The organism is Longimicrobium sp., assembly GCF_036399935.1.
GTDB lineage: Bacteria > Gemmatimonadota > Gemmatimonadetes > Longimicrobiales > Longimicrobiaceae > Longimicrobium.
In genome coordinates, this window is sequence record NZ_DASWMD010000002.1 from 1 (window position 1) to 57,671 (window position 57,671).

The 57,671-nt window shown below is 69.8% G+C and carries 46 protein-coding genes (1 of these 46 running past the window's edge); 18 read left to right on the forward strand and 28 right to left on the reverse strand.

Going from position 1 to position 57,671, the window contains the following annotated elements:
• Positions 1 to 623: 623 nt before the first annotated feature.
• The gene (gene purF, locus VGB24_RS00465; RefSeq protein ID WP_331070988.1) at positions 624 to 2,015 is read left to right on the forward strand and encodes an amidophosphoribosyltransferase; all 1,392 of its coding nucleotides are present in this window, start codon (positions 624 to 626) and stop codon (positions 2,013 to 2,015) included.
• Positions 2,016 to 2,492: 477 nt separating this feature from the next.
• On the forward strand, positions 2,493 to 3,599 hold the full coding sequence (locus tag VGB24_RS00470; protein WP_331070989.1) for an aldo/keto reductase: 1,107 nt from the start codon (positions 2,493 to 2,495) through the stop codon (positions 3,597 to 3,599).
• A 365-nt stretch (positions 3,600 to 3,964) separates the two neighbouring features.
• Here VGB24_RS00470 and VGB24_RS00475 read toward each other — a convergent pair whose 3' ends face one another.
• The 6 genes from VGB24_RS00475 to VGB24_RS00500 all read right to left on the reverse strand — a co-directional run bounded on the left by VGB24_RS00475 (position 3,965) and on the right by VGB24_RS00500 (position 12,895).
• Entirely contained in the window at positions 3,965 to 4,177 is a 213-nt protein-coding gene (locus tag VGB24_RS00475) for a hypothetical protein (protein WP_331070990.1), read from the reverse strand.
• Between the two features lie 71 nt (positions 4,178 to 4,248).
• Positions 4,249 to 4,854, reverse strand: a complete 606-nt coding sequence (locus VGB24_RS00480; RefSeq protein WP_331070991.1) for a hypothetical protein — start codon at positions 4,852 to 4,854, stop codon at positions 4,249 to 4,251.
• 3 nt (positions 4,855 to 4,857) lie between these two features.
• Positions 4,858 to 5,853, reverse strand: a complete 996-nt coding sequence (locus tag VGB24_RS00485) for a hypothetical protein (RefSeq protein WP_331070992.1) — start codon at positions 5,851 to 5,853, stop codon at positions 4,858 to 4,860.
• Positions 5,854 to 6,280: 427 nt separating this feature from the next.
• A complete protein-coding gene (locus VGB24_RS00490) occupies positions 6,281 to 9,346 on the reverse strand; it encodes a VIT domain-containing protein (RefSeq protein ID WP_331070993.1) in 3,066 nt (1,021 codons plus the stop codon).
• Positions 9,347 to 9,528: 182 nt separating this feature from the next.
• Complete coding sequence (locus tag VGB24_RS00495; RefSeq protein ID WP_331070994.1) at positions 9,529 to 12,582, reverse strand: HD domain-containing protein; 3,054 nt, start codon at positions 12,580 to 12,582, stop codon at positions 9,529 to 9,531.
• Positions 12,583 to 12,670: 88 nt separating this feature from the next.
• Positions 12,671 to 12,895, reverse strand: coding sequence for a hypothetical protein (locus VGB24_RS00500; RefSeq protein ID WP_331070995.1), 225 nt, complete (start codon positions 12,893 to 12,895; stop codon positions 12,671 to 12,673).
• A gap of 199 nt (positions 12,896 to 13,094) precedes the next feature.
• Here VGB24_RS00500 and VGB24_RS00505 point away from each other — a divergent pair, with 199 nt between their 5' ends.
• Positions 13,095 to 13,265, forward strand: a complete 171-nt coding sequence (locus VGB24_RS00505; RefSeq protein WP_331070996.1) for a hypothetical protein — start codon at positions 13,095 to 13,097, stop codon at positions 13,263 to 13,265.
• A gap of 349 nt (positions 13,266 to 13,614) precedes the next feature.
• Here VGB24_RS00505 and VGB24_RS00510 read toward each other — a convergent pair whose 3' ends face one another.
• Positions 13,615 to 14,328: a hypothetical protein gene (locus VGB24_RS00510; protein ID WP_331070997.1), complete on the reverse strand. Its 714-nt coding sequence runs from the start codon at positions 14,326 to 14,328 to the stop codon at positions 13,615 to 13,617.
• Positions 14,329 to 14,566: 238 nt separating this feature from the next.
• Between VGB24_RS00510 and VGB24_RS00515 the strand changes: the two genes are divergently transcribed.
• Positions 14,567 to 14,821, forward strand: coding sequence for a hypothetical protein (locus VGB24_RS00515; protein ID WP_331070998.1), 255 nt, complete (start codon positions 14,567 to 14,569; stop codon positions 14,819 to 14,821).
• Between the two features lie 73 nt (positions 14,822 to 14,894).
• On the opposite strand, the gene VGB24_RS00520 is transcribed toward VGB24_RS00515, so the two are convergent.
• The 6 genes from VGB24_RS00520 to VGB24_RS00545 all read right to left on the reverse strand — a co-directional run bounded on the left by VGB24_RS00520 (position 14,895) and on the right by VGB24_RS00545 (position 22,243).
• Positions 14,895 to 15,953 (reverse strand): AAA family ATPase, encoded by a 1,059-nt coding sequence (locus VGB24_RS00520; protein WP_331070999.1) that lies wholly within the window; start codon positions 15,951 to 15,953, stop codon positions 14,895 to 14,897.
• On the reverse strand, positions 15,950 to 16,651 hold the full coding sequence (pnuC, locus tag VGB24_RS00525; RefSeq protein WP_331071000.1) for a nicotinamide riboside transporter PnuC: 702 nt from the start codon (positions 16,649 to 16,651) through the stop codon (positions 15,950 to 15,952). Before pnuC ends, VGB24_RS00520 begins: the two co-directional genes overlap by 4 nt.
• Before the next feature lie 5 nt (positions 16,652 to 16,656).
• Positions 16,657 to 17,484, reverse strand: a complete 828-nt coding sequence (locus tag VGB24_RS00530) for an energy transducer TonB (protein WP_331071001.1) — start codon at positions 17,482 to 17,484, stop codon at positions 16,657 to 16,659.
• A gap of 32 nt (positions 17,485 to 17,516) precedes the next feature.
• A complete protein-coding gene (locus VGB24_RS00535; protein WP_331071002.1) occupies positions 17,517 to 18,491 on the reverse strand; it encodes an energy transducer TonB in 975 nt (324 codons plus the stop codon).
• A 165-nt stretch (positions 18,492 to 18,656) separates the two neighbouring features.
• Positions 18,657 to 19,733, reverse strand: a complete 1,077-nt coding sequence (locus VGB24_RS00540; RefSeq protein ID WP_331071003.1) for a hypothetical protein — start codon at positions 19,731 to 19,733, stop codon at positions 18,657 to 18,659.
• Positions 19,734 to 19,831: 98 nt separating this feature from the next.
• Positions 19,832 to 22,243, reverse strand: a complete 2,412-nt coding sequence (locus tag VGB24_RS00545; RefSeq protein WP_331071004.1) for a ribonuclease H-like domain-containing protein — start codon at positions 22,241 to 22,243, stop codon at positions 19,832 to 19,834.
• A 170-nt stretch (positions 22,244 to 22,413) separates the two neighbouring features.
• On the opposite strand from VGB24_RS00545, the gene ybaL reads away from it, so the two are divergent.
• Entirely contained in the window at positions 22,414 to 24,195 is a 1,782-nt protein-coding gene (gene ybaL, locus VGB24_RS00550) for a YbaL family putative K(+) efflux transporter (RefSeq protein ID WP_331071005.1), read from the forward strand.
• A gap of 1 nt (position 24,196) precedes the next feature.
• Here ybaL and glgA read toward each other — a convergent pair whose 3' ends face one another.
• The 6 genes from glgA to VGB24_RS00580 form a co-directional block, all read right to left on the reverse strand.
• Positions 24,197 to 25,450: a glycogen synthase gene (gene glgA / locus VGB24_RS00555; RefSeq protein WP_331071006.1), complete on the reverse strand. Its 1,254-nt coding sequence runs from the start codon at positions 25,448 to 25,450 to the stop codon at positions 24,197 to 24,199.
• Positions 25,447 to 26,715, reverse strand: coding sequence for a glucose-1-phosphate adenylyltransferase (locus tag VGB24_RS00560; RefSeq protein WP_331071007.1), 1,269 nt, complete (start codon positions 26,713 to 26,715; stop codon positions 25,447 to 25,449). The genes glgA and VGB24_RS00560 overlap by 4 nt, the downstream gene beginning before the upstream one ends.
• Positions 26,716 to 27,250: 535 nt before the next feature.
• Positions 27,251 to 27,733, reverse strand: a complete 483-nt coding sequence (locus VGB24_RS00565) for a hypothetical protein (protein WP_331071008.1) — start codon at positions 27,731 to 27,733, stop codon at positions 27,251 to 27,253.
• A gap of 777 nt (positions 27,734 to 28,510) precedes the next feature.
• A complete protein-coding gene (locus VGB24_RS00570) occupies positions 28,511 to 28,711 on the reverse strand; it encodes a hypothetical protein (protein WP_331071009.1) in 201 nt (66 codons plus the stop codon).
• Between the two features lie 119 nt (positions 28,712 to 28,830).
• On the reverse strand, positions 28,831 to 30,423 hold the full coding sequence (locus VGB24_RS00575) for a hypothetical protein (RefSeq protein ID WP_331071010.1): 1,593 nt from the start codon (positions 30,421 to 30,423) through the stop codon (positions 28,831 to 28,833).
• Positions 30,420 to 34,169 carry a carboxypeptidase-like regulatory domain-containing protein gene (locus VGB24_RS00580; RefSeq protein ID WP_331071011.1) on the reverse strand — a complete coding sequence of 1,250 codons (3,750 nt, stop codon included), beginning with the start codon at positions 34,167 to 34,169 and terminating at the stop codon, positions 30,420 to 30,422. The genes VGB24_RS00575 and VGB24_RS00580 overlap by 4 nt, the downstream gene beginning before the upstream one ends.
• 202 nt (positions 34,170 to 34,371) lie before the next feature.
• Here VGB24_RS00580 and VGB24_RS00585 point away from each other — a divergent pair, with 202 nt between their 5' ends.
• The 3 genes from VGB24_RS00585 (at position 34,372) to VGB24_RS00595 (ending at position 37,267) form a co-directional block, all read left to right on the forward strand.
• A complete protein-coding gene (locus VGB24_RS00585; RefSeq protein WP_331071012.1) occupies positions 34,372 to 35,862 on the forward strand; it encodes a DASS family sodium-coupled anion symporter in 1,491 nt (496 codons plus the stop codon).
• A gap of 435 nt (positions 35,863 to 36,297) precedes the next feature.
• On the forward strand, positions 36,298 to 36,477 hold the full coding sequence (locus VGB24_RS00590; RefSeq protein ID WP_331071013.1) for a hypothetical protein: 180 nt from the start codon (positions 36,298 to 36,300) through the stop codon (positions 36,475 to 36,477).
• A 25-nt stretch (positions 36,478 to 36,502) separates the two neighbouring features.
• Entirely contained in the window at positions 36,503 to 37,267 is a 765-nt protein-coding gene (locus VGB24_RS00595) for a hypothetical protein (RefSeq protein ID WP_331071014.1), read from the forward strand.
• A gap of 10 nt (positions 37,268 to 37,277) precedes the next feature.
• Here VGB24_RS00595 and VGB24_RS00600 read toward each other — a convergent pair whose 3' ends face one another.
• Both VGB24_RS00600 and VGB24_RS00605 read right to left on the reverse strand, forming a co-directional pair.
• Positions 37,278 to 37,772, reverse strand: a complete 495-nt coding sequence (locus VGB24_RS00600) for an LURP-one-related/scramblase family protein (protein ID WP_331071015.1) — start codon at positions 37,770 to 37,772, stop codon at positions 37,278 to 37,280.
• Positions 37,773 to 38,014: 242 nt separating this feature from the next.
• The gene (locus VGB24_RS00605; protein WP_331071016.1) at positions 38,015 to 38,248 is read right to left on the reverse strand and encodes an AbrB/MazE/SpoVT family DNA-binding domain-containing protein; all 234 of its coding nucleotides are present in this window, start codon (positions 38,246 to 38,248) and stop codon (positions 38,015 to 38,017) included.
• Positions 38,249 to 38,407: 159 nt separating this feature from the next.
• Between VGB24_RS00605 and VGB24_RS00610 the strand changes: the two genes are divergently transcribed.
• The 3 genes from VGB24_RS00610 to VGB24_RS00620 all read left to right on the forward strand — a co-directional run bounded on the left by VGB24_RS00610 (position 38,408) and on the right by VGB24_RS00620 (position 40,332).
• The gene (locus VGB24_RS00610) at positions 38,408 to 39,628 is read left to right on the forward strand and encodes a serine hydrolase (protein ID WP_331071156.1); all 1,221 of its coding nucleotides are present in this window, start codon (positions 38,408 to 38,410) and stop codon (positions 39,626 to 39,628) included.
• Between the two features lie 16 nt (positions 39,629 to 39,644).
• Positions 39,645 to 40,052, forward strand: a complete 408-nt coding sequence (locus VGB24_RS00615) for a thioesterase family protein (RefSeq protein ID WP_331071017.1) — start codon at positions 39,645 to 39,647, stop codon at positions 40,050 to 40,052.
• Positions 40,053 to 40,176: 124 nt separating this feature from the next.
• Positions 40,177 to 40,332 (forward strand): hypothetical protein, encoded by a 156-nt coding sequence (locus VGB24_RS00620; protein WP_331071018.1) that lies wholly within the window; start codon positions 40,177 to 40,179, stop codon positions 40,330 to 40,332.
• On the opposite strand, the gene VGB24_RS00625 is transcribed toward VGB24_RS00620, so the two are convergent.
• The 4 genes from VGB24_RS00625 to VGB24_RS00640 all read right to left on the reverse strand — a co-directional run bounded on the left by VGB24_RS00625 (position 40,316) and on the right by VGB24_RS00640 (position 43,676).
• Entirely contained in the window at positions 40,316 to 40,648 is a 333-nt protein-coding gene (locus VGB24_RS00625; protein ID WP_331071019.1) for a hypothetical protein, read from the reverse strand. The two genes, VGB24_RS00620 and VGB24_RS00625, sit on opposite strands and share 17 nt — an antisense overlap.
• A gap of 236 nt (positions 40,649 to 40,884) precedes the next feature.
• Positions 40,885 to 41,205, reverse strand: a complete 321-nt coding sequence (locus tag VGB24_RS00630) for a DUF3990 domain-containing protein (RefSeq protein WP_331071020.1) — start codon at positions 41,203 to 41,205, stop codon at positions 40,885 to 40,887.
• A 147-nt stretch (positions 41,206 to 41,352) separates the two neighbouring features.
• A complete protein-coding gene (locus VGB24_RS00635; protein WP_331071021.1) occupies positions 41,353 to 42,897 on the reverse strand; it encodes an acyl-CoA carboxylase subunit beta in 1,545 nt (514 codons plus the stop codon).
• A gap of 185 nt (positions 42,898 to 43,082) precedes the next feature.
• Positions 43,083 to 43,676: a hypothetical protein gene (locus VGB24_RS00640; protein WP_331071022.1), complete on the reverse strand. Its 594-nt coding sequence runs from the start codon at positions 43,674 to 43,676 to the stop codon at positions 43,083 to 43,085.
• Positions 43,677 to 43,851: 175 nt separating this feature from the next.
• On the opposite strand from VGB24_RS00640, the gene VGB24_RS00645 reads away from it, so the two are divergent.
• The 4 genes from VGB24_RS00645 to VGB24_RS00660 all read left to right on the forward strand — a co-directional run bounded on the left by VGB24_RS00645 (position 43,852) and on the right by VGB24_RS00660 (position 48,065).
• On the forward strand, positions 43,852 to 44,925 hold the full coding sequence (locus VGB24_RS00645; protein ID WP_331071023.1) for a carboxypeptidase-like regulatory domain-containing protein: 1,074 nt from the start codon (positions 43,852 to 43,854) through the stop codon (positions 44,923 to 44,925).
• 98 nt (positions 44,926 to 45,023) lie between these two features.
• Positions 45,024 to 46,283: a P1 family peptidase gene (locus VGB24_RS00650; RefSeq protein ID WP_414676691.1), complete on the forward strand. Its 1,260-nt coding sequence runs from the start codon at positions 45,024 to 45,026 to the stop codon at positions 46,281 to 46,283.
• Between the two features lie 311 nt (positions 46,284 to 46,594).
• Positions 46,595 to 47,230, forward strand: coding sequence for a DUF4337 domain-containing protein (locus tag VGB24_RS00655; RefSeq protein ID WP_331071025.1), 636 nt, complete (start codon positions 46,595 to 46,597; stop codon positions 47,228 to 47,230).
• A gap of 100 nt (positions 47,231 to 47,330) precedes the next feature.
• Positions 47,331 to 48,065 (forward strand): hypothetical protein, encoded by a 735-nt coding sequence (locus VGB24_RS00660; protein WP_331071026.1) that lies wholly within the window; start codon positions 47,331 to 47,333, stop codon positions 48,063 to 48,065.
• Between the two features lie 80 nt (positions 48,066 to 48,145).
• Here VGB24_RS00660 and VGB24_RS00665 read toward each other — a convergent pair whose 3' ends face one another.
• The 3 genes from VGB24_RS00665 to VGB24_RS00675 all read right to left on the reverse strand — a co-directional run bounded on the left by VGB24_RS00665 (position 48,146) and on the right by VGB24_RS00675 (position 51,101).
• Positions 48,146 to 49,066, reverse strand: coding sequence for a phosphodiester glycosidase family protein (locus tag VGB24_RS00665; RefSeq protein ID WP_331071027.1), 921 nt, complete (start codon positions 49,064 to 49,066; stop codon positions 48,146 to 48,148).
• 4 nt (positions 49,067 to 49,070) lie between these two features.
• A complete protein-coding gene (locus VGB24_RS00670; RefSeq protein ID WP_331071028.1) occupies positions 49,071 to 49,826 on the reverse strand; it encodes a hypothetical protein in 756 nt (251 codons plus the stop codon).
• Between the two features lie 681 nt (positions 49,827 to 50,507).
• The gene (locus VGB24_RS00675; RefSeq protein ID WP_331071029.1) at positions 50,508 to 51,101 is read right to left on the reverse strand and encodes a fasciclin domain-containing protein; all 594 of its coding nucleotides are present in this window, start codon (positions 51,099 to 51,101) and stop codon (positions 50,508 to 50,510) included.
• Between the two features lie 217 nt (positions 51,102 to 51,318).
• Here VGB24_RS00675 and VGB24_RS00680 point away from each other — a divergent pair, with 217 nt between their 5' ends.
• The 3 genes in view from VGB24_RS00680 to VGB24_RS00690 are tightly spaced (at most 8 nt apart) and all read left to right on the forward strand, a layout consistent with a single transcriptional unit that may run on beyond the window.
• A complete protein-coding gene (locus tag VGB24_RS00680; protein WP_331071030.1) occupies positions 51,319 to 56,499 on the forward strand; it encodes a PAS domain S-box protein in 5,181 nt (1,726 codons plus the stop codon).
• The gene (locus tag VGB24_RS00685; protein ID WP_331071031.1) at positions 56,496 to 57,659 is read left to right on the forward strand and encodes a sensor histidine kinase; all 1,164 of its coding nucleotides are present in this window, start codon (positions 56,496 to 56,498) and stop codon (positions 57,657 to 57,659) included. Before VGB24_RS00680 ends, VGB24_RS00685 begins: the two co-directional genes overlap by 4 nt.
• Positions 57,660 to 57,667: 8 nt before the next feature.
• Positions 57,668 to 57,671 carry the 5' end (the start) of a hypothetical protein gene (locus VGB24_RS00690; protein ID WP_331071032.1) on the forward strand. Its footprint extends 152 nt past the window's final position, so only the first 4 of its 156 coding nucleotides appear in the window; its start codon is at positions 57,668 to 57,670; the stop codon falls past the right edge of the window.

Below are 57,671 nucleotides of genomic sequence, written 5' to 3' on the forward strand. Positions count from 1 at the left end.
CTGTCGCGTCACCGTTCGGGGCTTCAACAGCACGCACACCGCACCGGCCGAAGCGCGAGCGAACTCTCCCCTCTCCCGCTTGCGGGAGAGGGGCCGGGGGAGAGGGCAGCCGGGGCATGCGCCGGCCTGATTCGAAGCGCACCGCGACCCGCCAGCAGCCTCCGCCCGCGCACCGGGCGCCGCCCATTGCGCCGGGCTGGCTCCCTTCCCCCGCGCAGTTTGCGGGGGAAGGGTTGGGGATGGGGGGCGCCCGAGGCATGCGCAGGAGCCAGCGATCCCCATCCGAAGTTCTCCCCTCTCCGCACGCAGTTTGTGCGGGGAGGGGCCGGGGGAGGGGCCGGCAACCCCACGGGTCCGTGCCGCTGTCGCGCCCACGCTAGAAAGTGACGCCCGGCTGGATCCTTCGGCCCGCGTAGGGTGACGTGCGGGCAGGTATGGTGCGCCTGGGCCTCAGGATGACAGGCCGGGGTGACTCCGTCTGGTGCCGCTCTTCCCCTCTATGCACGTGGCTTGTGCGGTGAGGAGGCCAAGGGGTGGGGCGCACCTCCGCCGCGGTCGCGTGTACAATCTCGGTTCGGGGCGCAGCCGTTGCCCCGCCGTGTCCAGCAGATCGAGAAAGCCGAATGTGTGGAATCGTCGCGGTCTCCGGGAATCCCGAGGCCGCACAACTCGCTTTCCTGGGCCTGTACTCCCTGCAGCACCGCGGGCAGGAAGCGGCCGGCATCGCGTCGTTCGACAGCGCCACGGGCGAAAGCCACCGCGTCCGCAAGGCGGGGCTGGTGGTCGACGCCATCAAGGAAACCGACATCGCCGAGCTTCCCGGCGACGTCGCGGTGGCCCACATCCGCTACTCCACCGCGGGCGGCGCCGGCCTCAAGAACGCGCAGCCCATCCGCGAGCGCTTCCGCGGCGGCGTCGTCTCGCTCGTCCACAACGGCAACCTCACCAACGCCAACCTGCTGCGCGACCGCCTGTTCGACGAGGGCGCGCTCTTCCAGAGCACCATCGACAGCGAGGTGATCGTTCACCTGATCGCCCGCTCGCGCGCCCCGTCCACCGAGGAGCAGATCGTCGATGCGCTCTCGCAGGTGGAGGGCGCGTACTGCGTGCTGATCACCGTGGGCGACACGCTGTACGCCGCGCGCGACCCGTACGGCTACCGGCCGCTGGTGATCGGCGCGCTGCCCAGCGGCGGGCTGGCGCTCGCCAGCGAAACATGCGCGCTCGACATCATGCACGCCCGGTACGTCCGCGACGTGGAGCCGGGCGAGCTGGTGCGCATCCGCCATGGCGAGATCGAAAGCATCACGCACCTCCCCAAGTTCGTCGCCGAGCCGCAGCCCTGCGTCTTCGAGCTGGTGTACTTCGCCCGCCCCGACACCCGGCTGTGGGGCTATACGGTAGACCGCGCCCGCCGCGCCTTCGGCCGGCGCCTGGCCGAGGAGCAGCCGGTGGATGGCGACATCGTCATCTCCGTTCCCGACAGCGCCAACTCGGCGGCGGTGGGCTACAGCGAACGGTCGGGCATTCCCTTCGAGCTGGGGCTGATCCGCAACCACTACGTGGGCCGCACCTTCATCACCCCCACGCAGGCCGGGCGCGACTTCAAGGTGCGGATGAAGTTCAGCCCCGTGCGCGAGGTGCTGCAGGGCAAGCGCGTGGTGGTGATCGACGACTCGCTGGTGCGCGGCACCACGTCGCGCGCGCTGGTGAACATGCTGCGCGAGGCCGGCGCGAAGGAAGTGCACCTGCGCCTGGCCTCGCCGCCCGTGCGCTGGCCTTGCTTCTACGGCATCGACATGCCCACGAAGGAGGAGCTGATCGCTTCGGGAAAGACCGTCGAGGAAATCCGTGAGTACCTTCACGTCGATTCCCTCGGCTACCTCTCCCCCGAGGGGATGACGGACGCCGTGCGCGAGAACGGCGAGACGTACTGCACCGCCTGCTTCACGGGGGACTATCGCGCTCCCCTCGTGGACGCCGGCGCCGGGTTCGCGATGTCGTCGCACTGCTGAGGGGAAGTGCGTGAGTGCGTGAGTGCGTGAGTGCGCGCCGATGTCATCCCGATGGAGCGGCCCCGGCGAACCTGCACTCGCTCCACCGCCCGCAGCGACTGAGGGATCCGCCACACATTCGCCGGAGCGCGCTCAACCCCGCCGATGCACCCGGGCGTTGCGTCTGCCGGGCGAAACGACGAATAGAAGGGATTGTGCCGGAACGGGCCTCGGGGCGATTCGCACACTGTGTGGCGGATCCCTCGGTCGCTGCCGAGTGTTGCGCGGGCGGAAGCTATCCTGTGGCCGCTCCGTCGGGATGACACGTTGGTATCCGTGCGGCTGCCTGCTGCCGTGCGTCCTACATCGCGTAGGGACTCTCCTTCTTGCCGCTTGCCTGCCCCGGGGCTACTCTGCGGTGCATGCGACGGCACGCTTCCGCCGCATCCGCATCCCCAAATCGACTGACCGCTCGACCGCCGAGCTGATGGAGGCACCATGAAATATCGTACCTATCCCGGAACCGACATCTCCACCTCGGAAGTAGGTTTCGGCGTGTGGACCCTGGCCGCTGGGTGGTGGGGCGACTTCACCGACGACGAGGCCATCGCGCTGCTCCACCGCGCCTACGACCTGGGCATCACCCTGTTCGACACCGCCGATACCTACGGCAACGGTCGCGCGGACGAGCTGGTCGGCCGCGCGTTTGCCGGCCGGCGCGACAAGGTGACCATCACCAGCAAGGTGGGCTACGACTTCTACAACCACCCCGACGCGCGCCGCGGCCAGCAGGAGATTCCCCACAATCCCGATCCCGCGTTCCTGCGCGAAGCGGTGGAGAAGCAGTTGCAGCGGCTGGGGACGGACACCATCGACGTGCTGGCCTTCCACAACGTCAAGGAAGACCACGTTCCTGACGACGGTATCTGGGAGACCTTCCAGCGGCTGCAGGACGAGGGCAAGGTGCGCTCGTGGGGCGGCGCGCTGGGCCCCTCCAACGGCTACCTGTTCGAGGGGATGGACCTGATCCGCCACCGCCGGGTGAAGAGCCTGCAGCTGATCAACAACATCCTGGAGCCCTTCCCCGGGCAAAACCTGACGGAAGAGGCCGAACGCACCGGCTCGACGGGCATCCAGGTGCGGGTGACGCACTCGTCGGGGATGCTGGAGGGCAAGTACACCGAAGACACCGAGTTCGCCAAGAACGACCATCGGCGCCACCGCCCGCGCTCGTGGCTGGTGAACGGGCTCAAGAAGCTGGAGTCGCTTCGCTGGCTGCACGAGGGGCGCGAGATGACCATCGGCCAGGCGGCGCTCAAGTGGCTGCTGGCCTCGCCCGCGGTGGTGACGACGCTGCCCAACATCTACAACGTGGAGCAGCTGGAGGAGTTCGCGGCCGCCAGCGATCTGCCCGACCTTTCGGCCGACGACCTGGCGCGCATCGCCGAGCTTCAGCGCACCAACTTCGGCGTGCACGAGGACCACATGCGCTACAAGGGCACCATGCAGCGCGACGGCGAGCCCATTGGCCCCATGTACCGCTACGCCGACGACGGCTTTCCCGGTGCCCCTGCGCCCGAGTTGGAGACCGCCGCGGCGGATTGACGGCGAGGGCCATGCGCAAGAGATCGCCCCCGGATGCGGATGCGTCTGGGGGCGCTTCGCTTGCGGGCGAAACCCACCATGATCGTATTGCCCGTGGCACGGCGCACGGACCTGTCAGGTTTTGCTAGGCGGGCACCTAGGTTTTCTCGAACCGGGCGACGTCCTGACGCGCAGCGTACCCGCGATCACGGCAACGGTCTAGGCGAGGGATTCCGGGCCATTTTGCGCGCGTGACTTCGCTGGGGCCCGCGTCCACGGACGCGGCAACGCCGGCATCCTCTTGTGGATGCCGGCGTTGCCGCGTCAATGCTGCGGCGGTTGGGTGTGCGCCGGGTACCAATTAGTATGACGACGACCGCTCGGTGTTACAGAAATGCGTTGATGCCGCAGCACGCCTGGCCCGCCGTGCAATCCCAACCACAGATGTCGCAGGCGGGGGGGTTGCCCGCTTCGTACCAGCAGCCCTTCGAGCCAGCGGGCTCCAAGGCCGTGGCCGGCTGGGCGGCGAAGGCGAACGAACCGGCAACGGCGAAGAGCGCGACGTACACGCGCAGACTCGAGTTCAGGATCTTCTTCATGGCTACTCCAGTGGGATAAGGATTTGTGAGGACCTTCAGGATGACGCACCCCAACCTACCAGCCAACGGGCTCAGCGAGAGCCCGGACTATCCAGAGGGAGCTCCTGCGCGAAGGAGCGGCCCCGCAAGTTCTTGAAGCGTGATGGATGGGAAACCCCAGCCTGGATGTGCCCCTGGCGATCGGTCACGAGGGCGGCCGGGGTGGCCACCGGGGTACCGTCAGCCATGAGCCGGGTGGGATCCGCGACCACGATGGCGACCCGCGGGATGCGCTCCTTCGCCAGGAAGCGGCGCAGATCGTCCTGGCCCGCGGAGTCGATCAGAATGGCCATTCCCCACCCCGGCTCGTCCGGCACCGCACGGTACAGCTCTCGAAGCTGTCGTCCCATGTCTTCGCAGGTGGCCAGGTCGGCGCCGCGCATGGCCACGAGCACCGTGGTTTCCGACGGCAGGCCGCTCGCTGCGGCGACGGCCGTGGGCGCCAGGCGCCCGGTGAACCGCACCGTGGCGCGGTCATAGGCAGCGGCACTGTGCTCTTCTGCGGTCACGCGGGGCGGGCTGGTCTTATGGGCCGCCGCGGCGCCCATAGCCGCACTCGCGGCGGAGCCGAACATCAGGCCGCCCGCGACGGCGACGAGCCCGAAAAGTCCCTTCTTGAAACGATCAGGAATGGTCATGACTCACGCCTTTTCCGGGGCAACGGTGAGGTGGAACAGGTCCAGCTTTTCCAGGTCGCTTCCGCTCCACCGCAGGATCAAGCCATGGCCCCGTTCCGTGCGGCCCAGCAGCGCGCCCGGCGACTCTACCTGCGTCACGCGGCGGATTACCCCGTCCGCGCCCAGGCGCATCACCACGACGGGACCGCCTTCCGAGATCAGGTCGGTGCCGTGCTCGAACTGCAGCAGGCCGTACTGCACGGCCACTAGGCCGTCGTCGAGGGCGACGAGCTTGAGCACCGCGAAGTGCCGGTCCTGCGCCCAGCTGCCGTCCGGGCGTTGGAGCGACTTGCCAGTCCGCGCCAGTAGCCGAGACAGGTCCAGGACGGGCTCGTGGTTCTCCAGGTTGATGCGCCCAGCGCCGAGAAGACGCCCCTCGGGAGAGTAGGCCATGATGGTGTCGTAGCCGTGCAGCGTAGAGAACACCACGCCGTCGCGGCCGTCGGCGAAGACGAAGGTGTGCCGCAGCAGCTCGGGATTGGCAGGCGAAAGCATGCGTTCCACGTCCATCATGGTGCCCACGCTGCGGCCGTGCCGGTCGAATACTTCCACCAGCGGCCGCTCGTGAACCCCCAGCACCCATCCGCTGGCGACCAGGAGCGAGTCGTCCATGGCCCGCATCCGCGAGTACGGCGGGCGGCCTACCCGGTGCAGCGCCATCGTCCGCGCGTACTTGCCGTTGCCGCTGAACATGGTAAGCCGGTTGGAGGTGCCGTCCCATCCGAATACCGTGTCGGCGAGGACCCCGGCCGAGAGCAGCGCGACGAACTCTCCGGGCCCGGCACCCGCCGTGCCGATCACGGCCCCCTGCACGCCGTCGGCGCCGAAGGCCTTGATGCTGTGGTCGGAGCCGTCGCCTATGTAGATGCGCCCGTGTGAATCCAGCGAGATGCTGTTCGCCGAGGAGAGCCCCACCCTCGACGGCGACAGCGACCGCGTGTGCTCGACCGTCGCCGTCAACCGCACGACATCCGGCTCCGCCGACCGTGCTTCGGCACCGCAAGCCGCAGCCAAGGGGGCGCAGAACGCCAACAGTATTCGGCGGAAAAAACGTTTACGATCGAGGATGCGCAGGGGTTCGGTCGACATCGGAAGGCGTTGCTCGCGGTGTATGGGAGAGCTGTCCCGGATGCGGCGCCGTGGGCAGGACGGGCCGGAGACTGGATGCAGCAGCGGGAAGGAGTAAGCGACCTCAAGATAGAAGCTGGCCGCCCCGATGTCAAGATAGTCGTTTAATGATCGTACAATATGTACCTTCAGAACATTTCTCCGAGCAATTGCGCCCTTGCGGAGTAACCCATTGTCTCACTGATGATGTGTCAGCAAAAGAAAGCCCCAGCACGGGCCGCGCCGGGGCTTTCCTCCCGCGGACTGTGCCGAGCAGAGGCTATCGCTCGCGATCCGCCGGGTTCAGCGTGAGCACCGGCTGCACGTCCCCGCGGTCCGGGAGGAGGCGGAAGGGCTCGATCCGCACGCGCACGTCGGTGCCGGCGGGTTCCATCACCACGATCATCCCGCGGCTGACGCCCATGGGGCCCGCGTTGTAGTACTTGACGCCCACGTGGTACGCGCCCGGCAGTACGCGGTCCGTCCTCACCACCTCGGGGCCGAAGCCCTGCGTGATGTCCTCCAGCAGCCGGATGCCGCTGGGGGCTTCCTTCTGCGCGTAGTACACGTGGTGGCCGGCGGGATCGACCACGTGCAGGTCTACGTCGTTGCCGTCCGTGTCCCACGTCATGGTGATGCGCAGGCGGTCCGGCGGGTCCAGCTTTACCCCGTGCTCGCGGGCGCGGCGCCGGATTTCGGCTTCACGGCCGGGCTCGGCGCGCATCCAGGCGCGGTAGACGTAGCCCAGCTCGTCGCGCACCACGGCGGTGGCGTTGCCGTACCACCGGTCCACCGGCGTCTGCAGCGCCTGCTCCAGCGTTTGCGCGGCTTCTTCCAGGCGGCCCGCCTGCCAGAGCAGCAGCGCCAAGGTCCGCCGCGGGTTGGGCAGGTCCGGCCGCATCTCTACCGCGCGCCTCGCCGGCGCTTCCCACGCCGTGCGCGCGCCCACGCGCCAGAGCAGCATCGCCGCGCGCTGCAGCATCTCGGGCTTTCCGGGCGCCACCTCCACCAGCGATCCCGTGGCTCGGACGGCCTCGTCCCTCATCCCCAGGCTGTGGCTGGCCAGCGCCAGGCTTTCGTAGACCTGCGGGTTGTCGGGGTCCATCGGCTGCCAGCGGAACGCCACCTCGCGCAGCTCGCGCCAGCGCTCGGCCTCCGCCAGCGCTTCGCTGAGCTGGTTGTACAGCGCCCGGTCGCGCGGGTTGGCGGTCAGCCGCGCACGAAGGCTGTCTACCTCGCCTAGGCGGAAGCGGCGCGCGCCTACCCACGTCGTCGGCGCGGCTGGCGGGGGCGCTGACGCCGGCAACGGCGGGGGCGGCGGCGGGGGCGCCACGGCCGGGGGCGGCGGGGGCGGTGGAGGAGGCGCCATGGCCGGGGGCGGCGCGGACACGGGTGCGGGCGGCGGCGGGGCACCCGCGGAGGCGCGTGGCCTCCGCTCGGCTTCCTCGCGCTCCTCACCTGCCGCAGCCGTCACTACCACGTTTTCGAGTGCGAGCGCGCCGGGTTGCGCTCCTTCGGCCGGCTCGGGGGCCGAGACCGTGTCGGCCGCTACCGTGCTCACGGAATCGCCGCGGGCCAGGCGCGGCGCGCGGCGGCGGTCCAGCCGCTCGATTCCGCGCGGGCCCACCACCAGGATCTGCGCGAGCGCCGTGCGGTCGATCCCGAAGCGCACGTAGTCGGCTTCCGTTTCCAGCACCAGCATCGTCGTGCGCGGCACCATCACCCGGTGCTCGATGCTCAGCTTCACCTGCTCCTCGGCCAGGCGGCGGCGGGCCGCGTCGCCATCGGCGTAGCGCTCTTCTTCCTGCAGCTTTTCCAGGTGCGCGCGGTGGAACTCGCGCACCAGCAGCGGTCCGAACAAGTCCTCGTCCAGGCGCACGCCGGTGCCCACGCGCACGCCGTCTACCGCCAGCCGGGTCTGCTCGCCCCCGCGCAGCCGGCCCAGCACCAGCACTTCCCCACCCGCCTGCACGTCTTCCGCGCCGGTGGCATGGAATGCGTCCGCCGAGGCGTCTCGCACGGGCACGGTGCGCCCAGGCGGCAGCGCCAGGCGCGCGGCGGCGGCGCGGGCGCGGTTCTCCATCTGCTCGGTGAAGGGCACGCGGACGATGCGCCCGCGCCCCTGAACGATCTGGCGCAGCGCCCCCGCGTCCTCGCGCGCGCCCAGCACCAGCGCGCTCAGCTGCGTGCCCGCGGCCATGCGGTCCAGAGGGCGGAACATCTCGGCTGGTGCCGTCTGCCCCACCGTCGCGGCGCCGTCGCTCACCAGCACGAAGCGCGTCGATGGCTGCCGCGCGGCACGCGCCTGGATGGCGGCCAGTGCGGCGTGAAGGTCGGTGCCGCCCAGCAGCCCGCGCTCGCGGACGAGCGGTTCCACGCGGCGGGCGGCCTCGGCCGGGGTGCGGAAGGTGCCCAGCGGCGCCACCTGCTGGTCGAACGCCACCAGCTCCACCTGTCCGCCCGGGAGCGCCGCGAGCACCGTCCTCAGCGCGGCCAGCCGGTGGTCCATCCCCTCCGCGGCCGAGGCCGACGTGTCCAGCAGGAACACCCATCGCGTGTCCGCCGCCGCGGGGCGCGCGGGGGCCACGTCCGGCCGCACGCCGGCCAGGTAGTACGGCCCGGCGCGCAGCAGGTACTCGCGCGGGGCGTCCGGGCGCGGGCTCCAGCGGATTTCCAGGTCTTCGGTGGGGATGAAGCTCTCGTCTTCCCACGCCAGCGTCCGTCCATCCACCATCCGGCTTCCCGGCGGGCCCGCCAGCGTGGCCGACACCTGCGCCTCGTGCGGTAGCGGCTGCACGTGCGCCGTCACCCGCATCATCCCGATCCGTGGCAGCCCCCGCAGCGGCACGCGGTAGCTGCGCACGCCGCCCTCCAGCGGGAGCAGCCGCGTGTAGCCCAGCACCACGCGCACGGTGGTGTTGGCCTCGATGGGAAAGATGCGCGCGCTGAAGCGGTTGCCCTGGTCCTGCTCCAGCAGCGCGGGGTCGCGCATCTGGTGAAGGATTTCGGCGTACACGCGGTTGGCGCGCAGCCGCTCCACCACCTCGCCCTCCATGAGTTGGCCGTTCACCTCCTTGGCGAAGCGGCTGACGGTGGCGCCCTCCGGCAGCACGGCGGTGAACCGCCCTTCCATCCGGCGCCCGTGCGGGTTGCGGAAGACGATCTCCATCTCGGTGAGCGAGAACACCCCCTGCACCGCCGCCCGCACGTTCAGCTCTTCGATGACGAGCTCCTGCCCGTCAGGATCGGAGAGCGCGATGGGGGCCGGGGTGCGTTGGGCCGCGAGTGGAGCCGCGGCGGCGAGGGTCAGCAGGGCCAGCAGGACGGGAACAGCGGGTTTTCGCATGGTGGACCGGGCATCGGGCAGGCGTGGCGGGCGGGATTCCCCGCCTTGAGCGTGGTGAACGGGCCGGGCGCGGAAATAACACCGCGCGGGAGGATACTAGCCTCTCGCCCGTTCTCCTAACCGTGGAGGTATGTCTGAGCCGTGGCACTTCAAAGATCTGAGGCAGTAGGCTCATGATACTATCATCGTTGATCGTGTGCATCTCGGTTGTAAATCTTGGATTCTTCTTGAGCCCGGATGTAACTGGCGACACGAGGATATTCGTCGCTCGGGGAAACGGATGTAGACGCATCGCGGCTGAGATATAAGGTACGTGAGATTCCGGCCCACTGCTGGTGCAGCACCGCCCGGTGTGGACAATCGCTTCTTCGGCGGACGCTAACCTCAACAATTGGGAACGGCCGCGTACGGCCTAAAAAAGTGAATGATGGACCCGGATCATCAGCGCCGTGTTCCAAGCTGCCAATCGAGATCACATAACGGCTGGCAAATTCATACTGCGAGAAATGGGCGACATGCCCTTCAATATCAGATTTTAAAAGGTAGTCATCCAGTTCTGATCGTGCTTCAGAATCGCTGTACACGATCAGTCCTCTAACCTCATAGGCCTGAAGGAGTATATTCGACGTAGATGGCTCACCGCCAGCGCGGTGGGAAAGGCTTACTATCAGGTCTGTTGTAGTACGTCGGATGAAGGCAGCATAGGCACGTCGGTAGGTCAGAGTCCCAAATCTCGTCTCCTCATCGTCCTCTTCGTCGGGTCCTTCGGCATATTCATCCAAGATCATCGGAACGGGTACTACCACGACATTGTTCCCTTCCCACAATTCTGCACCACCTGCACGAGCCGATTTGCTCTCAATCAGGACCGGATAAAAAACTATCCGTTCTACATCTGCTTCCCATAAAGTGCTTGCTTCGTTGAGGACATATCCCTGTGGAGTCCAGCACCAGAAAGGACGGACTCGTGCCCGCGGGGCACAACTCCCTGGATAGTCCATTCCCATGCACCACGAACAGTTACCTGTTTCAAAAAACGGAAACGTTGGTGCGCAGCGGGCGGAATGGCCGAGGTAATCGAGACTAACATCTTCGAGCAGTGCTGTAGAGAGATCCCCAGGCACGTGCGTAAGCGTTTCTCGCCGCAGATCGAGCGGGAGAAACCCATCAGGATCGTAGATCGCCACGGCTGGCGCACGGAACGCGTATGGACTCGTGTCGGAGAGAAGGATGTCCCGCTCACGGTTGAAGTACCCCCGCGAATGAGTCGATCTGTCACCGAACGGACTGACCTCCTCATGGATGATGATTCCATTTGATGTCAGCGCCGGTGCCGTATTCCCAAAGGTCCAGTAAACATCGGAAAACCGAGGAACATGTATGTGGCGCCAATCTCCGGATGCCACCTCCCCGGGCGCGGGAACAATGTGACGCTGACGCAACGTCCGGCCATCCGGCTCAATCCTGCGAATCACCTTCGGACTATCGAGACAATACCAGTCCCACTGATCAGCAGGTGTGTAACGATATCGCCCGTTCTGTCCCGTAAAGAGTTGTTGTGCTGCTTGGGACGACAGCGTGACGGTGATTGATGTCCCAACAGGCCGCTCGCACCAGCATAGCTCAACTGGGTCGGTGTGCAGGCCCGCTCTGAATTTTATTCCACGATTCGCAGGGACACTATAATGCCTCGTACTTACTTCGATTTCGTCGCCGAGCAGGAATGCTGCCAGTGCTCCCACACCGAATCGTCCTGATCGCATTACCAATGATTGGCCACTAACGTCAACAAACGCTTCTCGCCATGCGCTACTACTACGGAAAGAGACACCTGCCCGCAGGAAATAATCCGTCACGATTTCGGGAGTCATCCCTGTACCACGATCCGATACCGTGAGGAAAATCTCATCACCAACCTGCTCAATCGACAACTCTACGTCACTCTCAATCGCCGAATATTCAATCCCCAATGGAACTAAACCGCGCTCCTTCAAATTCGCTAGTTCCCGAACAGAATCGACGGCATTCTGGATCAACTCCCGGATTCCAATCTCCGGCCGCTCACCGTACAGCGGGCGGATAAGAAGACTAAGCACGCTCGGGCTAGCGATCGAAAAATTTACACGCTTAGGTACAAAGGGCACGAGTTCAGCCAGCGACGGCACGTCATCGATGTTAGATCGGATCCGTCTAAGCTTTATTCCAAGCTTTTGCACAGCAACGCTTTGTCGGCTAAATACCTCACCCAGAACAGCCCACGACTGATCAAGTTCTTGTTGCAACGATGCTAACCAATCCTTCAGACGAAGGAAGGTTTTGACATCCCCTGGAACTGCATGAACAAAGATCGTCTCGGGGTCATCTTCAGATTCACGGATATCCCGAACAGATGCATGGACGTTCCACTCGGTTGCCGAGTAGGGGCTTCGGATTCGATGAACGTTCGCGAGAATTGCAGGCGCGCGTGATGCCTGAATTTGCAGGTAGTCCGCTACACGAAGGATCACCATTAGAAAGACAGCATGGATCCCTAGCGGGGCAACTCGGTTGTGGTAAAGGCCTTTCAAGTACGGCAGCATCTCACGCACAGGATGTCCATGACTGCGCGCCACCAGGCCAGCTATCTCGGCATGATCCGCCGAGAGTCGCACAGAAAGAAAGGTCCCCGTGGGACCCGGCACTCCGATCCGAGCTATCTCATGTGCAAGTCGCGGATGATGCCTTCGTAGGAATTCTCCGATGAGCCGACGAGTTCGCCCGTCAAGGATGAGATCGTCTAAATCTGGTATCGGAGCAGGCTGTGAATCGCCAAAGATCGTTGACAGCTGTTGTGGGCTGAATCGTTGGGCCTCCGAGCAAAAGCCTGCCCATAGTTCCGACCACGGCTTATCTGAGAACCCTTGCAGAGGCAACCAACGTGATCCCGGGCGAACCAGCGCCTCAAAGCCTTCTTTCGTGAGATGGAGCGCAGAGTCATGCAATAAAGCCGCTACGACCAATATGGCTGCATCTGCGGGAGTAAAAGACTTCCATGCCTCGGCACGAATCAGATCCGAACCGGTCTCCAGAACCTCTTCAATATGGCGGATACTATGGTCGGTGTAATCAGGAAAGAAAGTTGGTCTCTGGCCACCCGAGCTGATCCACGGCTCAAACTCCTCTATGGTTGCGTACACCTTCGCTTCGAGACCCTTGTCGATGCTCAGCCGGGAAGAAAGCCGCTTGGGAAGTCGCATCTCAGCGTATTGGATTCGGAGGTATAGAAACGGAGTGAGGAATGTTTACGGCCCACGAGCCTGCGGTGCAATGCCTCACACGGGCACTCTACGACTCCATCTCCTGCACAAACGCGCGCAACTCTTCAATCCGCTCGCGTGCCAAGCGCGCGAGAACCGGCCTCCAGTTCTGCGGCGGCGAGCGGTAGGCCGGGCTCGATGGGTCCAGCCGCGCTCTCGCGATGCTGTTCCGCACCACGCCGCATGCCTCGGCGATATCGTCGGCCGTGATCTTGGCTGCGGAGAGCCGGTCGGTGGCGGTCTTGAAATCCATGTCTTCCTCTGGCGATAAAATTACTGACCGCGAACAGCCTCGTCAGTATATTTGTATCCAGCAGGGCTAAAAGCAAGGCCGGCCGACTCTCCCATCACGAAGTCTCGACCAGCCTCGTTCACGAACCGACCCGAAGGCCGCCTCGCTCGCCAAAGGTGCCCTGCCGCGGCCCGAGGGTCAAGAGACACGGAGCCGACCCATGCCTCGCAAGCCGAAGTCGCCCTTCCCTCCCCCGCCGCCGCCACCCGGCGTGTGGACGATCAAGAAGCGGGACCGCAACTGGATGGTGATTGCCCCGGACGGCGCCCTGGTGTGCATCACGCTCTACAAGAAGGGCGCGCAGGAGGTGGTGCGGCGGCTGGCCGCGTGAGCAGCGAGAGCCCCGGTGCGGACGACCCGCCGGGGCTCTCAATGCCGGCAGGGCGAGCAGAGCGCGGGCGGCCGGTCTGCACATGGCGTCTCGGGGCATTGGGCGGGTGTGGCGGATGGGATGCGAGAGCGTCGGGAGCGCGCGCCCGGCAGAAAGGCGAGAGAGAAACGACAGGGCCGCTCCGTTTCTGCCGGACGCTGGAAGTTGCGGCGGTGCCGCGCATTCGCAATTGCGGCGGGAGCAGGATGACGAACGGCCCCGGCGATGGATCGCCGGGGCCGCGCTCCCCGACAGGTGCGGGGGCCGGGTTCGGACGCCTGAATGCCGGCTCAGCGACAGCCCGGCGCGCTCAGAACCGCACGCCGGCGTGCAGCGCAATCGTGGGGTGGTTGTGCTTCGACGAGAGCGCGTACTCGTGCGTGGCCGTGTGGGACAGGGAGGCCCGCAGAACGAACCAGTCCAGCGAGGCCGCCACGCCGCCGCTCGCACCCAGTCCCCAGGCGCTGCGCGTCTGTGCCGGGCCGGTCTCCGGCCGGTAGGTCTCGCGCTCGAACACCACCGCGGGGGCGATGAACGGCACCAGCGACACCCGCGACCCGACGCGGAACTCGCGGCCCATGCTCACGCCCACGGGGACGCGCTGCCGCCGGTACGGACCCCCGATGCGGTGCCGCTCGATGAGGCGGCCGGGCTCCTGGCCGGTCCATTCGGTGCTTTCGTGCCGGGTGTCGTCGTAGGCCGTCCGCTGTACGCCGGCCGTGACGCAGACCGGCAGCCGGACCCCCGGCAGCCCGACGCTCGCCTGCACGTCGGTCGTGCGCAGATCATCCACCACGGTAAAGTCGTCGAGGGCGCGGTGCTGCAGCTGTACGGACGCACGCGGCGTCTGGTAGGCAAAGGCGACACCCGAGCCGGTGGCGCCGTCCGTCCCCTCCAGCCCCACGGAAAGGATGCCGCGGCCGCCCGGCAGGCCCACGCACTCCTGGGCGTGGGCCGGGCGAACCACGCCGGACAAGGCGAGCACGGAAAAGGACACGGAAAGCAGACGAAGGCAGATTTTCATGATCTGATATCGGTGGTGGTGCCCCGGACTGGGAAACAAACGATTACCCCCACTCCGCGCGGACAGTTCCGACGTGGCGCGGTAGCAGCAGCGAGAGCCCCGGCGCGGAACAGGCCCCGGGGCTCTTCTGGGGCAGAGGCGCAGGTAGACGGGAACCGCGCCCGCCGTGCCGAGGTATGGAACGCAATCTGCCCCCTGCCCCCTCCGACCCTCCCTCCCCTTCCCAAGGCTCGCGACCGTGAAGATTCTTCCCGAGTGGCTCACCCAGCGCGTCGAGAACGCCCCCATCGCCACGCACCGCAACCTGGCGCCCATGGCGGCGCTGCGCATAAAGATGGCGTGGGAAAAGCTGAAGCGCGACGCCGGAGAGGGCGACGAGATGTGGGCGTTCCAGAACCCGTCGAACACCTGGAAGAAGCTGGGCAAGCACAGCGGCTACGCCATCGTGCGGAATGGAAAGATCGTGCAGAGCGTGGTCGTCCTGAGCGAATGACGCGGCGGATCGGCGGATGACGAACGAGGCCGGGCGAGCGCATCGCCGGGCCTCTTCGCATCTCTACGGGCCGTCAGGGATCGAACGGCTTCGCGAGCAGCGCGTCGATGGCGGCGCTGGCATCGGCCAGGCGCGCATCCAGCGGTCCGCGCAGGTTGACGACGGGAACGGCGAGCGCCCCGAGTTGATGAAGGAAGCGCGCGTGCATCGCATCGCGGACGGACTCGCCGTCGCGCCATCCATCCTGCACGAACGGAAAGTCGGGGTAGGCCAGCAGGTACAGGTGCACGCGGTCGCACCGGCCGATCGCATCCACCGCCGCGTCGCGGTGGCCGATGTAGCGCTCGTGCCAGGTGGCCGTGGCGAACGCGTTCGTATCGCACAGCAGCACCCGGTTGGCCACGCGCGCAAGCTCATCCTCGCGGCGCTGCTGTTCCGCCGCGATGTGCCGGAACTCGTCGCTCGTCCACTCCAGCGCCGCTGCACGCGCGGCCAGCTCCGCCTCGGCCTCGGCGGACGATCGCCCGCCCGCCGCCGGCGCGGGAGACGGGCCGTCCGGCGGGGCGCCCTCCGTCAGCTTGGCCTGCCAGTACTCGCGGCCGAACTCCTCCACCCACACGGTCTGGAACCGCGCCGCGAGCATCCGCGCGAGCGTCGTCTTGCCGGTGGACTCCGCGCCGATCAGCACCACGCGCCGCACGAAGTACGCGCGGACGCAGGGCTCCAGCCACTGCAGGTGCTCCACCGGCGCCGCGCGGATGGCGGTGCCCGAGACGGGGAACGCCACGCGGTCCCGGTCCACCATCACGTGCCGGCAGCCCAGGAAGCCGGCGAAGCGCGGGCCGTAGCCTTCGCTGCTGAACACCACGTCCGGCGCGCGCCCCAGGTGCCCGACCGTGAAGCGCGACCATTCCTCCACGTCGTCGCCCAGCTCGTCCGGCACCAGGTGGATCTCGCAATCGGGATGGATCTCCTGCAGCCACGCCAATCGCAGCGCACCGGAGATCGTCTGGGACGGATGATGCGGGACCATCACCACCAGCCGGTCGCAGCCGCGGCGCGCCGTCTCGATCAGGTGCTTGTGGCCCCGGTGCGGTGGATAGAACTTGCCGACGACCAACCCCAGCGTCACGCCGGCACCCCGTGCAGGGCGCCACCGGCCGGAGCGACCGGATCGCCGTCCTGGCTGCGCCACGTCGCGCGCCAGTGCAGCAGTCCCATGGTGGCCATCACCAGGAAGACGGCATACAGGGCCGCCGTCAGGTACAGCTCCTTGTACGCATAGAGCGGGACGGAGATGATGTCGACGACGATCCACGCGTACCAGTTTTCCACGTGCTTGCGGTTCAGCATCCACTGGGCGCAGAGCGAGATGCTCGTCGTCAGCGCGTCGAAGAACGATGCGCTCCCGCCCACGTGCCGCAGCGTGACCCACAGGACCATCGTCAGCGTGACGCCGGCCGCCGCCACCGCGATGCCCTCGCGCGGGCGAACGCGGGAGATGCGCAGCGGCGTCTTGTGCTCACCGCCGTGCAGCCACAGGTACCAGCCGACGATCCCGAGCACGAAGTAGACGACCTGCAGCCCGGAGTCGGCGTACAGCTTCGCCCCGAAGAAGACGACGCTGAAGAGGGAGGCGTTGATGAGGGTGAGGGGAAAGTTCCAGACGCTCTCGCGCACGGCCATCCACACGCACACCGCGCCCGTCACCACGCTCGCCGCCTCCAGGGGCGACGACACACCGAGCCGCACGCCGGCCACCGCCAGGATGCTGACCGCCACCGTCAACGATGCCAGCACGGCGGTCTGGCGGAAGGGGGCCGATTTCACGGCCCCTATCGCCGTTGGTCGCGGTTTGGCGTCGTTGTCCAGGGCTCCCACTGCAACGGAAGCTCCACCCACACCGCGACCGCCCTGCCGTCGAGTGCGGCCGGACGGAATCGGACGACGCGTACGGCGCGAAGGCTGGCCTCGTTGAACTCCGGGCTCGTGGATGACCTGATCACCGCCTCCCCCGGGATCCCCTCGGGGCTCACCCGCATGCGAACGACGACCGTCCCACGCGATGCAGCGGACTTGAGCCACTCGGGATACTCACGGTACATCGCGTCCCTGAGCGAGCGTAGGTTGAGCATCATGGGCATGCGCTCCACGATGTCCCTCTCCGGAGCAGGAGGGGCATCGACCGCAGGGGCCTGCGGGACCGGCGCGGGCACCTGCCATTGGAGGGGGAGATCCACCCATACGTGGACCGGGCGGCCGTCGATCTCCGCGGCCGCGAAGCGGAGGACGGAGAGCGCCGCCAGCGCCGGCGCGTGGAGCGCGCTGTCGGTGCTGGTGATGATCTGAAACCCCCGCCCCGTGCCATTCGCGTCCACGATGAAGCGCACGTGCACCGACGGAACGACGCCGGCATCCGGGGTGCCGCCCGGATACGAGGCAGCCAGCGCGGCGGCGAACTCATCCACGTTCAGAGGCCGCGGCAGAGCGGTCACCGACTGCGCCTCGTAGACGCTGTCAGCGGGCACCGCCGGCGTGGCCTGCCCAAGCGCGGGCAGCGATGCGAAACCCAGCAGGGCACCGACGATCGGGACCTTGATGTTCATCATGAGTGGTTTGGCAGCGCGGGAGCGGGACCAGCCGTGACGATGGAATGATAGCATTTGTTTCTCCGCCGCGGCAGCCGGGCGCACCGCTACCGCCCCGGGGTGTCCCACTCGATGGGGAGCGATACCCGGACCGCGACCGACCGCCCGCCCACCTGCCCCGGCTTGAACCGCAGCCCCTGCAACACTCGCAGCGCCGGCTCGTGGAGCTCGGGGTGGCTGGCTTTCACGACCCGCACCTCGCCCGTGCGCCCGTGGGCGTCCACCACGAAGCTGGTCATCACCCGGCCGGAAGCACGCGCGTAGCGCAGCACCGTGGGAAGATCGTACCGGGCGTCGGCCAGCGCTTCCGGGTTCAGCAGGTGCGGCTGGACGTCCAACTCGGCTTCCTCGTAGACGCGCGTGCCGCCGAACGCATCGGCCGGCTCCCGGCCGGCGCCGCGGAACAGCCCGGCCACCCAGGCGAGGGCGACCAGCAGAAGGGTCGCCGCGATCCCGGCCGCCATCCACACGAAGCCGCTGACCCCGGTGGACGGCGCTCCGGGCGGGGAAGGTGTGCCGGACCCGGTCGGCGGGGCTGGCACCGCCGGCCAGGAGGGTGTCGCCGAATCCGGCCGCGGCCCGCCGGTATCCGGTGGTGGCGCCGAACGGGGCGGTGGCGGTCCAACCGGCTCCCCCGCGATCTGCCACTGGATGGGGAGCTCCGCCCAGACGGGGACGGGCCGGCCGTCCACCTCGGCAGGAGAGAAGCGGAGTAGCGACACGGCCGCGAGGGTGGGCGCGTCGAATCGGCGGTCTGTGCTGCTGGTGATTTCCAGGCTGCTGACCGTTCCGTCCGTGTTCACCCTGAACCGTACCTGCACCGAGCCGGTCACCCCCGCGTCGCGCAGCGCAGGGGGATACAGGCGCTCCAGCTCTGTCTGCAGCTCGGCCACGTTCAGCGGGCGGGGCCGAACCGTGACCGCACTCAACTCGTAGGCGGCTTCATCGTCGGACTGCGCGGCGGCCGGCAGCGCGGACAGGAGTGCCAGGACCAGGGCGGGCAACAGGTGGCGGAATCGCATCTGCGTTGGTGTACGGGGGGAGGTGAGGCCGTTGAGGTTGCACCATCGCCTGCCCGGCGTCAACGGCCCCATCCGCCGCGATACCTCGAGATCGATCGTCTACCGACAAAGCGAAGCGCCCGCCGGGAGGGCTCCCGGCGGGCGCTTCGCTTCCTATCCCGGCGGCTACAGGGTCGTGCCGCCCGTCCCGAACCCGCCGGTGCCGCCGGCGGTCCCGCCGCCGGTGCCCGTGCTCCCGGTCGAGCCGTATCCACCGGTGCCGGCCGTGCCCGTGCCGGTGGTTCCGCCGCTCGAGCGCGAGGTGCCGCGCTCATAGCCGCGGCGCGCGAAGTCACGCAGCGAGTCGTAGCTCGCCGCGCGCGAGCCGCTGAAGCCGCTGCGCAGGTGCGGCTCCACGTCGTCGAAGCTGCGCCCGGCGTACTCCGGGTTGCGAGCCGCGGCGTAGCCCACCACGTACACGGTGCGCGCCCGGTCGTACGGCACACCCGTGGTGCGCACCGGGTGCGACTCGTAGTACGTGCGGCACTCCTGCTCCTCCTCCTCGCTGATGTCGCGGAGGCTCTCGTACAGCTTGCGGCCGGCCCACCAGCCGCCCGCCGCCAGCGCGATGCCGCCCACGATCATCTTCCAATCGTACGCGTGCGCCGCGAAGCCGCGGATGCGCTCGTAGCGGCCTTCCTTGTCCTCGCCGTAGTCGCGGCGGATGTCCACCTCGACCTCGTTGAAGTCGCGGCCCGAGTACGTGGGGTTGGCCGCGGCGCGGTGGCCCAGCTCGTACCCGGTGCGCGCCTCGTCGTACGTGGACGGGCCCGTGGCGGGCGTGGCCGGTACCGTGGCGTAGTGCCGCTGGTACGTCGTTTCAGCCGTCCCGAAGTCGTCTTCCGTGCCACCGAAGCTCGCGGTGCCGGACGCGCCACCCAGGTCACCCGACGATCCCAGGCTGCCCGTCGAACCACCCAGCCCGCCGGTCGAACCACCCAGGCCGCTGCCCGTGGACCCACCGAGCCCACCATCCGTCGAGCCGGCCCCAGTCGAGCCGCCCAGTCCGCCAGTGGACCCTGCGCCGGTCGAGCCGCCCAATCCGCCGGTCGATCCCGCGCCGGTGGAGCCACCCAGTCCGCTGCCCGTCGAGCCACCGAGGCCGCCGCCCGTGCTTCCGCCCGTCGACGCGCTCAGGTCCCGGGAGGTGCCGGAAGTGCCGCTGTTGTCGCCGAAGCCACCATCGTTGCGATCTTGATCCATACGTCCGTCTCCTTGCTAGGCGTTGACCAGAGCGCCGGAGCGAGCGCATTCCCCATGCCACGATTGACCCCTGGCACGATCGCCGGCGGATCGGCCGCTCAGGCCGGGACGGCGAGCGTCTGCAGCACGGGGCGCATGGTGGCGGTGGATGGCGCGAAAAGGGACAGCTGGTCCGCATCCGCGAAGACGGCGGCGAAGTCGGCGGGAGTGAGCGCGCGGGCCAGGCGCGCCGCGAAGGTGGTGCGGAGCACGCGCGCGTAGTGCGCCACGTCGTAGTCGCGCGGGTCGGCGCTGGAGGCGGCGTCCTCGTCCGCCGAGGGGACGACCGACGCGCCGCCGCCCTGAGTGCGATAGACCCGCACCCGCTCGCCGACCCGCCACGTCGTTCGCCCGCTGGCCAGCAGCGCCTCGTACGCCAGCTCGCGGCGGGTCTCGCGCGTTTCGGCGTAGCGGGCGGGCGACTTGGTCAGCCGCACGCGCGAAGACACGTCGAACGTGGGCAGCTCGCGGCGGCGGAGCGCGGTGACGGTGGCGAGATAGGTGTCGCGCACCCCGCCCACGTCTCCGGCGAACAGCTTCAGGAGCGCGGCTCGCAGGAACGCCTCGCCGTACGGCTCCGCGCGGCTGCTGCGGAAGGCGACACCGCGCAGCGTGAGCGTGCCATCGTATCCCAGCAGCGCGTAGTTCTTGGGCTCGTGCGAAAGCATCGCCGCATAGCGCCCGTCGAACTCCAGCTGCACCAAGGGCGGCAGCAGCGTGGCGACCTCCGCCACCACGCGCCGCTCCTCGGCCTCGGTCCAGCCCTCGGGGACGGCGAAGTACACGCCGTCCGTGTCGGCTTCCAGCAGCGTCACCCCGCGCGCGGCCAGTTCGCGGCACATCATCCCCAGCATCTCGCGGCCCCGGCGCGTTACCTCGTTCGCGGCGTGCACGTCGGCGAAGCGCGTGAGCTCGCCGCCCGCCGCCAGGTAGCCGTACGCGGAGTTCACCAGCAGCTTCATGGCGGCGGACATGGCCTCGTGCGTGTGGCGCTCGGCCGAGCCCGGGGGCGCCGCGCGGCCGCGGGCCTTGGCGGCCAGCCGCTGCTCCACCAGCCGGTCCACGAGCGCGAGCAGCGCGCCCACCGAGTCCCGCGCCGGCCCGATGCGGTAGGCGCGCATCAGCGACGGGTACAGGCTGGCGACGTCGGCCTTGACCACGCGGTGCGCCACGCCGGTGGCGAACAGGTGCAGCGCGGCGCCGCTGTGGGGCGTGCCGTCCCCCGCCTGGTGCGCGGGGAGCGCGGCGCCGGCGCGCAGGTAGGCCCGCACCAGCAGCGGGTCGATGACCCCCGTCGCGGGGCCCGCATCCGCCAGCCGCTCGTACCGGCGCGGGGCCATCCGCGCCAGCGCGAACGCCGCGCCGCCCAGCAGGTGCGCCAGGCCGGCCACCTCTTCCACGTCGTCCGTGGCGTAGCGGCGGATGCGCTCGGGGTCCGTGCGATAGACGGTGTAGATCTGGCTTCCCGGCACGTACTCGCGGTCCGGCGCGGCGATCCCCAGGTGCCTGGCGACGGCCTTGAGCCCGTGCCCCGGCAGGTCGCGCGACGCGAAGTCGTAGCGGATCACCGCGTCCAGCGTGTCGATCAGCTCGCGCCCCGGCGCAAGAAAGCGGACACGTCGCGATGCGTCGCGCGAGTCCACCGTCCCCCGCCGCGCCGCCCGCTCCCGCAGGCCGAATCCGCCCAGCCGGCCCAGGTCGATCTGCACGCCCAGCCGGCGCGCGCGGGTGGCGAGAAAGGGAAGATCGAACCCGTGCAGGTTGTGGTTCTCGATGACGTCGGGATCGGCGTCGCGCACCGTCTCCACCAGCTCGCGGATCAGCTCCGCCTCCGCCGCGTCACCTTCCCCGCGCGCCTCCAGCACCTGCGTTCTGCCGTCCGTGAAACGCACGGCGATCATGAACACGCGGTTGCGCGACGGGTCGAGCCCCGTCGTTTCCAGGTCGAACTGCAGGCGGTGGAGCTGGTGGAAGGCCAGGTCGCGGAAGTACGTCCGCCCGGTGGCCACCAGGTACTGCTCCTCCGGCGGCAGGGCGAGCACGCAGGCGCCGCCCAGCTCGCGCAGGTGCCCCACCTGCCGGCCCAGGCGCCGCGACGCGCCGTGGAGCACGGCCTGGGCGAGTGCCCTGCCCTCCTGGGCGGAGACGAGGAAGCGTAGCGTTCCGGGACCCTCCAGCTCGCGGAACCAGACGCGGCCGTCGGGCGTGCCTTCAGGGGCGAGCGAGGAGCCGACGTGGCGCAGGTCATCCAGCCGGTCGAGCAGGATCCACGGCCGGTAGCGCTCGTCTTCCCGGACCAGCATGCCCGTGTCCGGCAGGCGGCGCCACACGATCGCCCGTCCGTTCGGCTCCGCCCACACGGAGACGATCCCTGGCGTGGGATCCCACCCCCACAGCCACTCGTCTTCGCGCGTGGCCTGGGCGCTGGCCGCCGATGCGGAGTCCGCGATGTGGTCAGGCTCCGGGTTCATCTGGATGGGCGAGAGGATGGCTGGGGCGGATCGCTGCGTCGCACTCCGAGCGATGGAATCGGCTTGCCGCGAACGCGGGATGGAAGTTAAGTAGCAACGGGCCTTCGAGTCAGCCCCGGCACGGGCGGAACGCGGGTCCACACCAGCCATCCACCAGAAAAAGCGCCACGATGCACCAGGAAACGGGGCTGATCGCCCTGGTCGCCGTTGGATTCGGACTCGCTTTCGTCCTGGGCGTCGCCGCCCACCACCTGCGCCTTCCTCCGCTGGTGGGATACCTGGTGGCGGGGGTGGCCGTCGGGCCGTTCACGCCGGGGTTCGTGGGCGACGCCGCGCTGGCGTCGCAGCTGGCGGAGATCGGGGTGATCCTGCTGATGTTCGGGGTGGGCCTCCACTTTTCGCTCGACGACCTGCTGGCGGTGCGAAAGATCTCCGTTCCGGGCGCCCTGGCGCAGCTCGTGGCCGCCACGGCCATGGGGGCGCTCCTGGCCCGCGCGTGGGGCTGGCCGTGGGGACAGGGGCTGGTGTTCGGGCTGTCGCTGTCCGTCGCCAGCACGGTGGTGCTGCTTCGGGTGCTGGAGCAGAAGGGAATGGTGGACTCGGCCGAGGGACGCATCGCCGTCGGCTGGCTGATCGTGCAGGACCTGGCCATGGTGCTGGCGCTGGTGCTTCTGCCCGCGGTGGCGGGGGTGCTGGGCGGAACGCCGGCGACCGCGGGCAGCGAAAGCGTGGGCCTCGCCGTGGCCCTCACCCTGGGCAAGGTGGTGGCGTTCCTTGCGCTGATGTTCATCGTGGGACGGCGGGCCCTGCCCTGGCTCCTGGGGCGCGTGGCGCACACCGGGTCGCGCGAGCTGTTCACGCTCAGTGTGCTGGCGGTGGCGATGGGCGTGGCGGTGGGCGCGGCGGGGCTGTTCGGCGTGTCGTTCGCGCTGGGGGCGTTCTTCGCCGGCGTGGTCATCAGCGAGTCGGACCTGAGCTACCAGGCCTCCGCCGACGCCCTTCCCTTCCAGGACGCGTTCGCCGTTCTCTTCTTCGTGTCCGTCGGCATGCTGTTCGATCCCTCGGTGCTGGTGCGCCGGCCCCTGCAGGTGCTGGCGGCGCTGTCCATCATCGTGGTGGGCAAGTCGCTCGCGGCGCTCGTCGTCGTCCTGGCGTTCCGCTACCCCGCCCGCACCGCCCTGGTGGTGACGGCCGGCCTGGCGCAGATCGGCGAGTTCTCCTTCATCCTTGCCGGGCTGGGCGGCACGCTGGGGCTGCTTCCGGCCGAGGGGACCAGCCTGATCCTGGCCGGCGCGCTGATCTCCATCACCATCAACCCCCTGGCCTTTGCCGCGGCGGCGGGGCTGGAGCGCTGGGTGCGCGCCAGCCCCCGGATCGCCGAGCTGCTGGAGCGGCCCGCGGGCGCCTTGGGCGAGCTCCCGACGGGGGTCGACGAGGCGGCGCTTCGCGACCACGTGGTGCTGATCGGGCACGGCCGGGTGGGCGCGCCGGTGGCCCGCGCGCTGGAGCGGCAGGGCATCCGGTACGTGGTGGTGGAGCAGAACCGGGGCGAGGTAGAGGCGCTGCGCGCGCGGGGGATGCCCGCCCTGTTCGGCGACGCCACCCGCCCGGGCATCCTTCACCACGCGCGGCTGGAGCGGGCGCGCCTTCTCGTCGTCTCCGCGCCCGATGCCTTCCAGGCGCGGCTGATCCTGGACCATGCGCGCAAGGTGAACCCGCACATCGACACCGTCGTCCGCACGCACAGCGACCAGGAGCGGGCCCACCTGGAGCGGCGGGGCGTGGGCCGGGCGGTGGTGGGAGAGCGGGAGCTGGCCCTGGCCATCATCCGCTATGCGTTCGGCGCCTTCGGGGTGAACGAGAACATGGCCGCGATCGCCGCCGAGACGCTTCAGCTGCCGGACCCGCACACGGGCCGCCGCGATGAGCCGGGCAGCGGGGTCCTGCCCTGAATCAGGGCTCCGCGCGCCCCGGCATCTCCAGCAGCTCGCGGTAGAACTCCAGCGTCTGCTCCGCGATGGCTCGCCAGCTGAATTGAGCGAGGACGCGCTCGCGGCCCGCCCGCCCCATGGCCGCCCGCCGCTCCGGCGCATCCATCAGCTCGTTGACCGCGGTCGCCAGCGCCAGGGAGAACGCCTCCGGGTCGCGGGGCTCCGCCGAGCCGCCGCCCTCCGCGTCGAACGCCACGAGCGTCCCCGTCTCCCCCGGGACCACGATCTCGGGGATGCCCCCGACGGCCGAGGCGACGACCGGCGTTTCGCACGCCATCGCCTCGAGGTTGATGATGCCGAAGGGCTCGTAGACCGAGGGGCAGACGAAGACGGCGGCGTGCGAGTACAGCGGGATGATGCGGTCCTTGGACAGCATCTCGCTGATCCACACCACGGGCACCGGCGCGTCGCGCTTCACCTCGCTTACCAGCGCCGCCATCTCGCGGCCGATCTCCTCCGTGTCGGGGGCGCCGGCGCACAGCACTACCTGCACGCCCGGGCGCAGGTGCCGGATGGCGCGGACCAGGTGGAGGATGCCCTTCTGCCGCGTGATGCGGCCGACGAAGAGGATGATCGGGAGATCCGGGTCGACCCCGAGCGCGCGGAGCCCGCCGGGATCGAACCGCGGCTGGTACTCGTCGGGATCGATGCCGTTGTAGATCACCCGCACGCGCTGCGGGTCCACCCCGTACAGCGCCTGCACGTCGTCCTTCATGGCGCGGGAAACGGCGATCACACCGTCGGCGTTGCGGTAGGCGGTGCGCTCGATCCAAGTGGTGGCATCGTACGCGGTGCCCAGCTGCTCCACCTTCCAGGGCCGGTGCGGCTCCAGCGAGTGGGTGGTCAGCACCAGCCGCGCGCCGGTCAGCGGGCGCGCCAGGCACCCCGCGAGGTGCGAGTACCAGGTGTGGCAGTGCACCACGTCGGGCGCATCCACCGCCCCGGCCATGGCCAGGTCGCGCAGCAGCGCATCCAGCAGCCGCTCGTGGCGCGGGTCGCGCGCGGGGAGGCGAAGGGCGGGCGCCACCCCGTGCACGCGCAGGTTGCCCTCCTCGTGCCGCTGCTCGCCGAAGGACAGCACCTGCACCTGGTTCGCGCCGCCCTCGGCGCGGGCCAGCTCGCGGGCCAGGTACTCCACGTGCACGCCGGCGCCGCCGTAGACGTGCGGCGGGTACTCGTTGGTGAGCTGCGCGATGCGCAGGGCGCGCGCGCTCATATGATTGTGCCGTCCGGGATCTCGGCGTTCTTGACGACCACCACCACGCCGTCGCGGATGAAGAAGCCCGGGCCCTCGCCCTCCACCACCCGCGCCACGTTGGTGATCACGCAGTTCCGGCCGATGGAGGCGTTCTTGTCGATGATGGCGCCCTCGACGATGGAGTCCTCGTCCACCCCGGGGCGCGGGGGTCCCTCCACCCGGTTGCGGCTGCCGGGGTCCTCCCAGCGGTAGTAGTCGGCGCCCATCATCACCGTGCGGTGCACGCGGGTGCGCGCGCCCAGGTACGAGCGGATGCCGATGACCGACTGCGTGATGTCGCTGTCGATGATCACCGAGGCCTCGCCGATGATGGACGCGTCGATCCGCGAGCGGGTGATCTTGGCCGGGGGAAGCAGGCGCGCGTTGGTGTACAGCGGCATCTGCTCGTCGAACAGGTTGAACGCCGGCTGCGGGTCGGTGAGCATCAGGTTGGTGTCGAAGAACGACCGCACCGTGCCGATGTCGTTCCAGTATCCCTTGAACGGGTACGACACCACCTTCCGCTCCTGGATGGCGAACGGAATGATGTGCTTGCCGAAGTCGTTGGCCTCGCGGTGGCCGTCCAGCAGCTCCTGCAGCACGTCGCAGTCGAAGATGTAGATGCCCATCGACGCCAGGTAGATGCGTCCCGCGCGTTCCAGCGCGGGCTCCACCGGGCTTTCCTTGCCGCGCAGCTCGGAGAGGGGCGGCTTTTCGTAGAACTCGGTGATGCGGTGCTCGGCGTCGGTCTTCAGGATGCCGAAGCCGGGCGCCTCGGCGGCGGTGACGGGGGTGGCGGCCACGGTGACGTCGGCGCCGGTGCGCTTGTGGTGCTCCAGCATCAGCCGGTAGTCCATCGTGTACAGCTGGTCGCCCGATAGGATGAGCACGTGGTCGTGCGCGTAGCTGCGGATGTGCAGGTTGCTCTGGCGCACCGCGTCGGCCGTGCCCTGGTACCAGTGCTCGGAGGTGGGCGTCTGCTCGGCCGCCAGCACCGTCACGAACCCGCCGCGGAACCGGTCGAACAGGTACGAGCGGGCGATGTGGTCGTTCAGGCTGGCCGAGTTGAACTGCGTGACGACGAAGATGCGGTTGAGCCCGGAGTTGATGCAGTTGGAGATGGGCACGTCCACCAGGCGGTACTTGCCCGCCAGGGGAACGGCGGGCTTGGCGCGCTGCGCCGTCAGCGGGAACAGGCGGGTGCCTGCGCCGCCACCCAGGATCACTGCAAGAACTCGGTCCATGGAACGAGAAAGCCGGAAGTGAGGAACGGCCGCCCGTCCGAGGGCGGCGATGCCCGTGCTAGCTGCAAAGTACCAGCCGCCGCGCCCCGCCGACATGCCTCCGGGCCCGGTGTTGTCACGCTTCTGCAGGTGTGACGCGTCGAGACCTGTCATCCTGAGGCCCAGGCGCACCGTACCCGCCCGCACGCCGGGCCTCGCGGGCCGAAGGATCCAGCCGCGGACACGTACAAGCCAGGGCGCGGCAGCGGTCACCGCAACCGAGGCCTCGGCTGCCGTGGGGCCCTCACCCGGCCGCGTTGACACGCATACCCCCTCTCCCACAAACAGCGTGGAAGAGGGGGTACGCTTCAGCTCGTTGCTGCATCCAAACCAATGGAGCACAACAGCTTGTCATCCTGAGGCCCAGGCGCACCCTACTTGCCCGTGGCACGGACTCGGCGGGCCGAAGGATGTAGCCGCGCACACGTAACAGCCTGGGCGCGGCAGCGGTCACGAAGGCCGGGGCCTCTGCTGCCGTGGGGCCCTCACCCGGCCCTCACGCGGTGAAGATCTGAATCAAGTTGTCGATGCTGTCCTCCACTCCGTTGCAGCACAGGTAGGCCACGCCGGACCTGGAGTAGCTGTACATGCCGGGGTAGGGCGAGCAGTTCAGCGGCTCCACGGCCCAGTAGCGTGCGTCCGACCACCTGCTGTAGACGCCCACGTACGAGTTGCCGTTGTAACTGAGGTAGTACCCCTTCCAGGTCCCGTTGGCGACGACGATGTAGTGGTCATTGTAGTAGGGGACGAGCACGTACTTGGTCCTCGCCGAGTCCTCGATGCGCGCCCAGCCGCTGTCGTCGATGTTGACGTAGTTGCCCGTTTCCTGGACCATCAGGAACGCAGATGATCCGCCCGAGAGCCGGGCCAGGCCAGCCTCGAAGTGCTTGTGGATGGTCTTCGGGTCCTCGCCCGGCAGGGTGCCCTTGTCAAGGGCGGCCGTGGCGTGGAACGGACCGGAGGGTTCAGTGCGGGACATGTTTGCTCCTTTCCTAATGGTTTCAGGATGAAAGCCCGGAGACCACGCCGTACCGACGAGGCTCCCGGCAACAAGGCATCGGTTCTCGACGCCCTGTCCTGTACTATACGCTCCCGCTTCCCAAAACGAAACGCCCGCACCGCACTTCAGGAAAAAATTCCGCACCGGACGCGACAACTGATGCGAAGGCGCACGCGGTCGCTCCGCGCCCGCCAGAGAGCGCGAGAAGGCCGCGGAGCAAGCCGCCCGCAGCACCACGTCCGCCACCACCGAGGTCGACGAGCTTCGGTGCAGCCGGGTAGGACGTGGCATTCCGGTCAAAATAGGGAGGGAGGGCACCGCCCCTTGGTAGCCCCTTTCCATTCAGAGCAGAAGAATCCTCCCGAAGATAAATCGTCGGCTTCCATCCGGGCGGAGGTCGAAAACGCCCGGACATCGAGGCCTCTGCACGAGTGCCCGCTACCGCGCCCCGGCTTGGAAGCTCCCGCGGCTGGATCCTTCGCCCCGCGAGGCACGGCGTGCGGGTTGGTTCGGTGCGCCAGGGGCTCAGGATGACAGGGTTGGTCGCCCGCCCCGGGGCTCCGGGCACACACCGGACTGGCTCCCTTCCCCCGCGCGGTTTGCGGGGGAAGGGCTGGGGATGGGGGGCACCCGCCGTCGCACCGGCCCCGGCCGACCCCCCCCCACAGCCCACAAGAAACGGCGGCCGCCCCGTGAAGGGCGGCCGCCGCGGACGAGGGATGGACGACCGGCTACCCTGCCGGTCGCCCCCTCGGATCAGAGCTCGTCGTCCAGGTCCTCTTCGTCGAGCTCGTCGTCGAGGTCGTCGTCGAGATCGTCGTCGTCCACCTCGTCGTCGAAATCCTCGTCCTCGTCCAGCTCGTCGTCGTCATCCGGCGCCTCGAACAGGCGCTCTTCCCAGCCCTCGTCCTCGTCGTGCAGCCCGCGCCGCGCGACCACCACCCCTTGTTCACCCATCCAAGCCTCCCTCGGTTCCGTGTTGGTTGCTCCTGCTCCGTTCGCCCCACCGCACAGCATGGACCAGCGGCGAAGTCCCACGCCCGCCGCCGTCCCGCCGTGCCTCCGCACGCGCCGGCCTAGCGCAGCCGAACGCGTGCCAGGTGCATGCCCGCCGCGTCGCGCACGGACAGGTACACCACCTTGCCCCTTCCGAACCCCACCAGCGTGTAGCCCTGCGGCAGCTGCAGCCGCGTGACCATCTCGCCCTGGCGGTCGACCACGTCGTACACCGGGCCGCCGGGAACCCGCCGCACCGGCACCGCGCGAATCCACAGGTTGCCATCCAGGTCCGCCCGCGCCGATCCCCCGCTGGCGATGGGGGGACGATAATCCGGAAGCTCCGACGCGGGAAGGACCGAGACCTGCCGCAGCGCCGGCGGCGGCGGGGTACCCCCGCTGAAGAACACCGTCGGGGGCGCGACGCAGGCCGGCGTTCCGCTGGATGTCGAGCCCGGAGCCCCGCCCGGCCCCGCGCCCGTCGGCGCGGTTCCGCCGACGACGACGGTGGCGCCCGGCGCCGGCGGGCCCTCGGGTCGCGGACGCATCGCCGGCTGCTCGCCGGGCGCGCAGGCGTACGCATACGTGGCGGGAAGCGTCATCCCCGGCGGAAGCTCCCACCCCCTGGCGATGAAGCCGGGAGGCGGAACGTAGCCCTGCGGCACCGCGAACCCCTGCGGATACGGCCGGTTCACCGTGTTCACCCAGCGGATCGTGGCCGTGGCGTACTCCGTGGCCGCGGACTTCTGCTGCTCTACCCGCACCGAGTCAACGATGCGCTGCTTGTCTTCGTCCGTCACCCGCTGCCATTCGTACGGCAGCTTGGGCGACGAGGCCAGGGTTCCATCCGCTCCCAGGTACTCCACCCGGTAGTCCTGCGCCCGCACGACCGCCACGGTGCCGTCGGCGAGCACGGCCCAGTCGTCGCTGGCGGGAAGCGGGTTGATGGCGTTGTCGACGCTGTACCTTCCATCTCCCGTCCGGCGCACGGTCATCGCCGTTTTGGGCGTCCGCAGCGTGGCCAGCGTATCGGCCGTGCGGGTATCCAGGTCCACCGCCACCACGAATGCCGAGTCCGGGTCGGCGGGAAAATAAGGCACACCGCCCGGCGGCGGAATGCGCGGGGGCGGCGTGATCGCGGCCACCCGGTACACCACCCGTCCGCGGGCATCCACCGCCGGCCATCCGTACGGCCCGCGCTGGTTCATCACGTACGGCAGGTCCTGCACCCGCCAGACGGAGCGCACGCGGACCAGCCTGCCGGCGGGGTCCAGCACCAGCATGGCGTACGACGCGGGATCCACGAAGAGCGTGGAGTCGGCGCGGTAGGGGATCAGCATCCCTGGCCGGGTGCCGTAGGTGGTGGCGACGTCGGTCAGCGAATCCAGCACCACGCCCACCATCTGCAGGGTGCTGTCCATCAGCAGCAGCCGGCGGCGCGCGCCGTCGTTCACCAGGATGCGCCCGTCCGCCAGCTCGCGGACGCCGGTGATGGCGCCCAGCGGCTCGGTGGATAGCGACGAGGCGGTGGTGATGGCCTCCACCGGCGGCCCCGGCGCCCGGGACGGGGCCCCCGGCGCGGGCTCCCCCTGGGCCGCGGCGGCACAGGCAAAGGCGGCGGCGGCGCAGGGAACGGCCGCGGCCAGCAACGCGCGGCGCAGGATTCGGTTCATGGCCCGACGCTGGTGCGCGTGATGGTGACCGTATTGCCGCTGCTGACGATGGTTTCCGAGAAGCCGCCCGCGAAGCCCGCCGGGGCGCCGCCCACGTAGGTGCCGGTGCCGCTGCGGAGGGAGGCCAGGTAGCGGCGGTCCAGCAGGTTCAGCACGTCGGGTCCCAGCTTGCGGCGCTGCTCGGCGGTCAGCAGGTCGCGCACGGCCGGGCCGAGGTCCATCAGCATCTCGATCTGCGCCCGCCGCGCGCCCAGCCAGGTGCGGTACGCCTGGCGCTCGCCGAACTGCCCGGGAAGCGCGGCCAGCTCGCGGGCCACGGGGGTCCACAGCGAGTCGGCGCGGTAGGTGTAGCGCCGGTTCATGGAGGCGATGCTGTCCGCCTGCGGCGCGGTCAGGCGCAGCGAGTCCTGCTCGCGGAGGACGGCCGCCATGGGGTTGGTGACGCTGTTGGTGCCCATGCTCCGCAGCAGGCCTTCCGGCATGCGCGAGCCCGGGAGCGTGCGGCCCGCGCCCAGCTGATGGGCGATGGTCTGCCGCTCGCGCGTGGGGCCCAGGTCCATGCGCATCGACAGGGTGACGACCACGGGGAGTCGCATGGACTGGAACCGCGGGTTCGAGGCGCCGAAGCGCGGGTTCACCTCGTAGCGGTAGCGGCGGGCCACGGGGTCGAAGCCGCGGACGTACAGCAGCGACGGGTCGGAAAAGGCGTTCTGTCCCCATCCCCTCAGGCTTCCCGACCCGTTGACCAGGAGGTCCGCGGCGCCCAGGGGATTGGAGATGGAAAGCGAGAGCGAGCTGCGCGGCGGCAGCCGGAACTTGGCGCGGTCCAGCGTAAGGTTCAGCGACGCCCCGGAGTTCCACGGCCCGCGGCAGCTGTTGCGCGCGGCGATGGCGCCGGCCTGCCGCTCCAGGCAGCGGCGCGTGGCGGCCGGCGCGTCCTCCATCAGCTGCCGCATCCCCTCCGCCAGCGCGGGGTCGGGCGCGGCATCGGGCGAGTAGACGAAGGCGCGGTCGTTGAACGACGCTCCGTCGCCGTTCACGTCGCCCGCCACCATGGGCGTAAAGGCGCTGCCGGAGCGGAACCACCCCGTCCAGTTCACCTGCACGGCGCCGAAGAAGTCGTAGCGCAGCCCGTAGTTCACCTGGTGGCGGCCCTGCGCGGGCGCGGCCCAGTCCACCTCCAATGGATTCCCCGCGGTGCTGCTGAACCCCGACACCTGCTCGCGGATGTGCGACAGGGTGTACGCCGCGTTCCACCCGAACCGGCTGCGGCCGCGGGGGATGGGCGAGAGGCGGACGGAAAGCTGCGCGGTGCGCGAGCGCAGGTCCGACCGCACCTCGTTCACGGTCGAGAACGCCTGGGAGATGCGGGCGCCGCGCGTGGCCGTGCTTCCCGTGGCGGGAACGATGCTCGCCGGGTCCACGAAGACCGGGCGCCCTTCGTCCGCCAGGGTGAAGCGGGGGTCCGGGTCGAAGTTCAGGTCCACCATCCGCTGCTGGCGCTCGTTCAGCGAGTACGTTCCCTCCACCCCCAGGGTGAAGCGTCCGCGCAGGACGGCGCCGTTCCACGACAGGTTGCTGCGGATGGACCGCTGGGGGCGGAAGTCCGGGGAAAAGAGGACCACGTTCGGCGCGGCGTTGGCGAACTGCGTCCCCGAGCTGCCGTCGGCGCAGTGGCCGGGGATCGCCGCGGGATCGTCGTACGCATCCCAGGCCGGCACCGGGGCCGCCGGGCCCACGCAGACGATCTGCTGCGTTCCGCCGGGGAGCCCCGTGGCATCCATCACCTGGCCCAGCTGCCCGGAACCCAGCGCGTTCGTGAACACGCCCACGCCGCCGCGGATCACCGCCCGCGGCCGGCGCGCCGCGCCGGCGTAGCTGGCGATCTCCTGCGCCTTGCCCACCGTCCACGAAAAGCCGAAGCGCGGGCTGAGCGACACCGGCGCGGGAAGCCGGTCGTTCCGCCGGCCGAACACCGAGTCCACCCGTGGGTTGCGGTCCGGCGCGGTGGTGAAGCGGCCGCCCTCGGCCCGCAGCCCGTACTGGAACTGCAGGTCGTCGCTGCGGCGGTACGAATCGCCCAGCGAAACGGCGCCGGTCAGCACGCCGGTGCGGCGCGCGCGGGCGCCCAGCGTGCGGGTGAACGAGGCCGGCCGGCCCGCCTCCAGGTCGGCGAGGGAATTGAAGGTGAACGAGCCCAGCAGGTTGGACGACGGGTCGTGCTCGCTGCCGGAATACTGCAGCTCGCTGGACAGCTTCAGGGGGTGCTTGTTGGCGTCGTCGAACCAGGACAGGCTGTTGCGAAAGCTGGCGCCGAGCGACGACGAGGCGGAGCTGAGCCCCTGGTTGCCGCCGAACACCAGGCTCTGCACGGCGCCCGCGCCCTCGGCGAAGTCGGAGCTCACGCGTACGCGCCCCGCGGGAAGGTCCGCGAACGGCTCGCCCCCGTCGCGCGACAGGTTCACCCCGGCGGACGTTTCCACCAGCGTCAGGCCGAAGTAGCCGCTGTGCCGGGCCTGCACGCCGCCGCCCCAGTTCATCCGCTCGCCCCCCGCCGACGCGAGCTGCGTAGCCCCGCCGCCCACCGGCGACTGACGCCGCCAGTTGCCGTTGAAGGCGAGCCCGAACGACTGCCCGCTCGCCGAGCTGGGCGGCGAAACGTCCACGCTTCCCAGCAGCGAGCCGTTGTCGTTCAGCCGGGCGTCGCGCGCCGGGCCGCCGGCCAGGGGAACCTGCTGCGCGCGCAGGATGTCCATCAGCCGCGCCACCGAGTCCGGGGCGATCCCCGCCGTCTGCAGCCCCAGCCCGCTGGTGCTGCCCAGCGTGCGGTGGTCGCGGGACTGCCGCCCCAGCTCGTACGAAAGGTTGTAGAACGCCCTGTCGCGGCGGATGGGGCCCGACAGGGTGCCGCCCAGTGACAGGGTGGCGTGCTCGCTGCCCAGCGCCCGGCCGGCGGGGTCCGTCCACTGCAGCTGCGGCGCGGTCGCCAGCAGGCTCATCCCCCGGGTGCGGAAGTTGGAGCCGGGGCGCGAGCCGATGTCGAAGCTGCCCCCGCTGAACCCGCCCCGCGACGGGTCCATCGGCGAGGTGGTGAGCGACGCCGAGATGGCGGCGTCGCGCGGCAGCGTCCCGGTGCCCGCGGGCATGCCGTTGAGCGTGGTGTTGTTCTGGTCCGCCCCCAATCCAAGCACCGAAAAGGCGTCCGCCTCGCCCTCCAGCCCGGGCACCAGCACCACGCCGGGGAGCGTCGCGGCCATGGCGGCGATGTTCCCCTGCTGCTCCGGTGGCAGGTCGCTCATTGCGACGGCGCGCTCCGTTCCGCTCACGTCCTGCGTGCGCTGGTTTCGCCCGGGCCGCTGCTGCACGGGCGCCGACACCACCACCGTGTCCAGCTGGACGACGGAAAGCCGCGCATCGGCCACCAGCACGGCCTCGTCGGCGAGGCGCTTGATCTCGAACTGGCGATAGTTGTAGCCCGGGACGGCGAAGCCCATCATGTAGTCGCCGGGCCCGCCGGGGAACACGACCTGGTATCCCCCTTGGGCGTTGGTCCGCGCCTCGCGCGTGACGCCGCCGGGGATGGAGGTGGCGCTCACCCGCACGCCCGGCAGCGGCTGCCCCTCCGTCGTCGTCACGCGCCCGCGGATGACGTCCACCTGCGTGGCGAGCAGCGTGGGCGCGGCGGCGAGCGCCGCGAGGATCACGACGAGCGACGCGAGCCGGCGGCGGAAAGGGCTGTCGGGCACTGCGGGGTTCGGTTCGGGAGGGGAGCGGCGGGAAGCAAAACGAGAATACCGGCGGGCGCCGCACAGGGCAAGCGCGCGGCCGCGAGGATGGCGCGCCGGAGGACGGGGCGGCAGATTGCCCGCGCCCATCCCATTCCCCGCCCGTGCACCCCGCTCCGTGACCGACACCCTCCCGCCCCACCCGTCCCCACCGGCCCGAGCCGTGCTTACCGCGCGCGAAGAACGCTTCGAGGCCGTTCGCCGGCGCGCCGGGTTCGTGCTGGCGCCGCTGGCGTTCGCGACCATCCTGCTGCTCCCCGCCGGCGGCATGAAGCCCGAGGCGCACCGGCTGGCCGCCGTCATGGCGGCCGTCGTGATCCTGTGGATGACCGAAGCGCTCCCCATGCCGGCCACCGCCCTGCTCGGCGCGGCGGCAGCCGTGGTGCTGCGCGTGGCGCCGGCCAAGGAGGTGTTCGCGCCGTTCGCCGATCCGCTGATCTTCCTGTTCATCGGCTCGTTCATCCTGGCGCGCGCCATCTTCCTCCACGGGCTGGACCGGCGGGTGGCGTACGCCGTCCTGGGGGCGCGCTGGATCGGCGGGCGGCCGTCGCGGGTGCTGCTGGCGTTCGGCGCCGTGACGGCCACCCTGAGCGGGTGGATGTCGAACACCGCCACCACCGCGATGATGTTCGGCATCGGCATGTCGATCCTGTCGGTGATGACGGCCTCCGGCGGGGTGGGCCGCCCCACGGTGGACCCTCGCTACGCCACGGGGCTGATGCTGATGACCTCGTTCGCCGCCTCCATCGGCGGCCTGGCGACGCCGGTGGGTACGCCGCCCAACGTGATCGGCATCGGGTTCATCCGCGGGATGGTGAAGCAGGAGATCACCTTCTTCGAGTGGATGGCCGTGGGGGTGCCCGTCGTGGTGCTGCTGTTCATCTGCCTGTACCTGTACATGAACGCCCTGTCCCCGGCGGGCGTCGCCGTGCTGGGCAACAGCGCCGAGGTGATCCGCAGCGCGCGGGCGGAGCTGGGGCCATGGTCCAGCGGGCAGCGGTCGGTGGCGCTGGCCTTCGGGCTTACCGCGGTGCTGTGGATCACCCCCGGCCTCTTCGCACTCACCCTGGGCGAGGAGAGCGCCGCGTACCGCGCCATGGGCGCGCGGCTCCCCGAGTCGGCGGCCGCGCTGATCGGGGCGCTGCTGCTGTTCGTGCTCCCCGGCGACGGCGGCGCCCGCGCCATCACCTGGGACGACGCGGCGCGCATCGACTGGGGGGTGATCCTGCTGTACGGCGGCGGCTTCGCGCTGGGCGTGCTGTCGTTCCAGACGGGGCTGGCCGAAGCGGTGGGCCGCGGCCTGACGGGGTTTCTGCCGCTGCGCGGCGAGTTCGGGCTGCTGCTGGCGTCGGTGGTGGTGGCCGTGCTGGTGTCGGAAACCACCTCCAACACCGCGTCCGCCAACATGGTGGTGCCGGTGGTGATCTCCATCGCGGTGGCGCAGGGGATCGATCCGCTGCTTCCCGCGCTCGGTGCGACGATGGCGGCCAGCCTGGGGTTCATGCTGCCGGTGTCCACGCCGTGCAACGCCATCGTGTACGGCTCCGGCTACGTGCCGCTGATGCGGATGGTGCGCTACGGCCTTATCCTGGACCTGATCGGCATCGTGGTCATCACCGGTGCCGTGTGGCTGCTCGCGCCGCTGGTGCGATAGGCGCGGCCCAACGTCTTACTACGCCCGCGGAGCTCGACCGCTTGTGGCGGCCCTTTGGCCCGTGTGGCCGCGGGATAGCGTCGAGGGAGAGGCATCGTGCACGGCTGTACGCAGAACGCCCCGGCAATCACCGGGGCGTTCCGCGTACAAGGATGAAGGAGCTGATCAGGCGGTTCATCAGCCGTGCCCGGAAGGAGGCCGGGGGTAGCGTCGGCATTCTATCACCACCTGGCCAAACCTGATGCAAACATCGTGCACCGTCCGCGGAGGCGGACGCGCCGGTACGGCGATCTCCCGCCAGCACCTTGCGCGCGTCGACGCGGGACACGGCACACTCACCTTACCGGCACGTTCTTATGGGAATCGCGCGCACGAGGAGTGCTCGCCCGAACGCCCACCCGTGCCCCCTCTTCATCCCCAGCCGGAAAGGTTTCCATGCGCTACCGTACGCTCGGAATGGCCGCAGGATTGGTCGCGGCGCTCGCCAGCCAGTTCGTTACGCCGCGAAAATGCGAGGCCCCGGACACGCCGTCCGGGGCCTCGCGTGCGTTCACGGGCGTCGGGCTACCCGAGGCCGCGGCGCGATCCCTGCGCACCGGTGTGGATCGCGCGTGACCACGCCCCGCAACCCTGTTCCGTCATGAGCTTTTCCCTCCTGCGCTTCGGACTCACCGAGATGCTCTCGTGCGGCGCGGACCTTCGCCGGGCGGCGCTGGGTGCCACGTCCATCGAAGAGGTGGCCGACTCCGTCGTGCGCTACTTCTACGCACAGGCGCTCGGCGATGACGGGGAGCGCGAGTGCGTGATGGCGCGCTTCTACATGACGGTGCCGTTCGCGTCGCTGCCGCCGGAGTCGCAGCAGTTCGCCGCACGGTTCCTGGGCGATCAGCCCGCCGGGCCGGAGCTGCAGTGCCTGACCCTGCTGGGTACGGTGGGCGACGAGCCCGGGTGGAACTCGCGCTGGTCCTCCCAGGGGCACCACGCGATCCCGCTTCCCACGGTGGAGTTCGTGAAGAGCGCGCCGATGATCGCCGAGCTGGTGCGGGCGGTGGGGCTGGACGCCAGCGACGTGGTGTCGCCCAGGCCCGAGGTGCTGCGGGGGATGCAGGGAAAGACGTACAACGTCTTCTACGTCCGCGACGCCGCCGGAAGCCAGTACATCCCCGCGCAGGACTTCGTCGACCAGTACGGCGTGTGTTCCGTGCTGGGCTTCGGCGGCGTGCTGCTGACGGGCGAGTTCTACGCGGTGATCCTGTTCACCCGCATCGCCATTCCGCCCGAGACGGCGGACCGTTTCCGCAACATCGCGCTGGACCTGAAGCTGGGCGTCTCCGCCGCGCCCATCCAGGGCACCTTCATCCCGGACGAGCCCCCGCGCTCCATCGAGATCCTGGAAGACGCCTGATCCGCGCCGCCTACTTCTTCTCGTCGGGGTCGTGCACCATCTCGTCGATGGCCACCACGACGCCCAGGATCAGCCCGTCGTCCTGACCCGGCTGGATGTCGATGCCGTAGGTGTCGCGGAGGGTGAACCACTTCTTGGAGACCCGCGCCACCGTCTTCCCGCCGCGCTCCACCTCGTACTCGTGGTCCAGGATGTCGCCCTTGACCACCAGGTCGTCGCCGCCCTCCACGTCGACGATCCACTTGTCGCGGAACGGCGAGATCAGCGCCTTCCTGACCGTCGCGATGGTTTCGCCGCCGCGCAGCAATTTCATGCTGTCGCGGACGGCGATCTTCATTTCGCGGACGGTGACCACTTCCCTGCCCTGCATGTCGGTGATCTCGAACGTTTCGCGGATCGTCATCACCTTGCCGTCTACCTTGTAGACCGGCTGCCCGCGCTCGTCTTCGATCGTGTAGTCCTCGCCGATCGAGATCAGCCGCTGCTTCATCCTGTATCGAGCCATCCCACACTCCCATTCGGTTGATCCGCAACGCGAGCCGTTTGGGCGGGCAAGCTCTGCGCCCGACATCCTCGCTCCCGCTGCGGCGGGTATGGGTCCGTGCCGTGGATCCGGACGCGTTTTTGCCGCGTCTACCCGTGGTGCTGATGGCGGGCATCGCAGGCTGGCTGGCGGATGAGCGACTGCCGTGGTCTAGTCGTCGAACAGCCAGACCTTGATCCCTTCCGTGGGGACGGCCCCCGGCTTCAACGCCGCCCCTCATCCCGTTCGCGCAGCAATTGCTCGGCATACCCGCGCAGCTCGTCGCCGCCGACAGCCGCCACCCGATCGACCCACGTGGCAGCCTGCGCTTTGCGGAGAAGGTAGCCCTCCGGATGCGGCTCGAACCTGACCCTGTCGCCGGGTTCGAGCCCCAGATCCTTCCGCACGGAGGCGGGGACGACGATCTGCGATTTGCTGCTCAGCTTGTACTCGCGCATTTCTGCCTTCCCGAAGATGCTTGTACCTGAAAATAAAACCGTCCACTCCGAACGTAAAGCAGCTCGCGCGGATTCTTGCCCTCGCTGGGGACGCGCGTGTATAGGAAGGAGAGAAACCGTGTTGCAGCGAAAACCCGAGCAGGAACAGCCGTGCTGCGTATGAAGATCAACTGCATCGCCGTCGCGCTCCTCGTCGCCTCCTCCGCGCATGCGCAGCGCGGCGCCGTGTACTACCCCGGCCCGGGCGACGACTGGCAGCGGCGCACGCCCCAGCAGGTGGGGATGAACGCGGCGCTCGTCGACTCGGCCGTGGCGTTCGCCCGGGCCAACGAGAGCACCGCGCCCCGCGACCTGGAGCTTGCGCACCACCAGACGTTCGGGCGCGAGCCGTTCGGCGAGCCCGTGGGGCCGTTCGCCGAGCGCGGCGACCCGACGGGCATCATCATCCGCAACGGCTACATCGTGGCCGAGTGGGGCGATCCCCGGCGCGTGGACATGACGTTCAGCGTCACCAAGAGCTTCGTCTCCACCGTGGTGGGCGTGGCGGTGGACCGCGGGATGATCCGCTCCGTCAACGATCCCGTGGACCCGTACATGGCGCCCGTGTTCGTGATCCCGCCCGAGGGCGGCAACCGCCACGCTGGCGGCCTGGGCGAGGGCCGGGCGTTGCGGCTGTTCGACAACGAGCGGGAGCGGCGCATCACCTGGGACCACCTGCTGCGCCAGGTGAGCGACTGGGAGGGCACGCTGTGGGGCAAGCCCGACTGGGCCGACCGCCCGCTGCAGAACCCGCAGGAGTGGCTGACGAGACCCCGGAACGAGCCCGGGGCGGCGTACGAGTACAACGACGTACGCGTGAACCTGCTGGCGCTCGCCGCGCTGAACGTGTGGCGCCGCCCGCTGCCGCAGGTGTTGCGCGAGCAGGTGATGGACCCCATCGGCGCGTCCAGCACCTGGCGCTGGACGGGTTACGACAACTCGTGGGTGCTCATGGACGGGCAGGCCGTGCAGTCCGTCAGCGGCGGCGGGCACTGGGGGGGCGGGATGTTCATCGACGCCCGCGACATGGCCCGCTTCGGCTACCTGACGCTGCGCCGCGGCCGCTGGGGCGACCGCCGCATTCTGTCGGAAGAGTGGGTGAGGATGGCCACGACGCCCACCCCGGCGCAGCCGACCTATGGGTTCATGAACTGGTTCGTGAACACCGACCGCAAGTATCTTCCCAGCGCGCCCGCCACCGCGTTCGCGCACGTGGGCAACGGAACGAACGTCATCTACGTCGATCCCGAAAACGACCTGGTCGTGGTGGCCCGCTGGATCGCCAACAACGCCGTGGACGGCCTGGTGCAGCGGGTGATCGCCGCCACCAGCCGCCGCTGAACGAGAGGGAAGACCCGTGATTTCGACGCTGGAGATCGAGGTGCGCTCCACCGAGCTGGACGCGCTGGGGCACGTGAACAATGCCAAGTACCTGGAATACCTGGAGTGGGGCCGCTTCGAGTGGGTGAAGGAGAACGGGATTCCCCTGGACTTCTTCGGCACGTCGCGGCTGAGCACCGTGCTGGTGAACACCAACGTCAACTACCGCCGCGAGGCCAGGCTGGGCGACCGGCTGCGCATCCGCAGCTGGCTGGCGGAAATGGGCCGCAGCAGCTTTCGCGTGGGCCAGGAGATCATCAACCACCGGGACGAGCGGGTGGCCGACGCCATGATCACGTCGGTGATGTACGACACCCACACGCGCACCAGCGTCTACATTCCCGACGACCTGCGGGCGAAGCTGGAACCGCTGGTGCGGCCCTGAACAGAACCGGCGTGCTCACGGGTGAGCACGCCGGTTGCGGATGGGGCGCGGACGCGAACGGAATTTTCCTCTTTCCCGATTCAGGACCATGGCCGGATCCGCCCGTCCCTCGCCCCGAGACCCGATGTCGCCCACGAAGCGTTTCTGGGCGGCGATCTTCATCCTGCTGATCATCGTGGGGTTCGGCGCCCTGGTCCTGACGCACCTCAAGAAGCGCGAACCCGGCTCCGGCATGTTCGGCGCGGTAGACGCGCCGCCGGCTGTTACACGCTTCGGGTGAGCCGGTCCCCCACCATCCGCGCCGACACTTCCGCGGGGCCGTACCGAGCAGCGACGATTCGCTCGTACTCGTTGCGGTACTCGGCGAGTTCGAGCTCCTCGCCGGCAAGATCACTGGCCAGGTAGAACGGTTCCTCGTGAAAGATGAGGTCGGCGTCGTATCCTGCGGGGGGCAACTGCTCGAGCGGCGGGTTCTCGATGCTCTCGCGGTATCCCGCAACCCTGAGCACGGCTTCATCCCGCTCGAAGTTATGGAATGCTTGCAGGCAGTCCGTGACGATCGCCCAGAACGCGTGCTTCAAGGGTTCTGAATCCATGACACTACCGGATTGCTGTTGTTCAGGAGCGCTGCCGCGGTGCTCGTGTGAAAGCTGATCTGATCCACATCCGCGTGCAACAGTCGCTGCCGCCACGAAGACGCCACGGGACCGGCTACCATGTCGTACCAGTCACGCCCGCCGCGCCGCGTGTGATCGGGGCCGCCTGAGCGGCAGTGCGCGACGAAGCTCCAGAAATCCTCCGCATCGAACGAGCCACGTACGAACGCCAGTGTCTACAACGTGGCAAAGGCATCGCGGTCTACGTCGAAGCTGACCACCGCGGCCACTCTGCCCGGGACGCGCGTGGCGGCATGATGCGCCCAGGACTGCGCCTGCCGCTCGACCGTAGTCGTGTAGAAGCCCCGCCCGAAATCGGTGTTCTGACGCCCGAGCCGTACTTGCACACCTCCGGCGAGGATGTTCTCCGCGTGTACGAGCAGCGTTCCGTGGTACAGCCGTACGGGCTGATTGGTCCACTTCGCCGGTGGGAACAGGAAGCCGGAAACCATTTGTTTCTGCGCAGCTCGGACAGATGGATTCAGGAGCGATTTCACAGCTTGCGGCGCACCGGAAGGAGAAACGCACAGCGGCGACCCCGATAACCGGGAGCGCCGCTGTTGTCCTGCATCATCCGTCCACAGCGTGCGGGTACAAGCTACCGTGCGCTGCTCCCACCGTCAAGGTTTACGGTGTAGCCACCGTCAGAGCGGGATGTTCGCGTGCTTCTTGGGCGGGTTGCTGTCTCGCTTGTTCTGCAGCATGTCGAGCGCGCTGATCACCCGTGCCCGTGTTTCGCGCGGGTCGATCACGTCATCCACGTAGCCGCGGGCGGCGGCGGCGAACGGGTTGGCGAAGCGCTCGGCGTAGTCCGCCTGCTTGGCCTCCGCGGCCTGCGCCGGGTCGTCGGCCGAGGCGATCTCGCGGCGGTACAGGATCTCCACCGCGCCCTTGGCCCCCATCACCGCGATCTCGGCCGTGGGCCAGGCGTAGTTGATGTCGCCGCGGATGTGCTTGCTGCTCATCACGTCGTACGCCCCGCCGTACGCCTTGCGCGTGATGATGGTGACCTTGGGCACCGTGGCCTCGCAGAAGGCGAACAGCAGCTTGGCCCCGTGCCGGATGATGCCGCCGTGCTCCTGCGTAACGCCGGGCAGGAATCCGGGCACGTCCTCGAAGGTGAGCAGCGGGATGTTGAAGCAGTCGCAGAAGCGGACGAAGCGCGCCGCCTTCACGGACGCGTCGATGTCGAGCACCCCCGCCAGCACGGCCGGCTGGTTGGCCACGATGCCCACCGAGTGGCCGCCCACGTGCGCGAAGCCCACCAGGATGTTGCCCGCGTAGTCGGCGTGCACCTCGTAGAACTCGCCGTCGTCCACCACGCGGCGGATGACGTCGTGCATGTCGTACGGCTTGTTCGGATGGTCGGGAACGATGTCCAGCAGCTCCTCGTCGGCCCGGTCGAACGGGTCGTCCGTGGCGCGGCGAGGCGCGTCCTCGGCGTTGTTGCGCGGGATGAACTCGAAGAGGTGGCGGATCTTGTGAAGGCACTCCACCTCGCTCTTCACCGCGAAGTGCGCCACGCCCGACTTGGCCGCGTGCGTGGCCGCGCCGCCCAGTTCCTCCATGGTCACGTCCTCGTGCGTCACCGTCTTCACCACGTTGGGCCCGGTGACGAACATGTAGCTGGAGCCCTGCACCATGTAGATGAAGTCGGTGATGGCCGGGCTGTATACCGCGCCGCCCGCGCAGGGGCCCAGGATGGCCGAGATCTGCGGGATGACGCCCGACGCCAGGGTGTTGCGGAGGAAGATGTCGGCGTAGCCGCCCAGGGACACGACGCCTTCCTGGATGCGCGCGCCGCCGGAGTCGTTCAAGCCGATGACCGGCGCGCCGTTCTTGAGCGCCAGGTCCATGATCTTGACGATCTTTTCCGCGTGCGCCTCGCTGAGCGACCCGCCGAAGATGGTGAAGTCCTGCGAAAAGACGTAGACCAGGCGGCCGTGCACCGTACCGTAGCCGGTGACCACGCCGTCGCCCAGGTAGCGCTCGTTCTCCAGCCCGAAGCCGGTGGCGCGGTGCACCACGAAGCGGTCCAGTTCCACGAAGCTGCCGTCGTCGAGCAGCACGTCCAGCCGCTCGCGCGCGGTGAGCTTGCCGCGCTCGTGCTGCGCCTTGATCCGCTTTTCTCCGCCGCCCAGCTCCGCCTGCCTGCGCAACTCGTCGAGGTGCTCCAGCTTTTCCCGCATCGACATCGCGTGCCGCCCGTGCTCTCTCGTGGTAAGGATCCTGGAAAGGGCGGCAATCTACCACCTGCGTGCGCCGCTCGCACGGGTGGTGCACAATCGGAAGGGGCGCAGCGCGTGATCGCGCTGCGCCCCCGACGCCGGCCCGCCGAAAGCAATGTCGTTCGGCCCGTTTCATTCGCCGCGAATCAGCGGCGCGACTGGGCCAGGTCCGAGGCGGCGGGCTGGCACCACGGCCAGGGAGGGGTCGTCCGCGCCCGGGCAGCGGAGGCACTCGACCTGAGCACGCCGCCATCCGTGCGCAGGCCCAGCGCGCGCGTCAGCCGCGTGGCCTTGCCACCCGCCCTATCCAGCACGATCGTACGCGAGGCCGACGAGAGCGCGCAGACGGCCTGGCGCTGCTCGGGGGTCAGCACCTGCCGCACGGCTTCGGCGGCACGGCGGTTGTTCTCCGCGATGGCCGAAAGCGTGGGCTTGGCGCCGGGACGCAGCGCCAGCGCGAACGCCGGGGGACGGTTCCCCCTCGCGACCCCCACGCGCCGGTGCAGCTTTTCGTTCATCACGTCCCACTCGCGGGCGATGGAATCCAGCGCCGCCACCTGCGCGGCCGTGAGCGACAGGCGCTCGCGCTCGCTCAGCAGCGCCAGCACGGGCGGCACGTCCGCGCGCGCTCGCTCGGCGCGAGACGCAGGCGCGGGGGCGGGCGCCACCGCGGGAGCGGACGGCGCGCAGGCCGCGGCGGAGGCAGCGAGCAGAATCATCGACAGCACACGCGATTTCACGGGCTCCTCCTTTGGTTGAAGGGTTCGGTCGTTCGGGGCCGGGGCTCCCCCCGGCCCGCCGCGCGCGACTGCATCCGGCGGACCAGCAGTGTCGGCCAATTCGGCAGACTCCGCGGCACGGTTCTGTCGTGATGGTCCATCCGCGTCACCATCTACCTCCTCGCTCGTTACACCGATGTCACGAATCCACTCCCGCGTTCTGCTGCTCGCCTTGGCCCTGGCGGGGGTGCCCGCCTCGTCAGCGGCCCAGACCGTCACCGGCACCGTCGTCGACCGGTGGACCAGCGCGGCCATCCCCGGTGCTGTCGTGGCGCTGCTGGACACGGCCGGCGGGCGCCACGACGCCACGGTCAGCGACGCACAGGGGCGGTACACGGTCCGCGCATCGGCCCCGGGCGCCTTCCAGGTGCGTGCGGAGCGGGTGGGATACTCCACCGCGTTGTCGCCCGTGCTCGCACTGGGCGCGGGAGAGCAGGCGACGCAGCCGCTTTCCATCGTGCCGTCGGTGGTCACGCTGGACGAAGTCGTGGCGCGCGGCGCACGCCGCCGGTGCACGGTGCGCCCTGCAAACGGCGTTCAGGCCGCCATCGTGTGGGAGGAAGCGCGCAAGGCGCTGGACGCCGCCGAAGTCGCGGCACGGCGGCAGACCTACCAGTTCCGCCTGCGCCGGTTCCGCCGCGTTCTCAGCGACTCCCGGCTCCCCATGCAGGACACGTCGTCAGCCGTGGCGACGGGTTTCAGCGACCAGGCATTCCGCTCGCCTCCCCAGGACCGGCTGGTGGCGCACGGCTACGTGGAGTCGGTAGGCGACACCCTGGCGTTCCACGCGCCCGACGCTCCGACCCTGCTTTCGGACGCGTTCCTGGACCATCACTGCTTCAGCTTTCGCGAGGGCCGTCGAGAGAACGCGGGCCTGGTGGGGCTGGACTTCGCCCCCCTGCGCAGCCGCCGCCTCCCCGAAATACGTGGTACGCTGTGGCTCGATGGAAAGACGGGGAACCTGCGGTTCGTGGACTACACGTACGTCAACCTGCCGTACGATCGCACGGGGGCGCCACTGGGCGGGCGCATCGAGTTCGCCCAGGTGGCCGGCGGCGGGTGGATCGTGAACCGCTGGACGATGCGCATGCCCGGGACGGTGATCCGGCACCGGGGCCTGAACCCGGTGGTGATCGGCATGGTGGAAACGGGCGGCGAGGTGGTGGACGTCCGCACGGCCGCCGGTGAACCGGTCAGCATCCAGCCGTAGCAGGCTCGATTGCAGCGATGCTTGCAGCGGCGGCCGGGGCGGATGATCTTCCGCTCCGGCCGCCGTTCGTCGTTTCCACCCATCCCCGTCCGGACATGATGCTGTGCGCGCTCCGCCTCGCCATCCCGCTGCTCGCGGCCGTCCTCACCACTACCGACGCGGCGGGGCAGTCCCCCGCCCCGCGACCCCGGGCGCGCGACGCGGGCGTGGCCATCGGCATCCTGCCGCCGGGCCCGCTGAACGCCATCACCGACGTGGCCGGCGTGCGCGTGGGCCAGGTGACGGTGGTGGAAGGCGACTTCGTCCGCACCGGCGTCACCGCCATCCTGCCGCACGGGGGCAACGCGTTCCGCGAGCGAGTGCCGGCCGCCATCCACGTGGGCAACGGCTTCGGCAAGCTGCTGGGCGTTACCCAGGTACGCGAGCTGGGGGAGATGGAAACGCCCATCCTGCTGACCTGCACCCTGTGCGTGTGGAACGCGGCGGATGCAATGGCCGGCTGGATGCTGCGGCAGCCGGGGATGGCGGAGGTGCGGTCCATCAACCCCGTCGTGGGCGAAACGAACGACGGGCTGCTGAACGACATCCGCAGCCGCCCCGTCCGTGCGGAGCACGTGGTACGCGCGCTGGAGACGGCCTCGGACGGCCCGGTGCGCGAGGGGGCGGTGGGCGCGGGGACCGGAACGGTGGCGTTCGGGTGGAAGGGCGGAATCGGCACCAGCTCGCGCGCGCTGCCGTCCACCCTGGGCGGATACACGGTGGGGGTGCTGGTGCAGAGCAACTTCGGGGGCGTGCTGTCGATCAACGGTGCGCCGGTGGGGCGCGAACTGGGGCGGTACGCCTTTCAGCGCGAGCTGGGCGCAGCCGCGCGAGGGCCGCAGGACCGCGGCGATGGAAGCATCATGATCGTGGTGGCGACGGACGCACCGCTGAGCGCGCGCAGCCTGGAGCGGCTGGCGTCGCGTGCCATCGTGGGGCTGGGGCGGACGGGCGCGTCTATGACCAACGGCTCGGGCGACTACGTGATCGCGTTCTCCACCGCGGCCGAGGTGCGCCGGCAGTTCGGGGCCCGCACGCCGGCGCCGATGGCAGACCTGCCGAACGACGCGATGTCGCCGCTCTTCCAGGCCGTCGCCGAGGCCACGGAAGAGGCCATCATCAACTCCCTCTTTGCCGCGGAGACGACGACGGGGAGCGGCGCCACTGTGGATGCGCTGCCGCTCGACCGGGTGATGGAGATCCTGCGGCGGTACAATGCGGTGGGGTGGGACCGGAGGTGGGGCACTGAGCGTGAGTGCGTGAGTGCGGGAGGAGTGCGAAAGTGCGAAAGTGCGGGAGTGCGAAAGGGGGTCCGGTGAGTCCCGACTGAGGCCGGCGCATGCCGCGGCGGGCCCCTCCCCCGGCCCCTCCCCGCATGCTGCGCATGCGGAGAGGGGAGAATTCGATCGCGCTTCGACGGGTGCGGCGTGCACGGCGGCGCGGGCGCGCCACACTGGCGAGGAATTCACGAAAGCCGCCAGTCCACGAAGGTGGACTTCGTGGGTTTGTTGCAGCGAATTCATTCGCCCGCGCAGCGAGACTTGCGGACCCGTATCCATCCGTTTCAATATCCCCACCGACTGCTGCTACACTCCCTCCCGACCCACTCCATTCCCGCACCAGCCGCCCGATGGACGCAAAGGACGCCTCCGAGCTGATCAGCGAAATCCGCGAAGACCGCGCGGAAGCCGAGCACGACGAGAAGTTCCGCTCCCGCGCCGCGCTCGTCATCGCCTTCATGGCCATGCTGCTGGCCATCGGCAGCCTGGGCGGCGGCAACGTTGCGGAAGACATGGTCCACAACAACATCAAGGCGAGCGACACCTGGGCCTTCTTCCAGGCCAAGAACGTCCGCCAGACGCAGTACAAGCTCGCGGTCGACCAGCTCACCGCCCGCCTGGCCGACCCGTCCCTGGGCACCGCCGAGCGGAGCGCGCTGGAATCGCAGGTGACGCAGTACAAGGAAACCATCGCGCGCTACGACGACGAGCCCGACCCGGCGGCGCCGCGGGACACGCTTCGCGGCGAGGGCAAGAAGCAGCTTTCCGCGCAGGCCCGCAGCTACGAGCGGCTGCGCGAGCGGGCGAGCGCGCAGGATGCCAACTTCGACTTCTCCGAGGTGGCCTTCCAGCTGTCGCTGGTGCTGGGCTCGGTGGCCATCCTGGCCGTCTCGCGCCCCGTGCTGGGCATCGCCATCGGGCTGGGCGTGCTGGGCACCATCCTGATGATCAACGGCTTCGTGCTCCTCTTCCCGCTGCCGCTGTGACCGCGGGCCAACTCCGGCACTCTCGCTCTTTCACGCCTGCGCGTATATCATTCGGTTCCTGCACGACCCCTCTCCTCGCAATTCAGACCCGGAGAAGCGCATGCGCACAATTCTCGTAAGCTTTGCCCTGCTGGCGGCCGTGCCCGCCTGCGCCCAGCACCAGCACGGCGGACAGCAGCCCGCCCAACCCGCCCAGCCTGCGCAGCCCGCGACCGGCAGCGCGCAGGGGCACGGTGCCGGCCACGCCCATGGAGCCGGGCACGCCCACGGCGCCGGGCACTCGCACGCCATGCCGCAGGGCTGGACGGTGCGCCTGGACCGCGCCAACGCCGACGCGGCGCAGGTGATGTTCATGGAGATGGACGGCGGGCTGCACGCGGAGCTCGGGCCGGCCGGCATCTTCTACAACCCGGCGAACTCGCCCAGCGGCGCGTACCGCATGGCGGCCAGCTTCACGCAGAACAAGCTGTCGGCCCATCCCGAGGGATACGGGCTGATGATCGGCGGGCGCAACCTGACGGCCGACAACCTGGACTACGCCTACTTCCTGGTGCGCCAGGACGGCAAGTTCACCATCAAGCACCGCGCCGGCACCGAGGTGCACACCCTGACCGACTGGACGGAGCACGCCGCCGTCGCCCGCCCCGACGCGCAGGGGCGCGCCACCAACGCGCTGGCGGTCGAGACGGGCAGCTTCGGAACGCGGTTCCTGGTCAACGGCCAGGTGGTCGGCACCCTTGGCCCTCAGCTGAACACCGCCGGCGTCGCCGGCCTGCGCCTGAACCACAACATCGACGTGATGGTGCGCGGCTTCGGCGTGACGCCCGCCCAGTAAGCGCTTCCACCACGATGACGATCGGCCGCCCGGCACTCCGCCGGGCGGCCGATTCGTTTTTCGATCGAACGCGCTGCCGTCTACCGCGTTGGCGGCGCGATCCGGGGTGCCACCAGGATGCCGAGCGGAACGCGCCGCCAGCCGGGGTACCGCAGCGCCCGCCCCCGCGCCGGCCGAACCAGCAGCTGGGCGCTGATGCCGCCATCCAGCAGCACCGCGCGGCGGCATCCCAGCGCGCCCATCAATCCCGCCATCTCGGGGACGGTAAATCCCAGCGGCGCGGTGGACAGGGCGCCGCCCAGGCCGTCGAAGCGCGTCAGCGCCACCAGCACCCGCCCGTCGCGCAGCTCGCCGATCGCAAGCCGTCCATCCCGGTGTCCAAGGTCGATGTCCCGCGCGCCGGGACGAAGCGCGGAGGGCACCTGGCCCTCGTTCACCAGGAGCGCGGGATACGACTGGATGGCCCACGCCACCCCGCCCGCGCGCCGCGCCGCGCCGATGCTGTCGGCGCCGACGAAGCGGATTCGCCCCGCCGCGTCGGCCATCACGGCCATGGAAAGCGGGCCGGTTCCGGGGGCGCGCACCTCACGGCCGTCGCGCACCGTCCATCCCCACGGCGTTCCGCCACTGAACTGTCCGGCGTTGAAGGCGACCACCGCGCCGGACCCGGCGCTGTCCACGGTCCACGCGCCCGCCATCCCGTCCGCCACCCGCGCCTCGTCCAGCGCCAGCCGGTGAAGGCGCGGGTCGATGCGAACCAGCACCACGCGCACCCGCCACGCTTCGCCGCCGCCCGCCACGCGGATCTCCCCCGTTTCCACCCCGGGCCGCACGGCGCGCCAGCGGACCTCGCGGGTGACGGTGGGGAGCGGCCCGGCCCAGCGCACCGGGGCCGCGTCGCCGCGCCAGAAGCCCCGCCATCCCGCGCCGGTGCCGATGGAGAGGCCCTGGGCCCCCGCGGGCGCGGCGGCGGCCACCATGGCCACCGAAGCGCCCGCCATCAGGCTACGATTGAAGCTGTTCCGCATACCGGCGCAGCTCGTCCCCGCGGCGTTCCAGCACCTCGCGTTCGGCGGTGGTGAAGCTGCCCTGCCCTCCGCCGGAGAGCACCCAGGGGGCGATGCGCTCGCGCAGCACGGCGAGCTGGCGGATGGTGAAGCTGCCCGCGTCGGCGGCGATGCCCGCGATATGGTCCGAGTTGTCCAGGCGGCGCAGCGTTTCGTACGCCTGCGCGGGCCGCTCGCCGCACTGCGACGGGCCGCCGCGCTGCACGGTCATCACCGAGTCCATCAGCCGGTAGTAGGTAACGGTGTCGCCGCGCATCATGGCCTGCGACAGGCGCATGGCGAGCTCGGGGCCGGCGTTGGCTGCCAGGTCGGCGCCCCGGGCGTCGCGTGCTTCGTTCTCGCGCTGCTGGCAGCGCTCGTAGCGTTCCACCTGGGCCCGCAGCTCGCCGGCCCGGGAGCGCTCGCCGGCTACGCGGGTGCGCTCGGCGGCCTCGGCGTTGAGCGAGGCGATGAAGCGCTCCAGCACGGGCGCGGTCACTTCCAGGGTGTGCTCGTCGAACGTGGGCGCCCGGGGGGCCGGCGCGGGGGTGGCGGCCGGCGTGGCGGCCTGGGTGGCGGCACCGGCCGCCGCGGAGCCCACCACGCGGCCCGCTCCGCGGCGGATCATGCCGCCGAGCTGCGCCTGGGCGGGCACGTCGGCCAGCGCGGCGATGGCGGCCAGGGTCAATGCGGCGGCGCGAAGATATGAACGCATGGCTGATTCGCCTCGTGTCGTGACGTGGATGGTTCTCCCGGCCGTTCGCCGGACACGCCCAAGTTGCGGTGGATGGCGAAACGGCGCGTGGGTCGGTTGCCCTATTCGGGCTCATCAAGGTCGCCTACGTCGCATCGCATCCCATCTCGCCAGGGACCCGTGCCGCGGCGTGCACCGAAGCGAATCCACCCGCCACGATGCAACGGCGGGTGAAGCCGCGGCTGGCACAGCGGAAAGCCCCGACACGGGCAGCTCGCGCGGCCCGTTCGGGGCTTCACCTGCACGCGCATCGCACCTGCCGAAGGGCGATCGAATTCTCCCCTCTCCCGCTTGCGGGAGAGGGGCCGGGGGAGAGGGCTGCCGAGGCATGCGCCGGCCTACGTTGCATCGCACCCGACCTCGCCAGGGACCCGTGCCGCGGCATGCACCAAAGCCGATCCACCCGCCACGATCCAACGGGCGGGTGAACCCGCGGCTGGAACAGCGGAAAGCCCCGACACGGGCCGCTCGCGCGTCCCGTTCGGGGCTTCACCTGCACCCGCATCGCACCTGCCGAAGCGCGGTCGAATTCTCCCCTCTCCGCACAGCAGTTCCGTGCGGGGACGGGCCGGGGGAGGGGCCACCCGAGGCATGCACCATCGAATCCCCCCCGCGCGCCACCCTCCCCGGCGATACCCAGCCTTAGCGGGGCAGAAGCACCCGGTCCACCACGTGGATCACGCCGTTGGACTGCATGACGTTGGCGATGGTGACGGTCGCCGCGTTTCCGCCCGCGTCGCGGACGACCACGTTGCTTCCGCTCATCGACGCCGTCAGCGTTCCGCCGGCGGCGGTGTTCAGGGTGGCTCGGCCGCCGCCCGCCTGGATCATCCGCATCAGGTCGGCGGCGGTGTGGCGGCCCGGAACCACGTGGTAGGTCAGCACGCCGGTGAGCGCGGCCTTGTTCTCCGGGCGCAGCAGGGTGGCCACCGTGCCCGCCGGCAGGGCGTCGAACGCGGCGTTCACCGGCGCGAACACGGTGAAGGGGCCCGCGGACGCGAGCGTTTCCACCAGCCCGGCCGCCTTCACCGCCGCCACGAGCGTGGTGTGATCGGCGGAGTTCACCGCGTTCTCCACGATGTTGCGCGCCGGCAGCATCGCCGCGCCGCCCACCATCACCGACGCCTGGCTCCCGGTCGCGCCCGCCTGCGCATTCATCCCCATCTCGCCCGTACCACCCGAGGCACACCCCTGGAGAGCCGCCGCCGCGAGCACCACTGCAATCGTCTTGTTCATGTTCGTACCCCTTGTCACTAGTCGCTGGATGACTGCTTGTGACACAGGGTACGGGCGGGGTTCGCCAGCCGGATTCATCCGCGACCCGGCGCGGTGTCTCCGAAGTACAATCCGCCCTTGTAGATCCGGCGGTTTGTGCCTACTTTTCTCCCCTGGCGCCACGTCCGCGCCCGCCTCCCCAGTCGGTCCGCGTTTCCCAGCGTTCTCCCCGCGAACGATGCAGGTCACCTCGTCCGCCGCGCCCAAGGGCGCCGCGCCGCCGCTCGACGCCGTTCTGCTCGGCCTTGCCCGCGCGCCCGTCACCCGCTTCGCCGACACCGCCCGCGACGCGCTCGCCGCGGCCACCCGCGCCGTCGGCGCCCGCGAGGCCGCGCTGTGGATGCTCTCGCCCGATGGCCAGGCGCTCGTCTGCCACGGCCGTGCGCCCTCCGCGGGAGATGAATCCGCGATCGGTGGGTCGGTGGATGCCGCCGCCGTGTGGCCGGGCCCCGGCGCACTGGCCGCCACACGCTGGACGGTGGCCGTGCTCCCCGGCGCGGAAGGCGGCGAGCTGGCGCTGGACGCGGGGGTGTGGAGCCAGGGCACACTGGCCGGCTTCGTCCGCCTGCGCCGCGACGGGGCGCGGTCGTGGACGGAAGCGGAGGGCGCCTTCGCCGCCGCCCTCGCCGATCGGCTGGCGGCCGCATGGGAGTGCGAGGCGCGGGCAAGAGCCGAGGACGACCTGGACTGCCGCAACCGGCACGTGGACGACCTCGAGGCCATCGCCCAGCTGGGAAGCTGGGACCAGGACCTGGCGACGGACGAGATCGTCTGGTCCGCCCAGCAGTGCCGCCTCCACGGGCTGGACCCCGCGGACGGCCCGAGGACCCTGGACGGGTTCATGAGCTTCGTCCACCCGGACGACCGCCAGCGCCTCGCCGACGCCTGCGCGCAGGTCATCCGGGAGGGGACCCCGCTCGGCATCCGCTACCGCATCGTCCGGCCCGACGGCGCGACGCGCTGGCTCCATGCCCTCGGCAGGATGGTGCCCGGGGCGGACGGGTCGCCCGCGCGGCTCGTCGGCACGTCGATGGACGTCACGGAGCGCGTGGAGGCCGAGGAGGCCATCCGCGCATCGGAGGCGCGCTTCCGCGACCTCTTTGAGCAGTATCCCGACCTGGTGCAGACGCTGACGCCCGATGGCGCCACGCTGCAGGTGAACGCCGCCTACACCCGGCTGTGGGGCTACGGCACCGAAGACCTGCGCGGCACCAGCCCGCTGGACGCACCGCAGCTCGCGTCGGTGCGCCCGCTGCTGGAGCGTGGGCTGGCGGGCGAGCGCGTCAGCATCCCCCCCGTGCTGTTCGACGGCGCCGGACGCGGCCCCCGTGCCTCCGCCGACGTGCAGTGGCCGCGGTGGATCCGCGCCTCGATGTACCCGGTGCGCGGCCCCGGCGGCGAGCTGCGCGAGGTGGTGCTCGTGCAGGAAGACGTCACCGAAGAGCAGCAGGCGCTGCAGGCGCTGCGCGTCTCGGAAGAGAACTACCGCGCCATCTTCGAGAACTCCAACGACGCCATCCTGGTGACCGATCCCGACACCGGACAGCTGGTGGACGCCAACGCCAGGGCGTGCGAGCTGTGCGGGACCACGATCGAGGCGCTCCGGGCCGACGCGGCATCCATCATCTGGAACGGCCCGCCGCCGTACACCCCCGAGCGGGCGATGGAGCAGGCCAAGCTCGCCATCCAGGGGGTGCCGCAGCGCTTCGAATGGCTGAGCATCCACCCGGTCACGGGCGACGAGATCTGGGGCGAGGTGAGCCTGCAGCGCATGGACGTGCGCGGCAAGCCGCACGTCGTCGCCCTGGTGCGCGACATCCGCGACCGCAAGGTGGCCGAGCGCGCGCTGCGGGAGTCGGAGGAAAGCTATCGCACCATCTTCGAGCACTCGTCCGACGCCATCTTCGTCCACGAGCTGGACAGCGGCGAGTTCATCGAAGTCAACCGCGCCGCGTGCGAGCTGTACGGCTACGCCGAGGACGAGATCCGCGCGCTGGGGGTGGAGGGGATCTCCTGGGGCGAGCACCCCTTCACCATCGACGTGGCGCGCGGCTACATCGAGCGCGCCATCGCCGGGGAGCCGCAGCGCTTCGAATGGCTGGGCCGCCACAAGGACGACGGCGAGGTGTGGGCCGAGGTGCAGCTGCGCCGCGTGGCCATCGGCGGGATGGACCGGCTGCTGGCCACCTCGCGCGACATCCGCGACCGCCGCGCCGCCGAAGCGCAGCTCCGCCGCGCCAACGAAGAGCTGGAGCAGGGCATCGCCGAGCGCACGGGGGAGCTGGCGCAGGCCAACGAGGCGCTCGAAGAGGAGGTAGCCGAGCACGAGGCCGCCCGCGAGGCGCTGATGGAGCGCACGCACGAGCTGGAGGGGATCTTCCGCGCCCTCCCCGACCTCTTCTTCCGCCTGGGCGCCGACGGCACCATCCTGGACTACCGCGCCGGCGCGCGCTCGGGGCTGGCCGTGCCCCCCGAGGCGTTCCTGTGGAAGCGCCTCCGCGACGTGCTCCCCGTGGTCGCCGACCAGGCCGAGGCGGCCATGGCCGAGGCGCAGGCCACGGGCGAGATCGCGCAGTTCGAGTACCAGCTCCCGGTCGACTCCGGAATGGGCGACTACGAGGCGCGGGTCGTACCGCTGGAGGACGGCACCTTCGTCACCGTGGTCCGCGACGTCACCGGGCGCAAGTCGGCCGAGCGCAAGCTGCGGCGGCGCGAGATGCAGTTCCGCCGGCTGATCGAGAACGCCAGCGACATGGTGCAGCTGATCCACCCGGACGGCCGCATCGCGTACACCGGGCCGAGCGTGCAGCACCTGCTGGGGTACGATCCCGAGGAGCTGGCCGGTACCGACCCCCTCTCGTACCTGCACCCCGACGACCGCGAGCCGACGGCCGGGCGCCTGGGCGAAATGCTGGCCAACCCTGGCGTGGTGTACTCCATCCAGTACCGCGTGCGCCACAAGGACGGCGGCTACCGCACCTTCGAGGCGCACGCCAGTACCGACGCATCCAGCGGGCAGGTGGTTGTGAACGCCCGCGACATCACCGACCGGCTGGCGGCCGAGCGGGCGCTGCGCGAGCAGGAGGCCCAGTTTCGCCGGATGGTGGCCAACACCTACGACATCATCACCATCCTGGGGCCCGACGGGCAGGTGGCGTACGAAAGCGACGCCATGCCGCGCCTGCTGGGGTGGACCCCCGAAGAGCGCGTGGGGCGCAGCGCGTGGGAAAACATCCACCCGGAAGACATCGACCGGGTGCGCGACACCTTCCGCCGCATCCTGGCCCAGCCCGGCACCGCGCATACGGTAGAGTACCGCTACCGTGCCAAGGACGGCGTCTGGCACTTCCTGGAATCGGTCGCCCGCACCCTGGCGGAGGACACGGCCGCGGATGGCGTCGTCGTCAACTCACGCGACATCACCGACCGCAACGCCGCCGAGCGCGCGCTTCGCGAGAGCGAGGAGCACTTCCGCGCGCTGATCGAAAACTCGTCGGACGTGGCCACCATCAACGACGCGGTCACCGGCGCCGTGCTGTACGCCAGCCCCGCCGCCGAGCGGATGCTGGGCTACACGCCGGACGAGATGCTGGGCAGCGTGGCCGCCGACTACGTGCATCCCGACGACCGCCCCGCCGTCGCCGAGGAGATGCAGATGCTGCTGCTGGAGCCCGAGAACCCCCGCACCATGCGCTACCGCTTCCGGCGCAAGGACGGGCGGTGGATGGTGCTGGAGGCGACGACGCGGATGATGCCGGGGTCGCACGAGCCGCGCATCGTGGCCAACGCGCGCGACGTGACGGACCGCGTGGCCGCCGAAGAGGCGGTGCGGAAGAGCGAGGAGCACTTCCGCGCGCTGACGGAAAACGCGTCGGACCTGATCACGGTGCTGGACCAGACGGGCGTGTACCTGTACCAGAGCCCGTCCATCATGCGGGTGCTGGGCTACACGCCGGCGGAGCTGCTGGGCGAAACGCCCTTCCCGTACATGCACCCCCACGACGTGGAAGAGGCGCGCACGGCCCTCACGCAGATGGTGGTGAACCCGGGAACCAGCCACACGGTGCAGTTCCGCTTCCGCCACGCCGACGGGCAGTGGAAGGTGCTGGAAAGCATCGGCCGCACGCTGCTCCCCGACTCGGCGGACGAGGGGATCGTCGTCATCTCGCGCGACGTCACCGAGCGGCGGCGGACGGAGGAGGCTCTGCGGGCGGCCACGGACGCGGCCGAGCGCGCCAACCGCGCCAAGAGCGAGTTCCTGTCGCGGATGAGCCACGAGCTGCGCACGCCCATGAACAGCATCCTGGGCTTCGCGCAGCTGCTGGCGCGCGCCAGCCTGGCCCAGGGCGAGCAGAAGTCGGTGCAGCACATTCTCAAGGCGGGGCGGCACCTGCTGAACCTGATCAACGAGGTGCTGGAGATCGCCCGCATCGAGGCCGGCCGCCACAACCTGTCGCTGGAGCCGGTGCGCGTGGCCCCGCTGCTGGACGAGGCGCTGGGGCTGGTGCGGCCGATGGCGGCGCAGTGGGGCGTCACCCTGCGCCCCGCCGTCTGCCCCCCCGACGCCTTCGTCCGGGCGGATCGGCAGCGGCTCGCGCAGGTGATGCTGAACCTGCTGAGCAACGCCATCAAGTACAATCGTCCCGGCGGCTTCGTGCAGATCACCTGCACGCCGTCCGACGACGGGTACACGCTGCGTGTGCAGGACACCGGCAAGGGGATCCCGGAGGAAAAGGCCGACCAGCTCTTCACCCCGTTCGCCCGCCTCGGTGCCGAGGCGTCGGGCGTCGAGGGCACGGGGCTGGGGCTGGCCCTTTCGCAGCGGCTGACCGAGGCGATGGGCGGCGCGCTGACGCTGGAAAGCACCGGCGCGGAAGGCAGCATGTTCCGCGCGGACCTGGCGGGCGCGGCCGACCCGGTGGAGGCCCTGGAGGATGCCGGCGCGGCCCTGGCCCGCACGGCGGAGAGCGGCGCGCGCGAGGCCACGCTTCTGTACGTGGAAGACAACCTGGCCAACCTGAGCCTGGTGGAAACCATCCTGCTCAGCCGCCCGGGCTGGCGGGTGCTGCCGGCGCTGCAGGGCGGCATCGGGGTGGAGCTGGCGCGCGAGCACCGGCCGGACCTTGTGCTGCTGGACCTTCACCTTCCCGACATCCAGGGCGACGAGGTGCTCCGCCGCCTGCGCGCCGACGCGCGGACGGCCGGCATTCCCGTCGTCGTCGTCAGCGCCGACGCCACGCGCGCCAGCAACGACCGCCTGCGCGCGCTGGGCGCCGACGCCTACCTGAGCAAGCCCATCGACGTCGACGAGTTCCTGGAAACCGTCGAGCGGTTCCTTTCCGAGCGAGGTGACGCGTGAACGCGCCAGACCTTTCGTGCAGCACGCTGCTGCTGGTGGACGACGAAGAAGCCAACCTCGACCTGCTGGAAGGCATCCTGGCCGGGTCCGGATTGGGCAACCTGCTGCGGACGCAGAACCCGTTTCAGGCGGTGGAGCTGGCCCGCCAGCATCGGCCGGACCTGGTGCTGCTGGACCTGCACATGCCGGGGATGACGGGCTTCGACGTGCTGCGTGCGTTGCGCGAGATGGACGAGCCGGGCGACTACCGCCCCGTCCTGGTGCTGACGGCCGACGTGACCCCCGAGGCGCGCGACACGGCGCTGGGCGAGGGTGCGCGCGACTTCCTGACCAAGCCGTTCGACATCGTCGAGGTGCTGCTGCGCGTGCGCAACCTGCTGGAAACGCGGCAGCTGTACCTGCAGGCCCGCCGCGCCACCGAGGCGCGCGAGCGAATCCTGGGCGTGGTCGCGCACGACCTGCGCAACCCGCTGGCGTCCATCACCATGCAGTCCGAGATGGTGCTGCAGACGCTTTCTCCCCGGTCGTCCCCGTACGTGCGCGACGCGCTGGGCAACATCCAGCAGACCTCCGGGCAGATGTACCGCCTGGTGCAGGACCTGCTCGACGTCGCGCAGCTGGAGGGAGCCGGCGGCAAGACATCCGTCGATCTCGCCGAGGTGGACGTGCACGAGCTGCTCTGCACCGCGCGGGGGATGCTCCAGCCCATCGCCGCCGGGCGCAAGCTGACGCTGCACGTGGACGCCCCCGCCGGCCTGCGCGCCCTGGCCGACGGCGCGCGGGTGGTGCAGGTGCTCAGCAACCTGGTGGGCAACGCCATCAAGTTCACGCCAACGGGCGGACGGATCACGTTGAGCGCGACCGCGGACGATGCGTGCGTCCGCATCTCCGTCGCCGACACGGGGCACGGCATTCCGCAGGAGCACCTGCCCCACGTCTTCGGCGCGTTCTGGCAGGGCGACACGGCCGACCGGCGCGGCGCGGGGCTGGGGCTTTCCATCGCCAGCGCGCTGGTGGCCGCGCACGGCGGGCGGATGTGGGTGGAGAGCGAGGTGGGCCAGGGGACGACGGTGCACTTCACCGTTCCCGCGGCGGACGCGCTGGTCGCCGTGTCCGCCGGGCGTGGCGGGCAGATGGTGGAAGTGCTCACCTCCGCCTGAGGCGTTCGATGG

Bases quoted from the DNA above. Each gene is read 5' to 3' on its own strand.
- VGB24_RS00670 (WP_331071028.1), bottom strand. From the start codon at position 49,826: ATGCGTTCATATCTTCGCGCCGCCGCATTGACCCTGGCCGCCATCGCC.
- VGB24_RS00600 (WP_331071015.1), bottom strand. From the start codon at position 37,772: ATGGCTCGATACAGGATGAAGCAGCGGCTGATCTCGATCGGCGAGGAC.
- VGB24_RS00560 (WP_331071007.1), bottom strand. From the start codon at position 26,715: ATGGACCGAGTTCTTGCAGTGATCCTGGGTGGCGGCGCAGGCACCCGC.
- VGB24_RS00470 (WP_331070989.1), top strand. From the start codon at position 2,493: ATGAAATATCGTACCTATCCCGGAACCGACATCTCCACCTCGGAAGTA.
- VGB24_RS00620 (WP_331071018.1), top strand. From the start codon at position 40,177: ATGTCGCCCACGAAGCGTTTCTGGGCGGCGATCTTCATCCTGCTGATC.
- VGB24_RS00680 (WP_331071030.1), top strand. From the start codon at position 51,319: ATGCAGGTCACCTCGTCCGCCGCGCCCAAGGGCGCCGCGCCGCCGCTC.
- ybaL (WP_331071005.1), top strand. From the start codon at position 22,414: ATGCACCAGGAAACGGGGCTGATCGCCCTGGTCGCCGTTGGATTCGGA.
- VGB24_RS00650 (WP_414676691.1), top strand. From the start codon at position 45,024: ATGCTGTGCGCGCTCCGCCTCGCCATCCCGCTGCTCGCGGCCGTCCTC.
- VGB24_RS00545 (WP_331071004.1), bottom strand. From the start codon at position 22,243: ATGAACCCGGAGCCTGACCACATCGCGGACTCCGCATCGGCGGCCAGC.
- VGB24_RS00505 (WP_331070996.1), top strand. From the start codon at position 13,095: ATGCCTCGCAAGCCGAAGTCGCCCTTCCCTCCCCCGCCGCCGCCACCC.
- VGB24_RS00590 (WP_331071013.1), top strand. From the start codon at position 36,298: ATGCGCTACCGTACGCTCGGAATGGCCGCAGGATTGGTCGCGGCGCTC.
- VGB24_RS00605 (WP_331071016.1), bottom strand. From the start codon at position 38,248: ATGCGCGAGTACAAGCTGAGCAGCAAATCGCAGATCGTCGTCCCCGCC.
- purF (WP_331070988.1), top strand. From the start codon at position 624: ATGTGTGGAATCGTCGCGGTCTCCGGGAATCCCGAGGCCGCACAACTC.
- VGB24_RS00500 (WP_331070995.1), bottom strand. From the start codon at position 12,895: ATGGATTTCAAGACCGCCACCGACCGGCTCTCCGCAGCCAAGATCACG.
- VGB24_RS00575 (WP_331071010.1), bottom strand. From the start codon at position 30,423: ATGAACCGAATCCTGCGCCGCGCGTTGCTGGCCGCGGCCGTTCCCTGC.
- VGB24_RS00530 (WP_331071001.1), bottom strand. From the start codon at position 17,484: ATGCTATCATTCCATCGTCACGGCTGGTCCCGCTCCCGCGCTGCCAAA.
- VGB24_RS00535 (WP_331071002.1), bottom strand. From the start codon at position 18,491: ATGCGATTCCGCCACCTGTTGCCCGCCCTGGTCCTGGCACTCCTGTCC.
- VGB24_RS00475 (WP_331070990.1), bottom strand. From the start codon at position 4,177: ATGAAGAAGATCCTGAACTCGAGTCTGCGCGTGTACGTCGCGCTCTTC.
- VGB24_RS00510 (WP_331070997.1), bottom strand. From the start codon at position 14,328: ATGAAAATCTGCCTTCGTCTGCTTTCCGTGTCCTTTTCCGTGCTCGCC.
- VGB24_RS00495 (WP_331070994.1), bottom strand. From the start codon at position 12,582: ATGCGACTTCCCAAGCGGCTTTCTTCCCGGCTGAGCATCGACAAGGGT.
- VGB24_RS00570 (WP_331071009.1), bottom strand. From the start codon at position 28,711: ATGGGTGAACAAGGGGTGGTGGTCGCGCGGCGCGGGCTGCACGACGAG.
- glgA (WP_331071006.1), bottom strand. From the start codon at position 25,450: ATGAGCGCGCGCGCCCTGCGCATCGCGCAGCTCACCAACGAGTACCCG.
- VGB24_RS00595 (WP_331071014.1), top strand. From the start codon at position 36,503: ATGAGCTTTTCCCTCCTGCGCTTCGGACTCACCGAGATGCTCTCGTGC.
- VGB24_RS00665 (WP_331071027.1), bottom strand. From the start codon at position 49,066: ATGGCGGGCGCTTCGGTGGCCATGGTGGCCGCCGCCGCGCCCGCGGGG.
- VGB24_RS00565 (WP_331071008.1), bottom strand. From the start codon at position 27,733: ATGTCCCGCACTGAACCCTCCGGTCCGTTCCACGCCACGGCCGCCCTT.
- VGB24_RS00610 (WP_331071156.1), top strand. From the start codon at position 38,408: ATGAAGATCAACTGCATCGCCGTCGCGCTCCTCGTCGCCTCCTCCGCG.
- VGB24_RS00645 (WP_331071023.1), top strand. From the start codon at position 43,852: ATGTCACGAATCCACTCCCGCGTTCTGCTGCTCGCCTTGGCCCTGGCG.
- VGB24_RS00540 (WP_331071003.1), bottom strand. From the start codon at position 19,733: ATGGATCAAGATCGCAACGATGGTGGCTTCGGCGACAACAGCGGCACT.
- VGB24_RS00675 (WP_331071029.1), bottom strand. From the start codon at position 51,101: ATGAACAAGACGATTGCAGTGGTGCTCGCGGCGGCGGCTCTCCAGGGG.
- VGB24_RS00655 (WP_331071025.1), top strand. From the start codon at position 46,595: ATGGACGCAAAGGACGCCTCCGAGCTGATCAGCGAAATCCGCGAAGAC.
- VGB24_RS00490 (WP_331070993.1), bottom strand. From the start codon at position 9,346: ATGCGAAAACCCGCTGTTCCCGTCCTGCTGGCCCTGCTGACCCTCGCC.
- VGB24_RS00480 (WP_331070991.1), bottom strand. From the start codon at position 4,854: ATGACCATTCCTGATCGTTTCAAGAAGGGACTTTTCGGGCTCGTCGCC.
- VGB24_RS00625 (WP_331071019.1), bottom strand. From the start codon at position 40,648: ATGGATTCAGAACCCTTGAAGCACGCGTTCTGGGCGATCGTCACGGAC.
- VGB24_RS00660 (WP_331071026.1), top strand. From the start codon at position 47,331: ATGCGCACAATTCTCGTAAGCTTTGCCCTGCTGGCGGCCGTGCCCGCC.
- VGB24_RS00635 (WP_331071021.1), bottom strand. From the start codon at position 42,897: ATGCGGGAAAAGCTGGAGCACCTCGACGAGTTGCGCAGGCAGGCGGAG.